Annotated in this window: 51 protein-coding genes and 3 tRNA genes (2 of these 54 running past the window's edge); 33 read left to right on the forward strand and 21 right to left on the reverse strand. The window is 70.5% G+C overall.

The window, feature by feature from the left end; all coding sequences use genetic code 11:
- Positions 1 to 115, reverse strand: the start of a protein-coding gene (locus ABTY40_RS03045; protein WP_352057896.1) for a transglycosylase domain-containing protein. The gene continues 2,672 nt to the left of window position 1, outside the view; 115 of the gene's 2,787 nt are visible here — the first part of the coding sequence; the start codon lies at positions 113 to 115; its stop codon lies beyond the left edge, outside the window.
- Between the two features lie 371 nt (positions 116 to 486).
- On the opposite strand from ABTY40_RS03045, the gene ABTY40_RS03050 reads away from it, so the two are divergent.
- From ABTY40_RS03050 to ABTY40_RS03060, 3 genes are all read left to right on the forward strand, one after another.
- Positions 487 to 1,167: a PadR family transcriptional regulator gene (locus ABTY40_RS03050; protein ID WP_352057897.1), complete on the forward strand. Its 681-nt coding sequence runs from the start codon at positions 487 to 489 to the stop codon at positions 1,165 to 1,167.
- A 49-nt stretch (positions 1,168 to 1,216) separates the two neighbouring features.
- A complete protein-coding gene (locus ABTY40_RS03055) occupies positions 1,217 to 2,299 on the forward strand; it encodes an inositol-3-phosphate synthase (protein WP_309049801.1) in 1,083 nt (360 codons plus the stop codon).
- Positions 2,300 to 2,381: 82 nt separating this feature from the next.
- Positions 2,382 to 3,641, forward strand: coding sequence for an MFS transporter (locus tag ABTY40_RS03060; protein ID WP_352057898.1), 1,260 nt, complete (start codon positions 2,382 to 2,384; stop codon positions 3,639 to 3,641).
- A gap of 98 nt (positions 3,642 to 3,739) precedes the next feature.
- On the opposite strand, the gene ABTY40_RS03065 is transcribed toward ABTY40_RS03060, so the two are convergent.
- Positions 3,740 to 5,182, reverse strand: coding sequence for a CCA tRNA nucleotidyltransferase (locus tag ABTY40_RS03065; RefSeq protein ID WP_352057899.1), 1,443 nt, complete (start codon positions 5,180 to 5,182; stop codon positions 3,740 to 3,742).
- Between the two features lie 193 nt (positions 5,183 to 5,375).
- Here ABTY40_RS03065 and ABTY40_RS03070 point away from each other — a divergent pair, with 193 nt between their 5' ends.
- From ABTY40_RS03070 to trxA, 7 genes are all read left to right on the forward strand, one after another.
- On the forward strand, positions 5,376 to 7,703 hold the full coding sequence (locus tag ABTY40_RS03070) for a DUF6049 family protein (RefSeq protein ID WP_352057900.1): 2,328 nt from the start codon (positions 5,376 to 5,378) through the stop codon (positions 7,701 to 7,703).
- Positions 7,704 to 7,748: 45 nt separating this feature from the next.
- On the forward strand, positions 7,749 to 9,989 hold the full coding sequence (gene murJ / locus ABTY40_RS03075; protein WP_352057901.1) for a murein biosynthesis integral membrane protein MurJ: 2,241 nt from the start codon (positions 7,749 to 7,751) through the stop codon (positions 9,987 to 9,989).
- Positions 9,990 to 10,107: 118 nt separating this feature from the next.
- Positions 10,108 to 11,793 carry a protein kinase family protein gene (locus ABTY40_RS03080; RefSeq protein ID WP_352057902.1) on the forward strand — a complete coding sequence of 562 codons (1,686 nt, stop codon included), beginning with the start codon at positions 10,108 to 10,110 and terminating at the stop codon, positions 11,791 to 11,793.
- Positions 11,794 to 11,818: 25 nt separating this feature from the next.
- Positions 11,819 to 12,523, forward strand: a complete 705-nt coding sequence (gene sigM / locus ABTY40_RS03085; RefSeq protein ID WP_352057903.1) for an RNA polymerase sigma factor SigM — start codon at positions 11,819 to 11,821, stop codon at positions 12,521 to 12,523.
- Entirely contained in the window at positions 12,520 to 13,440 is a 921-nt protein-coding gene (locus tag ABTY40_RS03090; protein WP_352057904.1) for an RsmA family anti-sigma factor, read from the forward strand. The genes sigM and ABTY40_RS03090 overlap by 4 nt, the downstream gene beginning before the upstream one ends.
- A gap of 127 nt (positions 13,441 to 13,567) precedes the next feature.
- Positions 13,568 to 14,533: a thioredoxin-disulfide reductase gene (trxB, locus tag ABTY40_RS03095; protein ID WP_345280386.1), complete on the forward strand. Its 966-nt coding sequence runs from the start codon at positions 13,568 to 13,570 to the stop codon at positions 14,531 to 14,533.
- Between the two features lie 50 nt (positions 14,534 to 14,583).
- Positions 14,584 to 14,922 (forward strand): thioredoxin, encoded by a 339-nt coding sequence (gene trxA, locus ABTY40_RS03100; RefSeq protein ID WP_352057905.1) that lies wholly within the window; start codon positions 14,584 to 14,586, stop codon positions 14,920 to 14,922.
- Positions 14,923 to 15,014: 92 nt separating this feature from the next.
- Here trxA and ABTY40_RS03105 read toward each other — a convergent pair whose 3' ends face one another.
- The 9 genes from ABTY40_RS03105 to rpmH form a co-directional block, all read right to left on the reverse strand.
- Positions 15,015 to 15,632 carry a GNAT family N-acetyltransferase gene (locus tag ABTY40_RS03105; RefSeq protein WP_345280382.1) on the reverse strand — a complete coding sequence of 206 codons (618 nt, stop codon included), beginning with the start codon at positions 15,630 to 15,632 and terminating at the stop codon, positions 15,015 to 15,017.
- A 171-nt stretch (positions 15,633 to 15,803) separates the two neighbouring features.
- Positions 15,804 to 16,877 carry a ParB/RepB/Spo0J family partition protein gene (locus ABTY40_RS03110; RefSeq protein ID WP_352057906.1) on the reverse strand — a complete coding sequence of 358 codons (1,074 nt, stop codon included), beginning with the start codon at positions 16,875 to 16,877 and terminating at the stop codon, positions 15,804 to 15,806.
- Positions 16,874 to 17,950: an AAA family ATPase gene (locus tag ABTY40_RS03115; protein ID WP_352057907.1), complete on the reverse strand. Its 1,077-nt coding sequence runs from the start codon at positions 17,948 to 17,950 to the stop codon at positions 16,874 to 16,876. The genes ABTY40_RS03110 and ABTY40_RS03115 overlap by 4 nt, the downstream gene beginning before the upstream one ends.
- A 237-nt stretch (positions 17,951 to 18,187) precedes the next feature.
- A complete protein-coding gene (rsmG, locus tag ABTY40_RS03120) occupies positions 18,188 to 18,904 on the reverse strand; it encodes a 16S rRNA (guanine(527)-N(7))-methyltransferase RsmG (protein WP_345280376.1) in 717 nt (238 codons plus the stop codon).
- Positions 18,905 to 19,020: 116 nt separating this feature from the next.
- Positions 19,021 to 19,530: a Jag family protein gene (locus ABTY40_RS03125; RefSeq protein ID WP_352057908.1), complete on the reverse strand. Its 510-nt coding sequence runs from the start codon at positions 19,528 to 19,530 to the stop codon at positions 19,021 to 19,023.
- A gap of 26 nt (positions 19,531 to 19,556) precedes the next feature.
- Positions 19,557 to 20,867: a membrane protein insertase YidC gene (gene yidC / locus ABTY40_RS03130; protein WP_352057909.1), complete on the reverse strand. Its 1,311-nt coding sequence runs from the start codon at positions 20,865 to 20,867 to the stop codon at positions 19,557 to 19,559.
- 3 nt (positions 20,868 to 20,870) lie between these two features.
- Positions 20,871 to 21,197 (reverse strand): membrane protein insertion efficiency factor YidD, encoded by a 327-nt coding sequence (gene yidD / locus ABTY40_RS03135; RefSeq protein WP_309050556.1) that lies wholly within the window; start codon positions 21,195 to 21,197, stop codon positions 20,871 to 20,873.
- Entirely contained in the window at positions 21,194 to 21,565 is a 372-nt protein-coding gene (gene rnpA / locus ABTY40_RS03140) for a ribonuclease P protein component (protein ID WP_345280368.1), read from the reverse strand. The genes yidD and rnpA overlap by 4 nt, the downstream gene beginning before the upstream one ends.
- A gap of 19 nt (positions 21,566 to 21,584) precedes the next feature.
- Positions 21,585 to 21,722: a 50S ribosomal protein L34 gene (gene rpmH, locus ABTY40_RS03145; RefSeq protein WP_125638610.1), complete on the reverse strand. Its 138-nt coding sequence runs from the start codon at positions 21,720 to 21,722 to the stop codon at positions 21,585 to 21,587.
- Between the two features lie 400 nt (positions 21,723 to 22,122).
- Between rpmH and dnaA the strand changes: the two genes are divergently transcribed.
- The 11 genes from dnaA to ABTY40_RS03200 all read left to right on the forward strand — a co-directional run bounded on the left by dnaA (position 22,123) and on the right by ABTY40_RS03200 (position 36,571).
- Positions 22,123 to 23,910 (forward strand): chromosomal replication initiator protein DnaA, encoded by a 1,788-nt coding sequence (dnaA, locus tag ABTY40_RS03150; protein ID WP_352057910.1) that lies wholly within the window; start codon positions 22,123 to 22,125, stop codon positions 23,908 to 23,910.
- Positions 23,911 to 24,852: 942 nt separating this feature from the next.
- Entirely contained in the window at positions 24,853 to 25,983 is a 1,131-nt protein-coding gene (dnaN, locus tag ABTY40_RS03155) for a DNA polymerase III subunit beta (RefSeq protein WP_309050553.1), read from the forward strand.
- A gap of 109 nt (positions 25,984 to 26,092) precedes the next feature.
- Complete coding sequence (gnd, locus tag ABTY40_RS03160) at positions 26,093 to 26,971, forward strand: phosphogluconate dehydrogenase (NAD(+)-dependent, decarboxylating) (RefSeq protein ID WP_352057911.1); 879 nt, start codon at positions 26,093 to 26,095, stop codon at positions 26,969 to 26,971.
- A 57-nt stretch (positions 26,972 to 27,028) separates the two neighbouring features.
- Positions 27,029 to 28,150 (forward strand): DNA replication/repair protein RecF, encoded by a 1,122-nt coding sequence (recF, locus tag ABTY40_RS03165; protein ID WP_352057912.1) that lies wholly within the window; start codon positions 27,029 to 27,031, stop codon positions 28,148 to 28,150.
- Positions 28,147 to 28,701, forward strand: a complete 555-nt coding sequence (locus ABTY40_RS03170) for a DciA family protein (protein WP_345280356.1) — start codon at positions 28,147 to 28,149, stop codon at positions 28,699 to 28,701. Before recF ends, ABTY40_RS03170 begins: the two co-directional genes overlap by 4 nt.
- A 540-nt stretch (positions 28,702 to 29,241) precedes the next feature.
- Positions 29,242 to 31,272 carry a DNA topoisomerase (ATP-hydrolyzing) subunit B gene (gene gyrB, locus ABTY40_RS03175; RefSeq protein ID WP_352057913.1) on the forward strand — a complete coding sequence of 677 codons (2,031 nt, stop codon included), beginning with the start codon at positions 29,242 to 29,244 and terminating at the stop codon, positions 31,270 to 31,272.
- A gap of 41 nt (positions 31,273 to 31,313) precedes the next feature.
- Entirely contained in the window at positions 31,314 to 33,926 is a 2,613-nt protein-coding gene (gene gyrA / locus ABTY40_RS03180; protein ID WP_345280352.1) for a DNA gyrase subunit A, read from the forward strand.
- Positions 33,927 to 33,929: 3 nt separating this feature from the next.
- Positions 33,930 to 34,580: a DUF3566 domain-containing protein gene (locus tag ABTY40_RS03185; RefSeq protein WP_386333475.1), complete on the forward strand. Its 651-nt coding sequence runs from the start codon at positions 33,930 to 33,932 to the stop codon at positions 34,578 to 34,580.
- Positions 34,581 to 34,678: 98 nt separating this feature from the next.
- A tRNA-Ile gene (locus tag ABTY40_RS03190) sits at positions 34,679 to 34,752 on the forward strand.
- A 160-nt stretch (positions 34,753 to 34,912) separates the two neighbouring features.
- A complete protein-coding gene (locus tag ABTY40_RS03195) occupies positions 34,913 to 35,047 on the forward strand; it encodes a DLW-39 family protein (RefSeq protein WP_003958712.1) in 135 nt (44 codons plus the stop codon).
- Positions 35,048 to 35,260: 213 nt separating this feature from the next.
- On the forward strand, positions 35,261 to 36,571 hold the full coding sequence (locus ABTY40_RS03200; RefSeq protein ID WP_352057914.1) for a hypothetical protein: 1,311 nt from the start codon (positions 35,261 to 35,263) through the stop codon (positions 36,569 to 36,571).
- Positions 36,572 to 36,672: 101 nt separating this feature from the next.
- On the opposite strand, the gene ABTY40_RS03205 is transcribed toward ABTY40_RS03200, so the two are convergent.
- Complete coding sequence (locus ABTY40_RS03205; protein WP_352057915.1) at positions 36,673 to 38,007, reverse strand: serine/threonine-protein kinase; 1,335 nt, start codon at positions 38,005 to 38,007, stop codon at positions 36,673 to 36,675.
- 60 nt (positions 38,008 to 38,067) lie between these two features.
- Positions 38,068 to 38,616, reverse strand: a complete 549-nt coding sequence (locus tag ABTY40_RS03210; protein ID WP_345280345.1) for a helix-turn-helix domain-containing protein — start codon at positions 38,614 to 38,616, stop codon at positions 38,068 to 38,070.
- A 129-nt stretch (positions 38,617 to 38,745) separates the two neighbouring features.
- On the opposite strand from ABTY40_RS03210, the gene ABTY40_RS03215 reads away from it, so the two are divergent.
- The 3 genes from ABTY40_RS03215 (at position 38,746) to ABTY40_RS03225 (ending at position 41,118) form a co-directional block, all read left to right on the forward strand.
- A tRNA-Ala gene (locus tag ABTY40_RS03215) sits at positions 38,746 to 38,818 on the forward strand.
- 535 nt (positions 38,819 to 39,353) lie between these two features.
- Positions 39,354 to 40,604, forward strand: a complete 1,251-nt coding sequence (locus ABTY40_RS03220) for an MFS transporter (RefSeq protein ID WP_352057916.1) — start codon at positions 39,354 to 39,356, stop codon at positions 40,602 to 40,604.
- A 145-nt stretch (positions 40,605 to 40,749) separates the two neighbouring features.
- Positions 40,750 to 41,118, forward strand: a complete 369-nt coding sequence (locus ABTY40_RS03225; RefSeq protein WP_352057917.1) for a DUF6344 domain-containing protein — start codon at positions 40,750 to 40,752, stop codon at positions 41,116 to 41,118.
- Positions 41,119 to 41,493: 375 nt separating this feature from the next.
- On the opposite strand, the gene ABTY40_RS03230 is transcribed toward ABTY40_RS03225, so the two are convergent.
- On the reverse strand, positions 41,494 to 42,213 hold the full coding sequence (locus ABTY40_RS03230) for a DUF5324 family protein (protein ID WP_352057918.1): 720 nt from the start codon (positions 42,211 to 42,213) through the stop codon (positions 41,494 to 41,496).
- 215 nt (positions 42,214 to 42,428) lie between these two features.
- Between ABTY40_RS03230 and ABTY40_RS03235 the strand changes: the two genes are divergently transcribed.
- Positions 42,429 to 42,956 (forward strand): peptidylprolyl isomerase, encoded by a 528-nt coding sequence (locus tag ABTY40_RS03235; protein ID WP_345280337.1) that lies wholly within the window; start codon positions 42,429 to 42,431, stop codon positions 42,954 to 42,956.
- A 23-nt stretch (positions 42,957 to 42,979) separates the two neighbouring features.
- Positions 42,980 to 43,846 carry a rhomboid family intramembrane serine protease gene (locus ABTY40_RS03240; protein ID WP_352057919.1) on the forward strand — a complete coding sequence of 289 codons (867 nt, stop codon included), beginning with the start codon at positions 42,980 to 42,982 and terminating at the stop codon, positions 43,844 to 43,846.
- Between the two features lie 283 nt (positions 43,847 to 44,129).
- Here ABTY40_RS03240 and crgA read toward each other — a convergent pair whose 3' ends face one another.
- On the reverse strand, positions 44,130 to 44,384 hold the full coding sequence (crgA, locus tag ABTY40_RS03245; protein ID WP_309053598.1) for a cell division protein CrgA: 255 nt from the start codon (positions 44,382 to 44,384) through the stop codon (positions 44,130 to 44,132).
- 141 nt (positions 44,385 to 44,525) lie between these two features.
- On the opposite strand from crgA, the gene ABTY40_RS03250 reads away from it, so the two are divergent.
- From ABTY40_RS03250 to ABTY40_RS03270, 5 genes are all read left to right on the forward strand, one after another.
- Positions 44,526 to 45,293 (forward strand): DUF881 domain-containing protein, encoded by a 768-nt coding sequence (locus ABTY40_RS03250; RefSeq protein WP_345280333.1) that lies wholly within the window; start codon positions 44,526 to 44,528, stop codon positions 45,291 to 45,293.
- A 102-nt stretch (positions 45,294 to 45,395) separates the two neighbouring features.
- Positions 45,396 to 45,557 (forward strand): hypothetical protein, encoded by a 162-nt coding sequence (locus ABTY40_RS03255; RefSeq protein WP_309053596.1) that lies wholly within the window; start codon positions 45,396 to 45,398, stop codon positions 45,555 to 45,557.
- The gene (locus ABTY40_RS03260) at positions 45,554 to 46,192 is read left to right on the forward strand and encodes an aminodeoxychorismate/anthranilate synthase component II (RefSeq protein WP_352057920.1); all 639 of its coding nucleotides are present in this window, start codon (positions 45,554 to 45,556) and stop codon (positions 46,190 to 46,192) included. Before ABTY40_RS03255 ends, ABTY40_RS03260 begins: the two co-directional genes overlap by 4 nt.
- On the forward strand, positions 46,189 to 47,484 hold the full coding sequence (locus tag ABTY40_RS03265) for a class E sortase (protein WP_352057921.1): 1,296 nt from the start codon (positions 46,189 to 46,191) through the stop codon (positions 47,482 to 47,484). Before ABTY40_RS03260 ends, ABTY40_RS03265 begins: the two co-directional genes overlap by 4 nt.
- A 37-nt stretch (positions 47,485 to 47,521) precedes the next feature.
- Entirely contained in the window at positions 47,522 to 48,196 is a 675-nt protein-coding gene (locus ABTY40_RS03270) for a class E sortase (protein WP_352057922.1), read from the forward strand.
- 91 nt (positions 48,197 to 48,287) lie between these two features.
- Here the strand turns inward: ABTY40_RS03270 and pknB are convergent, their stop codons facing one another.
- From pknB to ABTY40_RS03300, 6 genes are all read right to left on the reverse strand, one after another.
- Positions 48,288 to 50,372: a Stk1 family PASTA domain-containing Ser/Thr kinase gene (gene pknB / locus ABTY40_RS03275; protein ID WP_352057923.1), complete on the reverse strand. Its 2,085-nt coding sequence runs from the start codon at positions 50,370 to 50,372 to the stop codon at positions 48,288 to 48,290.
- A 192-nt stretch (positions 50,373 to 50,564) separates the two neighbouring features.
- Complete coding sequence (locus ABTY40_RS03280) at positions 50,565 to 52,031, reverse strand: peptidoglycan D,D-transpeptidase FtsI family protein (RefSeq protein WP_352057924.1); 1,467 nt, start codon at positions 52,029 to 52,031, stop codon at positions 50,565 to 50,567.
- Entirely contained in the window at positions 52,028 to 53,449 is a 1,422-nt protein-coding gene (locus tag ABTY40_RS03285; protein WP_352057925.1) for an FtsW/RodA/SpoVE family cell cycle protein, read from the reverse strand. Before ABTY40_RS03285 ends, ABTY40_RS03280 begins: the two co-directional genes overlap by 4 nt.
- Before the next feature lie 26 nt (positions 53,450 to 53,475).
- Positions 53,476 to 54,975 carry a Stp1/IreP family PP2C-type Ser/Thr phosphatase gene (locus ABTY40_RS03290; protein WP_352057926.1) on the reverse strand — a complete coding sequence of 500 codons (1,500 nt, stop codon included), beginning with the start codon at positions 54,973 to 54,975 and terminating at the stop codon, positions 53,476 to 53,478.
- A 96-nt stretch (positions 54,976 to 55,071) separates the two neighbouring features.
- Positions 55,072 to 55,593, reverse strand: coding sequence for an FHA domain-containing protein FhaB/FipA (locus tag ABTY40_RS03295; protein WP_352057927.1), 522 nt, complete (start codon positions 55,591 to 55,593; stop codon positions 55,072 to 55,074).
- A gap of 10 nt (positions 55,594 to 55,603) precedes the next feature.
- Positions 55,604 to 56,425 carry an FHA domain-containing protein gene (locus ABTY40_RS03300; RefSeq protein ID WP_345280315.1) on the reverse strand — a complete coding sequence of 274 codons (822 nt, stop codon included), beginning with the start codon at positions 56,423 to 56,425 and terminating at the stop codon, positions 55,604 to 55,606.
- Positions 56,426 to 57,122: 697 nt separating this feature from the next.
- On the opposite strand from ABTY40_RS03300, the gene ABTY40_RS03305 reads away from it, so the two are divergent.
- A tRNA-Leu gene (locus ABTY40_RS03305) sits at positions 57,123 to 57,209 on the forward strand.
- 224 nt (positions 57,210 to 57,433) lie between these two features.
- On the forward strand, positions 57,434 to 57,671 hold the beginning of the coding sequence (locus ABTY40_RS03310) for a sensor histidine kinase (RefSeq protein ID WP_352057928.1). 1,541 nt of this gene lie beyond the right edge of the window; only the first 238 of its 1,779 coding nucleotides appear in the window; it begins with the start codon at positions 57,434 to 57,436; its stop codon lies off the right edge, out of view.

The following is a 57,671-nucleotide window of genomic DNA, read 5'->3' on the forward strand; positions in this document are numbered from 1 at the left end:
TGTCATGGGCCGGGGCCGGCCGGCGGCCCATCGGCTGCTGTGCGGCGCGCCGTGCCGCCGCGCGACCGCCCGTCGGCGGCTGCTGCGGCGGCATTTTGCGACGATGCTCGCTCATCGAACGACTACTCCTCGGGCAGGCGCGTAGGCCTGGAAGCGGCAGTTGAGTTCCGGTCCCCCCGAAATGCGTACGGCCTGGAACCCATCGGAGGCCCCTCCGTACCGCAGCCGGTCACCCGCTGCACTGACGCCCCAGCGCGTCGCTTGGTTCCCGGTGGTCTGCATGCGGGACAGACTACGCACGGCCAAAAACCCCCTATGGCCGGAGTTCACCCCAAATCAGGCAAGTCGCCTGCTGTGAATTGATGATGTGACGCCGGTCACGGGACCCCCACTTGTCGCCGGTCAGCGGCCGTTCTATCGTCGGGATGTATCGATCCGATACATCAGTACGGCATAAGCGTCCCGGGTGGCGGAGGAGGCGAGCGGATGAGCAGGCGATCGGGCATCCTCGAGTTCGCCGTTCTCGGCCTTCTGCGCGAGGCCCCGATGCACGGGTACGAGCTGCGCAAGCGGCTCAACACGTCGCTCGGCATCTTCCGCGCCTTCAGCTACGGGACGCTGTACCCCTGCCTCAAGACGCTGGTCTCAAACGGCTGGTTGATCGAGGAGCCGGGCAGCGCCCCCGAGGACGCGCTCGCCGCCTCGCTGGCAGGCCGCCGCGCGAAGATCGTCTACCGGCTGACGCCGGAAGGTAAGGAGCACTTCGAGGAGCTCCTCTCCCACACCGGGCCCGACGCCTGGGAGGACGAGCACTTCGCCGCCCGCTTCGCCTTCTTCGGTCAGACCGAGCGCGAGGTGCGGATGCGGGTACTGGAGGGCCGCCGCAGCCGGCTGGAGGAGCGCCTGGAGAAGATGCGCGCCTCACTGGCCAGGACGCGCGAGCGCCTCGACGACTACACGCTTGAGCTGCAGCGCCACGGCATGGAGTCCGTGGAGCGCGAGGTGCGCTGGCTGAACGAGCTCATCGAGAGCGAGCGGGCAGGGCGGGATCAGCGATCCGGCACCGATGCCCCCGCTCGGCACGACAACGATTCCGAAGAAACGGGCGGCCTGCCCCGGCACGGGGGCAGTACCCGGCCGGATCCGTCCGATGACACCACCAAGTGAACCCCCGCCCTCAGCGGGGATTCCATGAATACACAGGGAGCAACCGGAAATGGGTTCGGTTCGCGTAGCCATCGTCGGCGTGGGCAACTGTGCCGCGTCGCTGGTCCAGGGCGTCGAGTACTACAAGGACGCCGACCCGGCGGCCAAGGTCCCCGGCCTGATGCACGTGCAGTTCGGCGACTACCACGTGCGTGACGTCGAGTTCGTCGCCGCGTTCGACGTGGACGCGAAGAAGGTGGGCCTGGACCTGGCCGACGCCATCGGCGCCAGCGAGAACAACACCATCAAGATCTGCGACGTGCCCGCCACCGGCGTCACCGTCCAGCGCGGCCACACCCTCGACGGTCTGGGCAAGTACTACCGCGAGACCATCGAGGAGTCCGCCGAGGCCCCGGTCGACATCGTCCAGGTCCTCAAGGACAAGCAGGTCGACGTTCTCGTCTGCTACCTGCCGGTCGGCTCCGAGGACGCGGCGAAGTTCTACGCCCAGTGCGCCATCGACGCCAAGGTCGCCTTCGTCAACGCCCTCCCGGTCTTCATCGCCGGCACCAAGGAGTGGGCGGACAAGTTCACCGAGGCCGGTGTCCCGATCGTCGGTGACGACATCAAGTCCCAGGTCGGCGCCACCATCACGCACCGCGTCATGGCGAAGCTGTTCGAGGACCGCGGTGTCATCCTCGACCGCACGATGCAGCTGAACGTCGGCGGCAACATGGACTTCAAGAACATGCTCGAGCGCGAGCGCCTGGAGTCCAAGAAGATCTCCAAGACGCAGGCCGTCACCTCGCAGATCCCCGACCGGGAGCTCGGCGAGAAGAACGTCCACATCGGCCCCTCCGACTACGTGGCCTGGCTGGACGACCGCAAGTGGGCGTACGTCCGTCTCGAGGGCCGCGCCTTCGGTGACGTTCCGCTGAACCTGGAGTACAAGCTCGAGGTGTGGGACTCGCCGAACTCGGCGGGTGTCATCATCGACGCCGTGCGTGCCGCGAAGATCGCCAAGGACCGCGGCATCGGCGGCCCGATCCTCTCCGCGTCGAGCTACTTCATGAAGTCCCCGCCGGTCCAGTACTTCGACGACGAGGCCCGCGAGAACGTCGAGAAGTTCATCAAGGGCGAGGTCGAGCGCTAAGAACCAGCCGGTTCCGCCGACTCCGCACGAGGGTCCCCGAGGCACTGCCCCGGGGCCCTCGTCGTATGTGAGTCTTGCTGCCATGTCCGTCGTACGTGATCTGCGCGTACTGCTGCGCCTGCGCGACTTCCGCCGCCTGCTGACCGTCCGGCTCCTCTCCCAGTCCGCCGACGGCGTCTACCAGGTGGCTCTGGCCGCGTACGTCGTGTTCTCCCCCGAGAAGCAGACCTCGCCGGGCGCCATCGCCTCGGCCATGGCGGTCCTGCTGCTGCCGTACTCCGTCATCGGCCCCTTCGCCGGGGTCCTTCTCGACCGCTGGCAGAGACGCCAGGTCTTCCTGTACGGGAACCTGCTGCGCGCCCTCCTCGCCTGCGGGACCGCGCTCCTGATCCTCGCCTCCGTCCCCGACTGGCTGTTCTACGTCTCGGCTCTCTCGGTCACGGCCGTCAACCGGTTCGTGCTCGCCGGCCTCTCCGCCGCCCTCCCACGGGTGGTCGACGAGGAGCGGCTGGTCGTGGCCAACGCGCTCTCCCCCACCGCCGGCACCCTGGCCGCCACCCTCGGCGGTGGCCTGGCCTTCGGCGTCCGGCTGCTCGCCGACGGGTCCGACGCGGCGGTGGTGGCCTTCGGCGCTTTCCTCTACCTCTGCTCCGCTCTCGCGTCCCTGCGCATGCCCCGCGAACTCCTCGGTCCGGATCCGGGTACCGCGTCATACCGGCTCTCCGCGGCCCTCGCCTCCACCGCGCGCGGCCTCGCCGCCGGGCTGCGTCATCTCGCCGAGCGTCGGTCCGCCGCACGAGCGCTGATCACCATCGGGTTGATGCGCTTCTGCTACGGCGCCCTCCTCGTGACCGTCCTCATGCTCTGCCGGTACGCGTGGAGCTCGACGGAGGAGGAAGGGCTGGGGCTCCTCGGGCTCGCGGTCGCCCTCTCCGGAGCCGGCTTCTTCGCTGCCGCCGTTCTGTCCCCGGGGGCGGTGGGCCGGCTCGGCCCCTTCGGCTGGATGACCGTGTGCGCGGGAACGGCCGCAGTTCTGGTTCCGGTCCTCGGCCTGACCTTCGCCCCCGCTCCCTTCCTCGTCGCGGCCTTCGCTCTCGGCCTCGTCTCCCAGGGCGCGAAGATCGCGACGGACACGGTGGTGCAGACGGCCGTGGACGACTCCTACCGGGGGCGGGTCTTCTCCCTCTACGACGTGCTGTTCAACGTGGCCTTCGTCGGCGCGGCGGCAGTCTCGGCGCTGATGCTGCCGACTGATGGACGGTCCGCCCTGCTGGTGGGTCTGGTGGCCGTGCTCTACGCGGTGATCGCTCTCGCTCTGCTCCGGAAACGCGCGAAGGGGTGATGTTTCACGTGAAACATCACCCCTCCCGGCCGACCACGCGGTTCGCGACGGGCAGGCGGCGTGTTTCACGTGAAACGGCGACCTTCCCGAATCCCGACTCAATCGCGGGCGGCCCACCACTCCCTGAGCGCGGTCACGGCCGCGTCGTGGTCCATCGGCCCGTTCTCCAGCCGCAGCTCCAGCAGGAACTTGTAGGCCTGTCCCACGGCAGGACCCGGCCGGATGCCGAGGATCTCCTGAATCTGGTTGCCGTCGAGGTCGGGCCGGATCGCGTCCAGCTCCTCCTGCTCCTGGAGCTGCGCGATGCGCTCCTCCAAGCCGTCGTAGGCGCGGGAGAGGGCGCTCGCCTTGCGCTTGTTGCGCGTGGTGCAGTCCGAGCGGGTGAGCTTGTGGAGCCGGGAGAGCAGGGGGCCCGCGTCCCGCACGTACCGGCGCACGGCCGAGTCGGTCCACTCCCCGGTCCCGTACCCGTGGAAGCGCAGGTGCAGCTCCACGAGGCGCGAGACGTCCTTGACCATCTCGTTGGAGTACTTCAGCGCGGTCATGCGCTTCTTGGTCATCTTGGCGCCGACCACCTCGTGGTGGTGGAAGGAGACCCGGCCGTCCTTCTCGAAGCGGCGGGTGCGCGGCTTGCCGATGTCGTGGAGCAGGGCGGCGAGGCGCAGCACCAGGTCCGGGCCGTCCTCCTCCAGGTCGATCGCCTGGTCGAGCACCGTCAGGGAGTGCTCGTAGACGTCCTTGTGCCGGTGGTGCTCGTCGCTCTCCAGGCGCAGCGCCGGCAGCTCGGGCAGCACGTGGTCGGCGAGGCCGGTGTCCACGAGGAGCCCGAGGCCCTTGCGGGGGTGGGCGGAGAGCAGCAGCTTGTTGAGCTCGTCGCGGACCCGCTCGGCGGAGACGATCTCGATCCGGCCGGACATCTCCTTCATCGCCGTGACGACCTCGGGGGCGACCTCGAAGTCCAGCTGAGCGGCGAAGCGCGCGGCCCGCATCATGCGCAGCGGGTCGTCGGAGAAGGACTCCTCGGGGGTGCCGGGGGTGCGAAGCACCCGGGCCGCGAGATCCTCGAGACCGCCGTACGGGTCGATGAACTCCTTCTCGGGGAGGGCCACCGCCATGGCGTTGACGGTGAAGTCACGACGGACCAGGTCCTCGTCGATGGAGTCGCCGTACGAGACCTCCGGCTTGCGCGAGGTCCGGTCGTAGGCCTCGGAGCGGTAGGTGGTGACCTCCACCTGGTAGCCCGCCTTCTGACAGCCGACCGTCCCGAAGGCGATGCCGACCTCCCACACGGCGTCGGCCCACGGACGGACGATCTTCAGTACGTCCTCGGGGCGGGCGTCGGTGGTGAAGTCCAGGTCGTTGCCGAGCCGGCCGAGCAGTGCGTCCCGCACCGAACCACCGACCAGCGCGAGGCTGAACCCGGCTTCCTGGAAGCGGCGGGCGAGATCGTCGGCGACAGGGGACACGCGCAGCAGTTCACTGACCGCGCGGCGTTGCACCTGGCTCAGTGCAGTCGGGGTGTCTTCATTGGCGTTCGGCACAACAGAAAAGGGTACGTGCCCCGGGTCCGGGCGACGTCCCGGTTTTCCCCCGCCGGCCCGCGCGCTCCCGCCCATCGGCTGGAGCAGTCCCCGGCACCTGCCCCCGACGTGCCTCGTTACCATGCCTGGACACAGCAACCGGGAACCATCGACACCACTGGCACCAGAGACAACGACGAGGACGGGCGAACGCGTGGCCGAGGCGGCAGACATCCAGGGAACCGGTCCCTCACCTGCCCGTCGATGGCTGCGGCGCATCCTCGTGGTGGCCGTCGGGGCTCCGCTCCTCGCCGGGCTGCTCCAGTCCCCGGCCGCCCCTCCCGCGGCGGCGGCCGAGGGGGCCGGCGGTTCCCGGACGGTCGATGTGTCGCTCGACACGCTCTCTCCCAGTGCCCCTGTCGAAGGGGACACCGTCACGGTCTCCGGGACGGTGACCAACCTGGGGAAGAAGACGATCACCGGCGCGAGCGTGGATCTGCGGGTCGGCCCCCGGATGACCAGCCGGAGCCAGATCGAGCAGATCTCCGGCCGGACCGGCTTCCGGGCCGGCAGCGACCCGGACGCCCTGGGTGCCCCCAAGCTCGAGATCCCGGAACTCAAGGCCGGACTCAGCGCCGAGTTCACTCTCTCGGTACCGGTCACCAAGCTCGGCCTCGACGCGGCCGGCGTGTACCAGCTGGGGGTCTCCCTCACGGGCCGGCTCGCCGGGCAGGGCTACAACCGGGTGCTCGGCATCGAGCGGACCTTCCTGCCGTACCAGCCGGAGGCGACGGAGAAGAAGACCCAGGTCACCTATCTCTGGCCGCTGATCTCCTCCTCGCACGTGTCGGCCGAGACCGGCACCGACGCGCAGCAGACCCCGATCTTCGAGGACGACGACCTGGCCGCGGAGCTGAGGCCAGGGGGCCGCCTCGACGAGATGGTCTCGCTGGGCAGGGACCTCCCCGTCACCTGGGTGATCGACCCCGACCTGCTGGCCTCCGTCGACGCCATGGCGAACGGCTACCGGGTCAAGGAGGGCACCACCCACGTGCCCGGCGGCCACCAGGCCCTCGCCGAACGGTGGCTGAACGAGCTGGAGAAGGCCGTTCCGGGCGACAAGGTCGTCGCGCTGCCGTTCGCCGATCCGGATCTCGCCTCCCTCGCTCACCGCGGCAAGGACGTCCCCGGATCGCTCCAACACCTCCAGTCGGCGACCTCCCTCGCGGGCACGACGGTGGAGACGATCCTCCACGTCCAGCCGTCCACCGACTTCTCCTGGCCCGCCGACGGCGCCGTCGACCCCTCGATCGTGGCCGTGGCGACCTCCGCGGGCGCCGACAAGGTGATCGCCCGCAGCGACAGCGTCCGCGACGACCTCTCCTACACCCCCACCGCGGCGCGTCCGCTCGGCGGCGGCACCACCGCCGTCGTGAGCGACGCGCTCCTGTCGACCGCCTTCGAGGGCGACCTGGTCCGGGCGGAGAGGTCCACGCTCGCGGTGCAGGAGTTCCTCGCCCAGTCGCTCGCGATCACCCTGGAGCAGCCCGAGCAGCAGCGCAGCGTCGTGGTCGCCCCGCAGCGGACGCCGACCGTCTCGCAGGCCCAGGCCATGGCCGCGGCCCTGCGCGGCCTCTCCGCGAAGCGGTGGACCCAGCCTCTGGACCTGATCACCGCCGCCGCGGTCAAGCCGGACCCGGAGGCCTCCACGACGGTGCCGGCCGCCTCCCGCTACCCGAAACGGCTGCGGGACCAGGAACTGCCCGTGCAGGCGTTCCGGGACATGAAGACCACCCGGGACGAGCTGGACGACTTCAAGGTGATCCTGACCGCCCCGGAGCGGGTCGTCACTCCCTTCGGCAACGCGATCAACCGCGAGATGTCCATGTCCTGGCGGGGTCGTGCGAGTACGGCCGCCCTCTACCGGGACACCGTCCTGGACCATCTCCAGGACCTCACCGAAGGTGTCCAGCTCGTCGACAAGTCGGACCTCACCCTGTCCGGGCGCAGCGCCACGATCCCCGTGACGGTCCAGAACCAGCTGCTGCAGGGCGTGGACCACCTGGTCCTGCGTCTCACCCCGGGCAACAAGAACCGTCTCAAGCTGAACGGCGGCGACGGCGGCGCCGAGCTACCGATCCGGATCAACGCCGGGCACAGCCAGTCGGTCAAGTTCACGGCGGCGGCCAACGCCAACGGCCAGGTGCCGATGACCGCCCAGCTGTACACCGAGGACGGCACGCCGTACGGCCGGCCGATGACCTTCATGGTGAAGGTCTCCGAGATCACTCCCACGGTGATGCTCGTCCTCGCCGGTGGCGTCCTGCTCCTCGTGCTCGCCGGAGTGCGCATGTACTCCCAGCGCAAGCGGATGGCCGCCCTGAACGCCGAGGCCGGGAACGAGTCCCCGGACGGCACCGCCCAGGACCCCGCCGACGGGCCCGGCGAGACCGCCGCCGAGGCGCAGCCGAGTGACCCGACAGCGGACACCGGGTCCGAAAGCGGCGACCCCGCGGGCCCGGGTGAGAAAGTGGACCGTTGAGCGATGTCGTGGCCGGTCGGCCGGGGACGATGAGGTGGGGTAACCATGAACGCGCCGTACGACGGTGACCGCGGCCAGGGTGCGGGCGGCACCACGCCGTCCGGTGGGAGGCCCATGACACCCCCCGGTTCCGGCCCCGCCCCGGTGCCGCCGCACCAGGGCCCCCCGCCCGGGCAGCCGTACGGGGAGAACCCGTACGGCGAGCAGCCGTACGGCGGCACGCCCTACGCCCAGGACCCGTACGTCCAGGACGCCTACACCCACGACCCGTACCGGGCCCAGGACCTCTCGGCGCAGGACCCGGTCGGTGAGGCGCTGTACGACCGCGCGGCGCACCCCCCGCCACCGCCCGGCACCTACGAGGAGCCGCAGCCGCTGTACCAGCAGCCGGCCGCTCCGCAGCACGCCCCCGACCCCCGCGTGTGGGCGCAGACCCCGGCCCCCGAGCCCGACGGCCCCTCCCGCCACCTTCCGTACGGCGACGACGCGCGGACCGTGCAGTTCACCGGCGTCGACGACCTGGTGACCCGGGCCGGCGAGGAACAGCCGGAACCGGACGCCTTTGCACACCTCTACCGCGACCAGCAGACGCCGGGACAGGTGCCGCCGCCCGCACCGGAGCCGGAGCCCCTGCCCGCGCCCGCCCCGAAGAAGGCCGGCCGCGCCTCGGGCCTGCTGAAGTCGAGCGCCGTGATGGCGGCCGGCACCCTCGTCTCCCGGCTCACCGGCTTCGTCCGCAGCCTGGTCATCACGGGCGCGCTCGGCGCCGCCCTCCTCGGTGACACCTTCACCGTGGCCTACACGCTTCCGACGATGATCTACATCCTCACCGTCGGCGGCGGACTCAACTCGGTCTTCGTGCCGCAGCTGGTCCGTTCCATGAAGAACGACGAGGACGGCGGCGAGGCCTACGCCAACCGTCTCCTCACCCTGGTGATGGTGGCCCTCGGCCTGATCGTGGCCGCCGCGGTCTTCGCCGCCCCCCTGCTGATCCGGCTGATGTCGAACACCATCGCCGACGACGCCGCCGCCAACAGCGTCGCCGTCACCTTCGCCCGCTACTGCCTGCCCACCATCTTCTTCATGGGTGTGCACGTGGTGATGGGTCAGATCCTCAACGCCCGGGGCAAGTTCGGCGCGATGATGTGGACCCCGGTCCTCAACAACATCGTCATGACCGTCACCTTCGGCCTGTTCATCTGGGTCTACGGCACCTCCGCCGAGTCCCACATGGGCGTGCAGACGATCCCGGACGAGGGCATCCGCCTCCTCGGCATCGGCACCCTGCTCGGACTCGTCGTGCAGGCCCTGGCGATGATCCCGTACCTGCGTGAGGCCGGCTTCCGCTTCCGTCCCCGTTTCGACTGGAAGGGCCACGGTCTCGGCAAGACGGTCAAGCTGGCCAAGTGGACCGTTCTGTTCGTCCTCGCCAACCAGGCGGGCGTCCTGGTCGTCACCCAGCTCGCCACCGCGGCCGGTGAGGAGTCCGGGAAGAACGGCGCCGGCTTCCTCGCGTACTCCAACGCCCAGCTGATCTGGGGCATGCCGCAGGCCATCATCACGGTCTCCGTCATGGCCGCGCTGCTCCCGCGCATCTCCCGCGCCGCCCACGACGACGACCCGGGCGCCGTCCGCGACGACATCTCCCAGGGCCTGCGCAACTCGGCCGTCGCCATCGTCCCGGTCGCCTTCGCCTTCCTCGCGCTCGGCGTCCCCATGTGCACACTGCTGTACGCCTCCAGCGGCGTCGAGGCGGCCCGGGGCATGGGCTTCATCCTGATGGCCTTCGGTCTCGGCCTGATCCCGTACTCCGTGCAGTACGTCGTCCTCCGCGGCTTCTACGCCTACGAGGACACGCGGACGCCCTTCTACAACACCGTCATCGTGGCCGCCGTCAACGCGGCGGTCTCCGCGCTCTGCTACGTGCTCCTCCCGGCGCAGTGGGCGGTGGTCGGCATGGCGGGCGCCTACGGCCTCGCCTACGCCGTGGGTGTCGGCATCGCCTGGCGCCGCCTGCGCAACCGGCTGGGCGGCGATCTGGACGGCGCCCATGTCCTGCGGACCTACGCACGGCTCTGCATGGCCTCCCTTCCGGCCGCGGTCGTCGGCGGTGCCGTCGGCTTCGGTCTTCTGAAGCTCCTCGGCGACGGGGCCCTGGGCTCCCTCGCCGCCCTGCTGGCCGGTGGCGCGGTACTCCTCGGCGTCTTCTTCGTCGCGGCGAAGCGCATGCGCATCGCCGAGCTGAACACCCTGGTGGGCATGGTGCGCGGGCGTCTGGGACGCTGAGGTCGCGCCTGCCGCACCACCATCGGCGGGGGCCGCGTGTCGTGCGCAGCGTCCAACTGTGGGCACAATTGGCTTGGCTGGTGGATGTGGCGCAACGGATGGGGAGGCAGGAACGACGGTGGCGGAACGTAGCACGGCTGCCGTCGACGTGGCCGACAACAGCGGTGACGATCCGCTGACCGCCAAGGCGGACTCGGCCGCGACCGACGGGGTGGCGGAAGCGCAGCAGACGGCGGACAGGAAAGCCGGAATCACGGAGAAGAAGAAGGCCGAACGACAGAGCGGCGAACAGCCCTCGCTCACCACTCCCGAGCTCCACAGCGGCCACAAGCTGGCCAGACGCTACCGCCTCGAGGAGTGCGTCACCCGTCTGGACGGCTTCAGCAGCTGGCGTGCCGTCGACGAGAAGCTCCGGCGTGCCGTCGGAGTGCACCTCCTGCCCGCCGACCACCCCCGCGCCCGTTCCGTCCTGGCCGCCGCCCGTTCCTCCGCGCTCCTCGGTGACCCCCGGTTCGTCCAAGTCCTCGACGCCGTCGAGGAGAACGACCTCGTGTACGTGGTGCACGAGTGGCTGCCCGACGCGACGGAGCTGACCGCGCTCCTCGCGGCCGGACCGCTGGAGCCCCACGAGGCCTACCAGCTCGTCAGCCAGGTCTCCCAGGCCATGGCCGCCGCCCACCGCGAAGGCCTCGCCCACCTCCGCCTCACCCCCGGTGCCGTCCTGCGCAGCTCCACCGGCCAGTACCGCATCCGCGGCCTCGCCGTGAACGCCGCCCTGCGCGGCATCACCGCCGAACGCCCCCAGCGCACCGACACCGAGGCCATCGGCGCCCTGCTCTACGCGGCGCTCACCCAGCGCTGGCCGTACGACAACGACGCCCACGGCCTCTCCGGCCTCCCCAAGGGCGTCGGTCTGCTCCCGCCCGACCAGGTCCGGGCCGGCGTGCACCGCGGACTCTCCGAGATCGCCATGCGCGCCCTCGCCAACGACGGTGCCACCGCCTCCCGTCAGGAACCTCCCTGCACCACTCCGGACGAGCTCGCCAAGGCCGTGGCGGCGATGCCCCGCGTCAAGGCGCCCGAGCCCGAGTTCCCCGCGCCGCCGGAGTACCAGCGGACCACCTACCAGCAGGGCACCTACGGCCGCCCCCAACCGCACCCCGCCACCACTCAGCCGGTCGCGGCCCCGCCGCCCCCGCTGCAGAGCCGTACCGGCACCGCGCTGAAGTGGGCCGTCTCGGCCCTCCTCATCGCCGCCCTCGGTCTCGGCAGCTGGCAGATCGCGGACCGGCTCCTGGAACCGGAGGCCACGACCAAGACGCCCGTGCCGACCTCGACGAGCGACCAGAAGCCGAAGCCGCTCACGCCGCTCACCATCGAATCGGCCCGCGACTTCGACCCCCTGGGCAACGGCGTCGAGAACGGTGGCGTCAAGGCGAACGCCTACGACGGTGACCCCAGCACCTTCTGGAACACCGTGAACTACGCCACCTCCGACTTCGGGAAGCTGAAGAAGGGTGTGGGCCTCGTCCTCGATCTCGGCAAGGAGCGCGAGGTCGGCCAGGTCGAGCTGTCGTTCCGGGGAGACACCTCGGTGGAACTGCGCACCGCCCCCGCCGGCAGCGCGACCGAGCCGTCCATGCCGGGCGAGTACACCACCCAGGCGTCCGGGTCCGGCAGCGACGTGACGCTGAAACCCGCCAAGCCCGTCATGACCCGCTACGTTCTCGTCTGGCTCACCGAACTGCCCGCCGGCCCCAGCGGGTACCGAGGCAAGCTGAGCGAGATCAAGGTCCTGGGCTGACCACCGCTGAGGGAGGGGCTCACCGTTGGACGATCCGAGGGACGACACCACGGGTGACCGGGAGCTCCTGGCGCGCCATGTCGCCGGAGACGCCGACGCCTTCGGTGAGCTCGTCCGGCGCCACAGGGACCGGCTCTGGGCGGTCGCCCTGCGGACCCTCGGCGACCGCGAGGAGGCCGCGGACGCCGTTCAGGACGCCCTGATCTCCGCCTTCCGCGCCGCCCATACCTTCCGTGGCCAGTCGGCCGTCACCACCTGGCTGCACCGCATCACGGTCAACGCCTGCCTGGACCGCCTCCGCAAGAGCGCCTCCCGCAGGACCGCCTCCGTCGACGACACCGCCCGGTTCGAGCAGCTCCTCGAACCGCACGAGTCCGCCGAGGCCCCGGCCGAGCGCCAGGACCTCCACCGGGAGCTCCTGGCCGCGCTGGCCACCCTCCCCGCGGAGCAGCGCGCCGCCCTGGTCCTCGTCGACATGCAGGGATACCCGGTCGCGGAAGCGGCACGTATCCTCGGCGTCCCCACCGGAACCGTGAAGAGCCGCTGCGCACGCGGCCGGGCGCGGCTGCTGCCGATGCTCACGCATCTCCGCACCGGGACGGTGGGTAGCGACGCTCCCGAGGGGGGAAGGAACCGGACGCCGGGGACATCCGTCCCACCGGTGCCGGGGCCGAAGGACAACGGACCGACTGATCCAGCTGCTGTGAAGGGCGGAGGTGGGCGCGCGTGACTTCCACGACCGACGCGGCACAGCATCCGGACGTCTCGGAGATCTCCGACCTGGCCGAGGGTCTCCTCTCACCGACCCGCTCCGCGGCCGTCCGCCGACACCTGGACGCCTGTCCTCTCTGCGCCGACGTACGCACCTCCCTGGAGGAGATCAGGGGAGTCCTGGGCACCCTGCCCGGCCCGCCCCGCATGCCCGCCGAGATCGCCGGCCGGATCGATGCGGCTCTTGCCGCCGAAGCCCTGCTGCACGCCACCTCTCCTGAGGGCGAGCCCGCTGTTTCACGTGAAACGGCGCGCCCCACGGAGGCGCCGCGACGGACGTCCGTACCCTCCACCGCTCCGGAGCGTCCCTCCGGGCGACCCCGCGGTGCCACGGGCCCCGGCCGCCCGGCGCCCGCCCGGCGCCGCAGGATCGGACTGCTCTCCACCCTCGGTGCCGCCTTCGGCGCCGTGATCCTCGGCACGGGCATCTTCCTGGCCCAAGGCGGAGGCGTGCCGACCGCCGGGCAGGCCGAGGAGAGCAGGAGGGCCGACGCAGCGGCCAGCGCCGGCCTCACCCCCTTCTCCGGGACACCCGTCGAGGAGCGCGTCCGGTCCCTGCTGAGCGAGGGCGGGGCCGCCCGCTCCCCCCAGGGCATCGGCCCGGAGTCCCTCTCCGACGAGACCACCCCCGCACCCCGGCGCGCCCTCCCCGTCCCTGCCTGCGTCCTCGCGGGAACGGGACGTACGGACGGCGTCCTCGCGCAGGAGAAGGGCGAGTACGCCGGGTCCTCCGCCTACCTGCTCGTGCTCACGGACCCCGCCGACAGCACACGGGTCCGGGCCTACGTGCTCGACGCCTCCTGCGCGGACCGCTCCCCGGAAGCGGCGGGCGACCCGGCCAGGGTGCTGTTCACCCGGTCCCTGCCGCGCTCCTGACAGCCGCCGCGGTGCCGTGCGGCCCGCTCGGGAATGCGCGCCCCGTAGGATCCGTTGGGTGGGGTGAGAGTGACCGAGACACCGCCCCGTAGGCAGTAGGCAGTCTGCAGAGACGAGGAAGACACCCGTGAGCGACGTCCGTAACGTGATCATCATCGGCTCGGGGCCCGCGGGATACACCGCTGCCCTCTACACCGCCCGAGCGTCGCTGAACCCGCTGGTCTTCGAAGGTGCCGTCACCGCCGGTGGTGCGCTGATGAACACCACCGAGGTCGAGAACTTCCCCGGCTTCCGTGACGGCATCATGGGCCCGGACCTCATGGACAACATGCGGGCTCAGGCGGAGCGCTTCGGCGCCGAGCTGGTGCCCGACGACGTCGTGGCCGTGGACCTGACCGGCGAGATCAAGACCGTCACCGACACCGCCGGCACCGTGCACCGGGCCAAGGCCGTCATCGTGACGACCGGCTCGCAGCACCGCAAGCTCGGACTGCCCAACGAGGACACTCTCTCCGGCCGCGGTGTCTCCTGGTGCGCCACCTGCGACGGCTTCTTCTTCAAGGACCAGGACATCGCCGTCGTCGGCGGCGGCGACACCGCGATGGAGGAGGCCACCTTCCTCTCGCGCTTCGCCAAGTCCGTGACGATCGTCCACCGCCGCGACAGCCTGCGTGCCTCCAAGGCGATGCAGGAGCGTGCCTTCGCCGACCCGAAGATCTCGTTCGCCTGGGACAGCGAGGTCGCCGAGATCCACGGCGACCAGAAGCTCACCGGCCTGACCCTGCGCGACACGAAGACGGGCGAGACCCGCGAGCTGGCCGTCACCGGTCTCTTCATCGCCGTGGGCCACGACCCGCGCACCGAGCTCTTCAAGGGCCAGCTGGACCTCGACGACGAGGGCTACCTCAAGGTGGCCGCTCCGTCGACCCGCACCAACCTGACGGGAGTCTTCGGCGCCGGCGATGTCGTCGACCACACCTACCGTCAGGCGATCACCGCCGCCGGCACCGGCTGCTCGGCCGCTCTCGACGCCGAGCGCTACCTCGCCGCCCTCGCCGACAGCGAGAAGCTGGCCGAGACGCCCGCGGTCTGATCTCCCCGCTCCTTCCCCACCCCACACCCCGCGAAGTTAAGGAGGCCGCCGTGGCCGGCGAGCTGAAGAACGTGACCGACGCTTCCTTCGAGGAGGACGTCCTCAAGAGCGACAAGCCCGTCCTGGTGGACTTCTGGGCCGAGTGGTGCGGCCCGTGCCGCCAGATCGCTCCCTCGCTCGAGGCCATCGCCAAGGAGCACGACGAGATCGAGATCGTGAAGCTCAACATCGACCAGAACCCGGCCACGGCCGCCAAGTACGGCGTCATGTCCATCCCGACGCTGAACGTCTACCAGAACGGCGAGGTCGTGAAGACCATCGTCGGCGCCAAGCCGAAGGCCGCGATCCTGCGCGACCTGGCGGACTTCGTCGAGCCGGCCAAGGGCTGACCCACGCGGCGGTGTTTCACGTGAAACACCCACCAGGCGAATGAGAGCGGCCCGCCCCCTTGAAGGGGGCGGGCCGCTCTCGTGTTCCGCCGCTAGAGGGGACGCAGCGCGGGTTCCTTCTGCACCGCGCCGAGCAGGCGGTCCAGTGCCATCTCGACGTCCTCCTTCCAGGAGAGCGTCGTGCGGAGCTCCAGCCTCAGCCGGGGAAAGGCGTGGTGCGGCCGGACCGTTTTGAAGCCGACCGCGAGAAGGTGCTCGGCGGGCAGGACACAGGCCGGTTCCTTCCAGCGGGCGTCCCCGAAGGCCTCGATCGCCTTGAAGCCCCGCCGCATCACATCCTTGGCGACGGTCTGCACCATCACACGGCCCAGTCCCTGCCCCTGGTACTCCGGCATGATCCACGCCGTCATCAGCTGGACGGCGTCGGCCGCCACCGGGCTCGTCGGAAAGGCCATGGAGCGCGGCACATAGGCCGGAGGCGCATAGAGCACGTACCCGACCGGTACGTCGTCCACGTAGACCACGCGTCCGCACGATCCCCATTCGAGGAGCACGGCGGAGATCCACGCTTCCTTCTCCACGTCGGGGCGGCCGGTCTTCACCGCCGCCTCCCCGCTGACGGGGTCCAGCTCCCAGAAGACACAGGAACGACACCGCTTCGGGAGTTCCGGAAGATTGTCCAGCGTGAGCGGTACGAGCCGACGCCCCACGGCTGCCCCTCGCTTCCCTGGCCATCGAGCACGATGCGGCTCCACGGATACGTCCTCACAGAATCGTATCGATCGGGCGATCAGGGCGATACCGCGCACAGGCAAAGGGCGGGCCGCGATCCGGTGACCACCGGATCGCGGCCCGCCCAGGACGGCCGTCGGGCGACGGGGTCAGCCCCTGTCGTCCTCAGCGGTGCTCTTCGCGTCCATGACGCGCCCCTCGCCGGGCGCCAGGGTGGTGAGGATCCGCTCCAGGTCCTCCATCGAGGCGAACTCGACGACGATCTTGCCCTTCTTCTGCCCCAGATCCACCTTGACCCGGGTCTCGAAGCGGTCCGAGAGACGCGTCGCCAGCTCCGAGAGCGCGGGCGAGACGCGGGCCCCGGCCCGGGGCTTGGGCTTGGTCACCGCGGGCTCCGCGGCCATCGTCCGGACGATCTCCTCGACCGTCCGCACCGACAGGCCCTCCGCGACGATCCGGTAGGCCAGCTTGTCCTGGGCCTCGGCATCCTCCAGGGCCAGCAGCGCGCGGGCGTGACCGGCGGAGATGGTGCCGGCGGCGACCCGCGTCTGCACCGCGGTGGGCAGCCGCAGCAGACGCAGCGTGTTGGAGACCTGCGAGCGGGACCGCCCGATCCGGTCGGCCAGCTGGTCGTGGGTGCAGTCGAAGTCCTTGAGCAGCTGGTCGTAGGCCGCGGCCTCCTCCAGCGGGTTCAACTGCGCCCGGTGCAGGTTCTCCAGGAGCGCGTCCAGGAGCAGCTTCTCGTCCTCGGTGGCCCGGACGATCGCGGGGATCCGCTCCAGGCCCGCCTCGGTGCAGGCACGCCAGCGCCGCTCACCCATGATGAGTTCGTAGCGGTCGGCGCCGACCTGGCGTACGACCACGGGCTGGAGCAGACCGACCTCCTTGATGGAGGTGACCAGCTCGGCCAGCGCGTCCTCGTCGAAGACCTCACGCGGCTGTCGCGGGTTCGGGCTGATCGCGCCGAGCGGCAGCTCCGCGAAGTACGCTCCCGCCGGGGGCTGGGCCTGGTCCGCCGGTTCGGGGGTGCCGGCGGCGGCGACACCCGGAGGGAGCGTCGCGGTCCTCCCGGCGGCAAGCCCACGCTCGCCAGGCAGCACCGGAACCGCGCCGGGAGACGTCGTACCGGCCCCGACACCGACCAGCGGCGCCTGCCGCTCCTGTGGAGCCGAGGGGATCAGGGAACCGAGCCCTCGTCCCAGACCCCTGCGTCGCTCACTCACTGAAGACCCTCCGCCATGCTGCGCTGGTTGTTCTGGTGCCCGAGATGGGCGCTCTGGGCGTCGTAGTGCACGGAAACCCCCCGCAGGGCAATCTCCCGGGCCGCCTCGAGATACGACAGGGCGCCACTGGAGCCCGGGTCGTAGGTGAGCACGGTCTGTCCGTAGCTCGGTGCCTCGGAGATACGTACGGACCGCGGAATGCTGGTCCGCAGCACCTCGTCCCCGAAGTGGGTGCGCACCTCTTCGGCGACCTGCGAGGCGAGCCTCGTCCGGCCGTCGTACATGGTGAGCAGGATCGTGGAGACGTGCAGCCCCGGGTTGAGATGGCCTCGGACCAGTTCCACGTTCCGCAGGAGCTGCCCGAGCCCTTCCAGGGCGTAGTACTCGCACTGGATCGGGATCAGCACCTCGGCCCCCGCCACCATGGCGTTGACCGTGAGCAGTCCGAGCGAGGGCGGGCAGTCGATGAGGATGTAGTCCAGCGGCTGCTCGTAGGCCTGGATCGCCCGCTGGAGCCGGCTCTCCCGTGCCACCAGTGAGACCAGTTCGATCTCCGCGCCCGCGAGGTCGATCGTCGCCGGGGCGCAGAACAGTCCCTCCACGTCGCGCACGGGCTGCACCACGTCGGAGAGCGGCTTGCTGTCCACCAGCACGTCGTAGATCGAGGGGACCTCGGCGTGATGGTCGATACCCAGGGCCGTGGAGGCGTTCCCCTGCGGGTCCAGGTCGATGACCAGCACCCGGGCTCCGTGCAGTGCCAGGGAGGCGGCGATGTTGACCGTCGTGGTGGTCTTCCCGACGCCGCCCTTCTGGTTGGCGACGACCATGATCCGGGTCCGGTCCGGTCGGGGGAGCCCCTCACCGGCACGGCCCAGCGCCGCTACTGCCAGCTGGGCAGCGCGGCCGATGGGTGTGTCGTCCAGTGGGGGCGGTGTTTCACGTGAAACATCCTCCCCGACCGATTCGGTGCGGGGACCGGGGACCGGTTCGGTCATCGGCCCCGCGATATTGGCGTCGGACCGCAAGGATTCACTCTCCTCGGCATCAAGCTCGCGATGAGGAGAGCCTGCCATGCTTTCCGGGTCGTGAACCAGCGAGGTCGGTGGTTCTGTGGAGGAATCCACCTCTGTGGACAACTCGGTAACCCTCACGGGTGGCTTCACTCGGGGTCGGCGGTCCCGGGGTTCGGCAGCCGCGCGGCCACGGCTGATGATCCCCCGAAGCAGTGAGCGACGTTTCACGTGAAACACGATGCCCCCGCACCCCGGCCGGGACCGCTCGACACTCCGAAACGGTACGTATGGGACGCCTCAGCGGCGCCGGCGGGTCTTGCTCGTCCGCGCGGCCTTGGCCCGCTTGGCCGCGAACCGCACACCACCCGGGCTCTCCCCGACCTCGACCCGTACGACGGTCGACATCGGATCGACGATCCCCTCACCGACCTGCAGTACGGAGGTCTCCACCACACCGAGCTTCGAGAGCGCGGAACGCGCCGCGTTCAGCTCCTCCTCGGCGGTGTCGCCCTTGAGCAGCAGCATCTCGCCGTAGGGGCGGAGCAGGGGGACACCCCAGCCCGCGAGCCGGTCCAGGGGAGCCACCGCGCGGGCGGTCACCACGTGCACGGGCGGGACCTTGCCGAGCATCTCCTCCGCGCGGCCCCGGACGACGGTCACGTGATCCAGGCCCAGCAGCTCCACGACCTCCTGGAGGAAGTTGATCCGCCGCAACAGCGGCTCCAGAAGCGTGATCTTCAGGTCCGGGCGGACGAGGGCCAGCGGGATGCCGGGCAGTCCGGCGCCCGAGCCGACGTCGCAGACCGTGACGCCTTCCGGGACGACCTCGGAGAGGACCGCACAGTTCAGCAGATGCCGCTCCCAGAGCCGTGGCACCTCACGGGGCCCGATGAGACCCCGCTTCACGCCGGCGTCCGCGAGCAGCTCCGCGTACCGCACGGCCTCCGGGAAGTACTCACCGAAGACTGTCCGCGCCTGCTCCGGAGCCTCGGGGAGCTCCGCTGCCTCCGTCACGGGAACCGTCCTTCCGTACCGCACGCGTACGTGCGAGCGCACTGTGGTGGCTGAACTATCAGGCTGACAAAGATCGGCCCCGTCTGCGCACAGACGGGGCCGACAGACGAGAAGGGTCAGGCAGGGAGCACGATGACGAAGCGCTGCGGCTCCTCGCCCTCGGACTCGCTGCGCAGGCCGGCGGCGGCGACCGCGTCGTGCACGACCTTGCGCTCGAAGGGGGTCATCGGGTCGAGCTTGACCGGCTCGCCGGTGGCCTTGACCTCGGCCGCGGCCTGGGCGCCCAGGGTCGCCAGCTCGGACCGCTTCTTCGCCCGGAAGCCGGCGATGTCGAGCATCAGACGGCTGCGGTCACCGGTTTCGCGGTGCACGGCCAGCCGGGTCAGCTCCTGCAGCGCCTCCAGGACCTCGCCGTCGCGGCCCACGAGCTTCTGCAGGTCCTGACCGCCGGAGTCGCTGATGATCGAGACCGCGGCCCGGTCCGCCTCGACGTCCATGTCGATGTCGCCGTCGAGATCGGCGATGTCGAGCAGGCCCTCAAGGTAGTCGGCCGCGATCTCGCCCTCCTGCTCGAGGCGGGTCAGGGTGTCGCCACCCTCGGCGGCGGCGGTGGTGCCTTCCGTCACGGACGGACTCCTTCTTGCTTCGGGGCTTACTTCTTGGAGGACGGGTGCTTGGGCCGCTGCTGGCCCTTGCGCTGACCGGACTTGGCCTGGCGGGCTCCGCCGGAGTTGGCACGGCTCGGGCGGGCGGGCTTGTCGCCCTGGGCCGGGCCCTTGTCCTGGGTGCCGGCCGCCGTGGATCCCTCGGCCGGGGCCGCGGGCTTCTTCTCCAGGGAGGTGGTCGCCTCGGTCTCCTCGGCGCCCTTCACCGGCTGGCCGCCGGCCGCGGCCTGACGCTTGGCCTTCGTCTGGCGCTTCGGCTGCTGCCGCCTCGCGGCGGCGCCGCTCTCGGCCTCGGCCGTGAGGGTGTCGCTCTTGATGACGGTGCCGTCGGCCTGAGCGGCGAAGCCGGCCTTGGCGAGACCGCTGAAGAAGCGGCGCTCGTTCTCGTTGCGGTCGGTGCCCTTGGCGACGATCGCCTTGACCACGTTCTTGCGGCGCCGGCCGCGCACCTCGCCGTGGTGCGTGACGCTCTTGAGCAGACGCTGCAGGTAGGCGTCCTGCGCCTTGCTGCCCGGGGTCGGGTTCTGGTTGATCACGTACATCTGCTGGCCCATGGTCCACACGTTGGTGGTCAGCCAGTAGACGAGGACACCGACGGGGAAGTTGATGCCCATGACGGCGAAGATCACCGGGAAGATGTACATGAGCATCTTCTGCTGCTGCATGTACGGCGTCTTCACGGAGAGGTCGACGTTCTTCATCATCAGCTGGCGCTGGGTGAAGAACTGCGAGGCCGACATCAGGATGATCATGACCGCGGTGACGATGCGGACCGAGGTCAGCGAGGCGTCGAGCGCGGCGACGTCGGCGGCGCTGTCGGTGAAGGTGGCGGCCAGCGGGGCACCGAAGATGTGGGCCTGGCGGGCGCTCTCCAGCAGCGGCTGGTCGATGACGTCGCCGACGGTGTCACCGTTGGCGATGCTCGCGAGCACGTGGTACAGCGCGAAGAAGAACGGCGACTGGGCCAGGATGGGAAGGCACGAGGAGAGCGGGTTGGTGCCCGTCTCCTTGTAGAGCTTCATCATCTCTTCGGACTGACGCTGCTTGTCGCTCTTGTAGCGCTCCTGGATCGCCTTCATCTTCGGCTGGAGCGCCTGCATGTTCCGCGTCGACTTGATCTGCTTGACGAACAGCGGGATCAGGCAGATACGGATCAGCACCACCAGGGACACGATCGACAGGCCCCAGGCCCAGCCCGTGTCAGGGCCGAAGATCGCCCCGTAGACCTTGTGGAACTGGACGATCACCCATGCGACGGGGGTGGTGATGAAGCTGAAAAAACCGGCAATCGTGTCCACTAATCAGGCTCCTTGAGCATTGGGCGAGGTCTCTGCGGCCGGGCTCGTCTCGGCGGAGCTCCCGCCCGTGTCGCCGCGCAGCGCGTTCCTGAGGATTTCGTGCCAGCGGGGACGCTTACGCGGGGGAACGTGGTCCACGCCGCCGGGCGACCACGGGTTGCACCGCAGGATGCGCCAGGCGGTCAGGGCAGTGCCCTTGATCGCGCCATGCCGGTCGATGGCCGTGAATCCGTAGTGGGAACACGACGGGTAGTACCGGCAGACGGGGCCCAGGAGGGGGCTGATCGTCCACTGGTACAGCTTGATGAGAGCCAGCAGCGGGTACTTCATCGCGTGCCCCCTCCCAGCAGCCGCTGCAAGGCGGCGTCCAGGTCTCGGGCCAGCTGTGCGTGGTCGGCGTCACCGGCTCCGGGCAACGCCCGTACGACCACCAGGCTACCGGGCGGCAGCGTGGAGAGCCGATCGCGGAGGAGATGGCGCAGGCGTCGCTTGACCTGGTTGCGGGTGACGGCCCCGCCCACGGCCTTGCTCACGACGAAACCCGCACGCGTCGGGGGAGCGCTCTCCCCAGGCGCGTGCGGGTCCGTTGCACCGCTGCGTAGGTGCACGACGAGGAGCGGGCGTCCGGCCCGGCGTCCTCGGCGTACCGCGGTCGCGAAGTCCTCGCGCCGCCTCAGCCGATTCTCGGTAGGCAGCACGTCATGACCTGTGCGCGGATCAGGCGGACAGGCGGGCGCGACCCTTGCCACGACGGGCGGCCAGGATGGCACGACCGGCACGGGTACGCATGCGCAGGCGGAAGCCGTGGGTCTTCGCGCGACGACGGTTGTTCGGCTGGAAGGTGCGCTTGCTCACTCGGGGGCTCCAGAAATGATTCGGGTGGTGGCGGGACATCGCCTGGCTGTCACCGTGCGCCCACGAGTAGCTCGCAATACGCCCGAGTGCACCGCTTCGTGATCACGGATCGTGACCTTTGCCCATCGGAGGCAGGCGGCAGCAGCCATCGACAACTCGACCTGGTTACGGTACGCGCGGCTACGCCATCCGGTCAAACCGACCTGTTGCCGGGGTCCATTGTGCACAGGCTGTGGACAACAACTTGAACCACGTCAGCCGCCCCGACTACCGTGGCTGGACTCCACAATCTTTTCCGTTCTGTCCTTTCCTGTCCCCGCGGACCCCCGCCGTCCTTCCAGACCTCGATCCACCGTCCCGAGAAGCACACCTGCGTGGGACCTGCGAGAAAGCGTGCCCTGTGGCTGACGTTCCTGCTGATCTTGCCGCAGTCTGGCCACGCGTTCTCGAGCAGCTCCTCGGCGAAGGCCAGCAGGGGATCGAGCCCAAGGACAAGCAGTGGATCGAGCGGTGCCAGCCGCTCGCCCTGGTCGCGGACACCGCTCTCCTCGCCGTCCCCAACGAGTGGGGCAAGCGCGTCCTGGAGGGCCGGCTCGCCCCGCTGATCAGCGAGACCCTGAGCCGTGAGTGCGGACGCCCGATCCGGATCGCGATCACCGTCGACGACTCGGCCGGCGAGCCGGCCCCGCCCGCGCCTCCGGCCCAGCAGCCGCGCTACGACGAGCGCCCGCAGCCCGAGCCGTACGAGAAGTACGAGGGGTACGGCCACCGCTCCCAGCCCGACGACGGGCTGCCCACCGCGCGCCCGGCCTACCCGGACTACCAGCAGCCGCAGCGGCCCGATCCCGGGGCCTGGCCGCGCAGCCAGGACGACCTGTCCTGGCAGCAGCCGCGCCTCGGCGGCTACCAGGAGCGCCCCCCGTACACCGGCCCCGGCAACGCCGGCGGCCAGGAACAGTCCCCGCCGTCCCGCTACGACGAGCGGGGCCGGGGCTACGACCAGCGGCACGACCGCGGCGAGCTGTCCGAGCCGCAGGGCCACGGCGCCCGTCCGGGTCCCCGGCCTGGCGGTCCCGTCCCGGGTCACGGCGGGCACGGCGGCCCGGGCTCCTCGGGCGGTGCGCCGGGTTCCGGCTCGGGCGCGCCCAACGAGCAGCACGCGCGTCTGAACCCCAAGTACCTCTTCGACACCTTCGTCATCGGTTCCTCGAACCGCTTCGCGCACGCCGCCGCGGTCGCGGTGGCCGAGGCGCCGGCGAAGGCGTACAACCCCCTCTTCATCTACGGGGAGTCGGGGCTCGGCAAGACCCACCTGCTGCACGCCATCGGCCATTACGCGCGCAGCCTGTACCCCGGCACGCGCGTGCGGTACGTGAGCTCGGAGGAGTTCACGAACGAGTTCATCAACTCCATCCGCGACGGCAAGGGCGACGCCTTCCGCAAGCGGTACCGCGACGTGGACATCCTGCTCGTCGACGACATCCAGTTCCTCGCGAGCAAGGAGTCGACGCAGGAGGAGTTCTTCCACACCTTCAACACGCTCCACAACGCGAACAAGCAGATCGTGCTCTCCTCGGACCGGCCGCCGAAGCAGCTGGTGACGCTGGAGGACCGGCTCCGCAACCGCTTCGAGTGGGGCCTCACCACCGATGTGCAGCCGCCGGAGCTGGAGACGCGCATCGCGATCCTGCGGAAGAAGGCGGTGCAGGAGCAGCTCAACGCCCCGCCGGAGGTCCTGGAGTTCATCGCCTCCCGCATCTCCCGCAACATCCGGGAGCTGGAGGGCGCGCTGATCCGGGTGACGGCCTTCGCGAGCCTGAACCGGCAGCCGGTGGACCTCGGGCTCACCGAGATCGTCCTGAAGGACCTGATCCCCGGCGGCGAGGACACGGCCCCGGAGATCACCGCCCCCGCGATCATGGCGGCGACCGCCGACTACTTCGGACTCACGGTGGAGGACCTCTGCGGTTCCTCGCGCAGCCGCGTCCTGGTGACGGCCCGCCAGATCGCCATGTACCTGTGCAGGGAGCTGACGGACCTGTCGCTGCCGAAGATCGGCGCGCAGTTCGGCGGCCGGGACCATACGACGGTGATGCACGCGGACCGGAAGATCCGGGCCCTCATGGCCGAGCGGCGCTCCATCTACAACCAGGTCACCGAACTCACCAACCGCATCAAGAACGGCTGACGCCGGCACTCGGCGCTCGGTGCGCGGGGTGCACGGAGGGCGCTCCGGGACTGCTCCCGGGGCGCCCTTCGTCGTGTCCTCCCCACGCCGGGTCCCCGCCCCGCCGGCCCCGCGTACGGGTTCTCCGCCCCGCGTCCTTCCCGTGCCGCACGAGGCCTTCTCACGCCCTCGCCGCGCCCCCGGTCCCTCTCCGGCACGCCCTCGCGCTGCCCACCGTGGTTCCCCGCTGTTCGATTACTCCGTTCCGGTGGCAGGTTCTCCACAGATTGGGGGATGATCTCCCGTCCACAGGGTGGGGACTGTCGAGTTATCCGGATGGTGTCCACAGGCTGGCCTACTGACAGGTCATCACTCCAGGTCAGCGGGCTGTGTAATTGTGCGCAACCACTCTCCACAGCCTGTGGATGAATTTTTCGTCCACAGCGGTCCCGAAGACTTGTCCACCGGCCACCCACAGGGGGCCGGTGGTTGCCCACAGCTTCTCCACACCCCTGTCCACTGTTCGGCAACAAAAGTGCCCTCCTCACCGCGTCGAGTGAAAGGCGTCACACCGAAGGAGACGTTTGGGCTGTGGGGAACCGGGGGAAAGCTGGGGACAGCATTGGGGAGAACTCCCCGTGGCCTGTGTATCGGGTGTGCAGAACTTTCGGGTGTCCACAGAGACCCCAGGTTGTCCACCGGCTCCACCCACAGGCACGGTGGACAAAAAACGGGCTCTGACCTGCGCGGACGACGTTATCCACGGTTTCCACAGGCCCTACTACTACTCCCACTTAGAGTTAGCCCGGAATCCGCTTCGAAGTGGGACCTGTGCACAACTCGACGCCGGAGCCCCGACCGCCCCTCGACGCGACTTGACCCCGAGCCGCACCGAGTGTCCGTGGCGTACGTCAGACTGGATCCCGCAGTCGACGAGCCAGCAACAAGCAGGAGGCGGTTCCGGTGAAGATCCGGGTGGAGCGCGATGTACTCGCGGAGGCGGTGGCCTGGGTGGCCCGCAGCCTCCCGGCCCGTCCGCCGGCGCCCGTCCTCGCGGGCCTTCTCCTGAAGGCCGAGGACGGCGCCCTGAGCTTCTCCAGCTTCGACTACGAGGTCTCCGCCCGGGTCTCGGTCGAGGCCGAGGTCGAGGAGGACGGCACCGTCCTCGTCTCCGGCCGCCTGCTCGCCGACATCTGCCGCGCCCTCCCCAACCGCCCGGTGGAGATCTCCACCGACGGCGTGCGGGCCACCGTGGTCTGCGGCTCCTCCCGCTTCACCCTCCACACCCTGCCCGTGGAGGAGTACCCGGCGCTGCCGGAGATGCCCACCGCGACCGGCACGGTCCCCGGCGAGGTCTTCGCCTCCGCCGCCGCGCAGGTGGCCATCGCCGCCGGCCGCGACGACACGCTGCCCGTCCTCACCGGTGTCCGCATCGAGATCGAGGGCGACACGGTCACCCTGGCCTCCACCGACCGCTACCGCTTCGCGGTCCGCGAGTTCCTGTGGAAGCCGGAGTCCCCCGACGCCTCCGCCGTCGCCCTGGTGCCCGCGAAGACGCTCCTGGACACCGCCAAGGCGCTCACCAGCGGCGACACGGTCACCCTGGCGCTCTCCGGCTCCGGCAAGGGCGAGGGCCTCATCGGCTTCGAGGGCGCCGGCCGCCGCACCACCACCCGCCTGCTCGAAGGCGACCTGCCGAAGTACCGGACGCTGTTCCCGACCGAGTTCAACTCGGTCGCCGTGATCGAGACCGCCCCGTTCGTCGAGGCCGTCAAGCGCGTGGCCCTGGTCGCCGAGCGCAACACCCCGGTCCGGCTCACCTTCGAGCAGGGCGTGCTCATCCTGGAGGCCGGCTCCAGCGACGACGCACAGGCTGTGGAAAGGGTCGACGCCCAGCTGGAGGGCGACGACATCTCGATCGCCTTCAACCCGACCTTCCTCCTGGACGGCCTCAGCGCGATCGACTCCCCGGTCGCCCAGCTCTCCTTCACGACCTCCACCAAGCCCGCGCTGCTGAGCGGCAAGCCGGCCGTGGACGCCGAGGCGGACGAGGCCTACAAGTACCTGATCATGCCGGTGCGGCTGTCCGGCTGAGGGCCCCGGCCCGGTGGTCGACTGAGCGGCTGACCCCACAGGTGTGCACCCGGGTCCGGGCGTAGGCTCGGACCCGGGAAAACCGCACACGACGCTTAAGGAATCTCTGATGGAGCTCGGTCTCGTCGGTCTCGGCAAGATGGGCGGCAACATGCGCGAGCGCATCCGCCGCGCAGGCCACACCGTCATCGGATACGACCGCAACCAGGACCTCGCCGACGTCCCCAGCCTGGAAGCGCTGGTGGGCAAGCTCAAGGGCCCGCGTGTCGTGTGGGTCATGGTCCCCGCCGGCCAGGCGACCCAGTCCACGATCGACGAGCTGGCGGAGCTGCTCTCCCCCGGCGACATCGTCGTGGACGGCGGCAACTCGCGCTGGACGGATGACGAGAAGCACGCGGGGGAGCTCGCCGCCAAGGGCATCGGCTTCGTCGACTGCGGCGTGTCCGGTGGCGTCTGGGGCCTGGAGAACGGCTACGCGCTGATGTACGGCGGCGACGCCGAGCACGTGGCGAAGGTCCAGCCCATCTTCGACGCCCTCAAGCCCGAAGGCGAGTTCGGCTCGGTCCACGCGGGCAAGGTGGGTGCCGGGCACTTCGCGAAGATGGTCCACAACGGCATCGAGTACGCGATGATGCAGGCCTACGCCGAGGGCTGGGAGCTCCTGGAGAAGGTCGACTCGGTCACCGACGTCCGCGAGGTCTTCCGCTCCTGGCAGGAGGGCACGGTCATCCGTTCCTGGCTGCTCGACCTGGCCGTGAACGCGCTGGACGAGGACGAGCACCTGGAGAAGCTCCGCGGCTACGCGTCGGACTCCGGCGAGGGCCGGTGGACGGTCGAGGCCGCCATCGACAACGCGGTCCCGCTGCCGGCGATCACCGCGTCCCTGTTCGCGCGGTTCGCCTCCCGCCAGGACGACTCGCCGCAGATGAAGATGATCGCCGCGCTGCGCAACCAGTTCGGCGGTCACGCGGTCGAGACGAAGAAGTAATCCACAGGTTGTGCACCCCGCGGTGCACAGCCCGCCGGGGGAAGGTCGGCGCCCACCATGCACGTCACGCATCTCTCGCTGGCCGACTTCCGCTCGTACGCCCGGGTCGAGGTCCCGCTCGACCCGGGCGTCACCGCGTTCGTGGGTGCCAACGGTCAGGGCAAGACCAACCTGGTCGAGGCCGTCGGCTACCTCGCCACCCTCGGCAGTCACCGGGTCGCCTCCGACGCGCCGCTCGTCCGCATGGGCGCCGAGCGGGCGGTCATCCGCGCCGCCGTCACCCAGGGCGAGCGCTCCCAGCTGATCGAGCTGGAACTCAACCCGGGCCGTGCCAACCGTGCCCGCATCAACAGGTCCTCGCAGGTCAAACCGCGGGACGTGGTCGGGATCGTGCGGACCGTGCTCTTCGCGCCGGAGGACCTCGCCCTGGTGAAGGGCGACCCCGGCGAGCGCCGGCGCTTCCTCGACGAGCTGATCACGGCGCGCGCGCCGCGCATGGCGGGCGTGCGCTCCGACTACGAGCGGGTGCTCAAGCAGCGCAACACCCTGCTGAAGTCGGCGGCGATGGCCCGGCGCCACGGCGGCCGGGGCATGGACCTGTCCACCCTCGACGTCTGGGACCAGCACCTGGCGCGGGCCGGGGCCGAGCTGCTCGCCCAGCGCCTGGACCTCGTCCACACCCTGCAGCCGCTCGCGGACAAGGCGTACGAGCAGCTCGCGCCCGGGGGCGGGCCGGTCCTGCTGGAGTACCGTTCCTCCGCGCCGGGCCCCGGACAGAGCCGGGAGGAGCTGTACACCCAGCTGCTCGCCGTCCTCGCCGACGTCCGCAAGCAGGAGATCGAGCGGGGCGTCACCCTCGTCGGACCGCACCGGGACGAGCTGCTGCTCAAGCTCGGCGACCTGCCCGCGAAGGGGTACGCCAGTCACGGCGAGTCCTGGTCGTACGCGCTGGCGCTCCGCCTCGCCTCGTACGACCTGCTGCGCGCGGAGGGCAACGAGCCGGTCCTCGTCCTCGACGACGTCTTCGCCGAGCTGGACGCCCGCCGGCGCGAGCGCCTGGCGGAGCTGGTGGCCCACGGCGAGCAGGTCCTGGTGACCGCCGCGGTGGACGACGACGTACCGGAGGTCCTCGCCGGGGCCCGGTACGCGGTGACCGGAGGAACAGTGGAGCGGGTATGAGCGACGAAACTCTCCCACAGGCTGTGGACAAGTCGGCGGCGCCGGAGCCCTCGGGTGTGGATCTCGCCCGGGTCGCGCTGCGCGCCGCGAAGGAGCAGGCGCGCGCTCGGGGCGCGGCGGCGCAGCAGAAGAAGCAGGCGCGGCGCGGAGGCGGCCTGCGCTCCGGCGCGCGCGCCGACGGACGCGACCCCCTGGCGCTCGGCGCCGCGATCAACCGGCTGATCACCGAGCGCGGCTGGGAGACCCCGGCGGCGGTCGGCGGGGTCATGGGCCGCTGGCCCCAGATCGTCGGCGAGGACCTGGCCAAGCACTGCGTACCCCTGCGGTACGAGGAGGAGCCGGACGCGCGCGTGCTGACCGTGCAGTGCGACTCGACGGCCTGGGCGACGCAGCTGCGGCTGCTCGCGCCGACGCTGGTCGCCCGGCTGAACGAGGACCTGGGGCACGGGACGGTCCGGATGATCAAGGTGCTGGGGCCGGGCGGGCCGCGCCGGGGGTACGGGCCGCTGCGGGCGCCGGGGTCGGTGGGTCCGGGGGACACGTACGGGTAGGGAGCCGGAGTCTTCCCGTACGGCGCCCCCGCTCGTACATCGCCTTCCCGTACGGGGGGGCTCCCACGGCCCTGCTTGTACGGGGCTTCCACCGGCCGCCTGTGTGTGCGGGCCCCGTGACGCGGGCCGGTCCCGGGAAGCAGGACCCGGTCCCGTCCGGGCGCCGTCGCGCGGAACCGGGACCCCGTGCCACGGGTCCTACAGAGGGGCGCCGTCGCCCGGGATGCCGTGCCCACCCGTTCCGCTCCGGCGCCACGTACGCCCACGACGCCGGACCGCGATCGGCACCCTCTCGCACCCCCGGCGAACGGTTGCCCACAACCGGTCACGGCTCGAAGCGCTAGGTGGCCGTCAGGGGGCCCTGGAGCCCCTATCCGGATATGGGGAGTCGTCTCGGGTCCGCGCAGGGCGGCACATGAGCATTCAGGTACCGGCAAACCCCCATGACTGTCGGCGCTACCGGTAGACTGGGAGACAATCCCGCCACCCCGCGGAACATGTCGAACGACGCAGCCGCTCCCGTATGCCCGGAGACGGCCTGTGCTGTGCCAGAAAGGGCGCTTCGTGGCCGATTCCGGCAACCCCAACGAGAACAACCAGTACACCGCCAGCAACATCCAGGTACTCGAGGGTCTGGATGCGGTGCGCAAGCGCCCTGGCATGTACATCGGCTCGACCGGTGAGCGCGGTCTGCACCACATGGTGCAGGAGGTCGTCGACAACTCGGTCGACGAAGCCCTGGCCGGGCACGCGGACACCATCGACGTCACGATCCTCGCCGACGGCGGCGTCCGCGTCGTCGACAACGGCCGCGGCATCCCCGTCGGCATCGTCGAGTCCGAGGGCAAGCCGGCCCTCGAGGTCGTGCTGACCGTGCTGCACGCGGGCGGCAAGTTCGGGGGCGGCGGCTACGCGGTCTCCGGCGGTCTGCACGGCGTGGGCGTCTCCGTCGTGAACGCCCTGTCCACCAAGGTCGCCGTCGAGGTGAGGACCGACGGCCACCGCTGGACGCAGGACTACAAGATGGGCGCCCCGACCGCGCCCCTCGCCCAGCACGAGGCGACCGAGGAGACCGGCACGTCGGTCACCTTCTGGGCCGACCCGGACATCTTCGAGACGACCGAGTACTCCTTCGAGACGCTCTCGCGCCGTTTCCAGGAGATGGCCTTCCTCAACAAGGGCCTGACGATCACGCTCACCGACGAGCGGGAGTCCGCGAAGGCCACCGTCGGCGCCGACGACCCGGACTCCGAGGCCGCCGCCGAGCCCGCCGCCCGCACCGTGAAGTACCACTACGAGGGCGGCATCGTCGACTTCGTGAAGTACCTCAATTCGCGCAAGGGCGACCTGATCCACCCGACCGTCATCGACATCGAGGCCGAGGACAAGGAGCGTCTGCTCTCGGTCGAGATCGCGATGCAGTGGAACTCGTCGTACAGCGAGGGTGTGTACTCGTTCGCGAACACGATCCACACCCATGAGGGCGGTACGCACGAGGAGGGCTTCCGCGCCGCGCTGACGACCCTCGTCAACAAGTACGCGCGCGAGAAGAAGCTGCTCCGCGAGAAGGACGACAACCTCACGGGTGACGACATCCGCGAGGGTCTGACCGCGATCATCTCGGTCAAGATCGGCGAGCCGCAGTTCGAGGGCCAGACGAAGACCAAGCTCGGCAACACGGAGGCGAAGACCTTCGTGCAGAAGGTCGTCTTCGAGCACCTCACCGACTGGTTCGACCGGAACCCGAACGAGGCCGCGGACATCATCCGCAAGGGCATCCAGGCCGCCACCGCGCGCGTGGCCGCGCGCAAGGCCCGCGACCTGACCCGACGCAAGGGTCTCCTGGAGTCGGCGTCGCTGCCGGGCAAGCTGTCCGACTGCCAGTCGAACGACCCCACCAAGTGCGAGATCTTCATCGTCGAGGGTGACTCCGCCGGCGGCTCCGCGAAGTCCGGCCGTAACCCGATGTACCAGGCCATCCTGCCGATCCGCGGCAAGATCCTGAACGTCGAGAAGGCCCGGATCGACAAGATCCTGCAGAACACCGAGGTCCAGGCGCTGATCTCGGCCTTCGGCACCGGAGTCCACGAGGACTTCGACATCGAGAAGCTCCGCTATCACAAGATCATCCTGATGGCGGACGCCGACGTCGACGGCCAGCACATCAACACCCTCCTGCTGACCTTCCTCTTCCGCTTCATGCGCCCCCTGGTCGAGGCCGGCCACGTCTACCTCTCCCGCCCGCCGCTCTACAAGATCAAGTGGGGCCGCGACGACTTCGAGTACGCCTACTCGGACCGGGAGCGGGACGCGCTCGTCGAGCTCGGCAAGCAGAACGGCAAGCGGATCCGCGAGGACTCGATCCAGCGCTTCAAGGGTCTCGGCGAGATGAACGCCGAGGAGCTGCGGATCACCACCATGGACCAGGACCACCGCGTGCTCGGCCAGGTCACCCTCGACGACGCCGCCCAGGCCGACGACCTGTTTTCGGTGCTGATGGGCGAGGACGTGGAGGCCCGGCGCTCGTTCATCCAGCGCAACGCCAAGGACGTTCGCTTCCTCGACATCTGAGTCGGTCTCAGCTGACCGTACGAAAGGACTGAAGACCAGCAATGGCCGACGAGAACACCCCTGTGATGCCTGAAGAGGAACCGACGGTTCCGGGCGTGGGCATGCGCGTGGAGCCCGTGGGGCTCGAGACCGAGATGCAGCGCTCGTACCTCGACTACGCGATGTCCGTCATCGTGTCCCGCGCGCTGCCCGACGTACGGGACGGCCTCAAGCCCGTCCACCGGCGCGTGCTCTACGCGATGTACGACGGCGGCTACCGGCCCGAGAAGGGCTTCTACAAGTGCGCCCGCGTCGTCGGTGACGTCATGGGTACGTACCACCCGCACGGCGACACCTCGATCTACGACGCGCTCGTCCGCCTCGCCCAGCACTGGTCGATGCGGATGCCGCTCGTCGACTCCAACGGCAACTTCGGTTCGCCGGGCAACGACCCGGCCGCGGCCATGCGCTACACCGAGTGCAAGATGGCGCCGCTGTCGATGGAGATGGTCCGGGACATCGACGAGGAGACCGTCGACTTCCAGGACAACTACGACGGCCGCAACCAGGAGCCGACCGTCCTGCCGGCCAGGTTCCCGAACCTGCTGGTCAACGGCTCCGCCGGTATCGCCGTCGGCATGGCCACCAACATCCCGCCGCACAACCTGCGCGAGGTCGCGGACGGCGCCCAGTGGTACCTGGCCCACCCCGAGGCCTCCCACGAGGAGCTCCTCGACGCGCTCATCGAGCGGATCAAGGGCCCCGACTTCCCCACCGGCGCGCTCGTCGTCGGCCGCAAGGGCATCGAAGAGGCGTACCGGACCGGCCGCGGCTCCATCACCATGCGCGCCGTGGTCGAGGTCGAGGAGATCCAGAACCGCCAGTGCCTGGTGGTCACGGAGCTGCCCTACCAGGTCAACCCGGACAACCTCGCGCAGAAGATCGCCGACCTGGTGAAGGACGGCAAGATCGGCGGCATCGCCGACGTCCGCGACGAGACCTCGTCCCGGACCGGCCAGCGCCTGGTCATCGTGCTCAAGCGCGACGCCGTGGCCAAGGTCGTCCTCAACAACCTGTACAAGCACACCGACCTCCAGACCAACTTCGGCGCCAACATGCTGGCGCTGGTCGACGGCGTGCCGCGCACCCTCTCCCTCGACGCGTTCATCCGCCACTGGGTGACGCACCAGATCGAGGTCATCGTGCGCCGGACCCGCTTCCGGCTGCGCAAGGCCGAGGAGCGCGCCCACATCCTGCGCGGCCTGCTGAAGGCCCTGGACGCCATCGACGAGGTCATCGCCCTCATCCGGCGCAGCGACACGGTCGACGTGGCCCGTGAGGGCCTCATGGGCCTGCTGCAGATCGACGAGATCCAGGCCAACGCCATCCTGGAGATGCAGCTCCGCCGGCTCGCCGCCCTGGAGCGCCAGAAGATCGTCGCCGAGCACGACGAGCTCCAGGCGAAGATCGACGAGTACAACGCGATCCTGGCCTCGCCGGAGAAGCAGCGCGGCATCGTCAGCGAGGAGCTGGCGGCGCTGGTCGACAAGTTCGGTGACGACCGCCGCTCCAAGCTGGTGCCGTTCGACGGTGACATGTCCATCGAGGACCTGATCGCCGAGGAGGACATCGTCGTCACGATCACGCGTGGCGGCTACGTCAAGCGGACGAAGACCGAGGACTACCGCTCGCAGAAGCGCGGCGGCAAGGGCGTGCGCGGCACGAAGCTGAAGCAGGACGACATCGTCGACCACTTCTTCGTCACCACGACCCACAACTGGCTGCTGTTCTTCACCAACAAGGGCCGGGTCTACCGGGCCAAGGCGTACGAGCTGCCGGACGCCGGCCGCGACGCGCGCGGCCAGCACGTCGCGAACCTGCTGGCCTTCCAGCCGGACGAGCAGATCGCCCAGATCCTGGCGATCCGCGACTACGAGGCCGCGCCGTACCTGGTGCTCGCGACCAAGGCCGGCCTGGTGAAGAAGAGCGCGCTGAAGGACTACGACTCGCCGCGTTCCGGCGGTGTCATCGCGATCAACCTGCGCGAGCGCGAGGACGGCAGCGACGACGAGCTGATCGGCGCCGAACTGGTGTCGGCCGAGGACGATCTGCTGCTGATCTCGAAGAAGGCGCAGTCGATCCGGTTCACCGCGACGGACGACGCCCTGCGTCCGATGGGACGAGCCACGTCCGGCGTCAAGGGGATGAGTTTCCGCGAGGACGACGAGCTGCTCTCGATGAATGTCGTCCGGCCCGGTACGTTCGTCTTCACCGCGACCGACGGCGGCTACGCCAAGCGCACCGCCGTCGACGAGTACCGCGTCCAGGGACGTGGCGGTCTCGGCATCAAGGCTGCCAAGATCGTCGAGGACCGCGGCTCGCTCGTGGGCGCGCTGGTGGTGGAGGAGACGGACGAGATCCTCGCCATCACGCTGTCCGGCGGTGTGATTCGTACGCGAGTCAACGAAGTCAGGGAGACCGGCCGTGACACCATGGGCGTCCAGCTGATCAACCTGGGCAAGCGCGATGCCGTCGTCGGCATCGCACGGAACGCCGAGGCCGGCAGCGAGGACGAGTACGTCGAGAACACTGTCGACGCCGAGACCGCCGCTGAGGTGGCCGAGGCCGGGTCGGGCGAGGGCGCGGAGCCCTCGGCCGGGGAGCACGAGGAGTAGAGCGTGAGTGGAGCCACGGGCGCCGGATCGGCGGCCGCCGGAGCTTCTGCTGGTGCCGGAGCGAACGGTGCCCGTGGCTCCGCCACGGACTCCCAGGGGGTTGCGGTGACGGACACCCGGGGGCAGCAGCCCCCGTACGAGACCTACAGCGGGCCGCTGCCCGGCGAGCGCCCGCAGTCGGGCCAGTCGGGCGGGCCCTACCACCCGCCGCAGGCGTACGGCGCCCCGGCGTCGGGTACGGCGGCGGTCCGGGTGCCGCGCACGGGCGCGCGCACCACGCCGCGGACGCGCAAGGCGCGGCTGCGGGTGGCCAAGGCCGACCCGTGGTCGGTGATGAAGGTGAGCTTCCTGCTCTCCATCGCGCTCGGCATCTGCACGGTCGTGGCCGCGGCGGTGCTGTGGATGGTCATGGACGCCATGGGCGTCTTCTCGACCGTCGGCGGGACGATCAGCGAGGCCACGGGCTCCAACGAGTCCAACGGCTTCGACCTGCAGTCCTTCCTGTCGCTGCCGAGGGTGCTGATGTTCACCTCGGTGATCGCGGTGATCGACGTGGTCCTGATGACCGCCCTGGCGACGCTGGGAGCGTTCATCTACAACCTGTCCGCCGGATTCGTCGGCGGTGTGGAACTGACGCTGGCCGAGGACGAGTGACGCCCGCGGGGGCCGTCCGGGAACGGATTTTGGGACTGGCCCCCACGTGCGCTAATCTTCAGGAGTCAGCGCGCGGGACATACACCGCAGAGCGCGGCGGGGCTATAGCTCAGTTGGTTAGAGCGCATCCCTGATAAGGATGAGGCCACAGGTTCAAATCCTGTTAGCCCCACAGTTCAGATCGACCCGGACGGTTCCTCCGTCCGGGTCGATCTGTTTGAGCGGGGTTTGAAGCGCGGGCGCGAAGGCCCCGCAGGTCACCGATCGGTATCGGTCGATGTGTAGAGTGGGCGTCAGAAGTCTCCTACGTCAACGAAAGACGAGGTCGCGCGGTGAAGAAGCTTCTCCTGGTCGCACTGGCCGCCATCGGCGGGCTCCTCGTGTACCGCCAGATCCAGGCGGATCGCGCCGAGCAGGATCTGTGGACGGAGGCGACCGACTCCGTGCCCGCAGGTTCCGGTGTCTGAGGGACACAGACGCACACACTCTGTGGGTGAGGCCCCGGCCGCGCGTGAGCGCCGCCGGGGTTTCGCTGTTCCCGGACCGTGACGGGACGCGGGCGGACAGCCCCGCCACGGCCGGGGCAGGATGGACCGGCGCCACGGCCGCCCCTGGTCTCCGCCTTCCGGGCGGGGCGCCGCGGGCGGTGAGACATGACGGAGACGGACGAGGAGAAGCGCGTGAGGACGCAGACGGGGGCGCGGGCCGGGGCCCGGAGCAGGACCGGTGGTCTGGCCGCGGCGCTCGCGGCGACGGCCCTGGTGACGTGCCTGCCCGCCGCGGCGACGGCCGCCGAGGGGAACGGCGCGGCCGCCGTCCCGCCGTACGCCTTCGACGGCACGGCCGAGCGGATCCAGGGCGCGGCCTCCAGCCTGGACGCGAAGGTCCTGCAGCCGGGGCGGACGTACCGCGACACCCTCCGGAAGGACGGCAAGGTCTACTACCGTCTCGACCTCGGCACCGAGCGGAACTCGTACGTCTCGGTGGTCGCCGTGCCGAAGCCCGGCGGCACGGTGGAGTACGGCGACGGGGTCAAGATCACCATCCAGGACGGCTCCGGCAGCGAATGCGGCTACCAGGAGGCGGACTTCGGGTCCGGTGAGTACGCCCGGCCGCTCGCCGCGTACGCCCGGCGCGTGCTGGGGAAGGACGTCACCAGCTGCCAGTCCGCAGGCGCCCACTACGTGCTCGTCGAGCGCGAGTCGGCCGCGGGCTCCGCGCAGGACGACTGGGAGCTGGAGCTGCGGCACGTGACGGAGCCGCTCCTGAAGAAGACCGGGCCGACCGCGCTGCCGGAGGTCTGGCCCTCGGCGACGCCCGCGCCGCCGGGCGGCGGCCAGCAGAGGCGGCAGGGCGGCGCAGGCTTCCACGAGGCCGTCTCGCTGCGCGAGGGCGAGTGGCGGGCCGACATCAGGCCCGGTCAGACGCTGTTCTACCGGGTGCCCGTCGACTGGGGGCAGCAGCTGTTCGCCACCGCCGAGCTGGGCAGCAGCACCAAGGCCGACGACTCGGTGAGCAACGCGCTGACGCTCGCGCTGGACAACCCGGCCCTCGGGTTCGTCCAGATGGAGACGATCAGCTACGACGGCGAGCCGAGCACGCTGGAGCTCGACCCGTTGCGGCCGGTGGCCCACGAGAACCGCGGTTCGTACGAGAACGCCACCAGCGGCATGCGGTTCGCCGGCTGGTACTACCTGACGGCCACCCTCAGCCCCGAGGTGGCCGCCGCTTATGGCGACGGGCCGGTTCCGCTCACCCTGCGCGTCAACGTGACCGGAAACGCCCGCCCCGCGCCCGCCTACGACGCCGATCCGGGGATCTTCGCGGTGACCGCCGACGACCGCGAGGCGGCGGCCAGCGGCGCGAGCGGGGCGACGGCGGCGTCGAACGGCACCATGAAGGCCGTCGCCGCGGCCGGCCTCGGCACCGGGACGGTGCTGCTGCTCGGGCTCGGGGCGTGGACCCTCGTGGCCCGCCGCAGGGCGGCCTAGGCTCCGGGAGCCGGAGCCCGCGCGGACGGCCGGGGGCGCCCGGCAGCGGCCGGTGGGGAGCCAGGGGCTTCCCGGTCACCGGAGGCGCCCGGGCTTCACCCTCAGACCTGGGTCAGGGCCCAGAATCCGACCGCGAGCGACACCAGCGCGAGCAGGAGCACCGGGACGGCCACCTTCGGGGGCGGTCCCGGTCGCCGTACGGGGCCGGCGGGCGCGGTCGGCGCGGTGGGCGGGCCCTGGAGTACGGCGGCCGTGGGGGCCCGGTCGAAGGAGGGCGCCGGGTGGGGGACCGGCGGAGGCAGATGGAAGCTGCCCGTCTCGGACGGCCCCGACAGCTGTGCGGGGGCCGGTGCCGGAGCCGACGGGTACGGATACGGCCGGTACGGCGGCTGAGGGGCGGGCGCCGGTCCCACCGAGGGGGCGGCGGCAGCCGGAGGGGGAGTGGGAGGCGGGGGCGGTACGGCTCCGGCGGCGGACGGCGCGGCCGTGGGGGCGCCGGTGGCGGCGGGGGCCGGGGCACCGGCCGGGTTGGCGCGCGGGTCACCGGACGGGCCCCTGGTGGGACCTCCGGGACCGAAGCCGGCCGGCAGCGGGCCGAGCTGGTCGAAGATCTCGACCGGCTCCTCGCCGGGGCTCGGCGCGGGCAGCAGCTCGACGGCGGCGCTCAGGGCCTTCCGCGCACCCGTGGCCGTCCGGAAGCGGGCCTGGGGATCCGGCTGGAGCAGCCCGGCGAGCACCTGCCAGAGCGGCTCGGGGACGCCCTCGGGGGCGCTCGGGGTGCCGTGGGCGAGATAGTGCTCGACGAGCGCCTGGGAGTCCGGTCTGCGGCCCTGCAGCAGATAGAGCGCGACCAGGCCGACGGCGAAGAGGTCGGCGGGGAAGTCGGGTTCGGCGCCGAGGAGTTGTTCGGGCGCGAAGTAACCGGGGGTGCCCACCACGTAGTTGGTCTCGGTGAGCCGCGGTTCGCCCTTGCGCATGGAGATGCCGAAGTCGGACAGCCGCAGGTGCGGGCGCCCGGTGCCGGTCGCCTCCATGAGGATGTTGGCCGGTTTGATGTCCCGGTGGACGACGCCCTCCGCGTGGACCGCGGCCAGGCCGGACAGCAGCTGGTCGAGCAGGGCGCAGACGAACCGGGGCGGCAGCGGGCCGTAGTCCCCGATGACGTGGGCGAGCGAGCCGCCGGCGACCAGGTCCATGGTGAACAGGACCTTGTCGTCGTCGGCGGCCCAGCTGGCGGGGGCGAGCACGTGCGGATGGTCGATCCGCAGCGCCTGCTCCCGGACGAAGCGGAGCAGCGTGTGCGCGTCGCTCTGCAGGAGCACCTTGGCCGCCACGTAGCGCCGCCGCCGGTGGTCCCAGGCGCGCCACACCGCACCGGCCCCGCCCCGGCCGATCGGATCGATCAGCTCGTACCGACCAGCGAAGACCTCACCCATCGTGCTGCGCCCGCTCCCCGTTCCGTCTTCCCGTCGGGCCGGCGGACCGCCGGCCCCGCGTCAGTTCTGGTGCGACTCGTAGTGGGCGACCGCGTCGGCGGTGCGCCCGGCTCCGTAGACCCGGAGGAACTCTGCCAGTTCCGGGTGGGCCGGGGCGAGGGAGTCGGCGGCGTCCAGGATGTCGCCCGCGGCGGCGACCGACCGCAGCAGCGACTGGATCTCGCGGACCACCCGGCGCACGGTGGGGGCGCCGGAGGCGGTGGTGGTCTGCCCGGTGCCGGTGAGGACGGAGCCGCCCTGCGACTTCTTGATCTCCTCCATGCGGTCGGTGGCCTCGGCGGCGCTGACACTGCCGTCGGCGACCTGGACCGCGAGCTCCTGGAGGGCCTGGACGCGCTGGACCACGGCCGGGTTCCCGATCTTCGCGCGCTGGCCGCTCATCAGCTGGGAGAGCATGGGCGCGGAGAGCCCGAGCACGGCCGCGAGCCGGGCCTGATTGAGCCCGAGGTCGTCGATCAGGCGGCGGAAGAGCGCCCCCAGCGGCTCTCCGTACCAACTGCGCTGAAGCTCCCTGGCTCTGGCCGTGGCTTCCTGCTGCGCTGCGTCCATTCCTTCTCCCCATCCCTGCGGTTCGCCACTGCGAACCTTGAACAGCATCTTACGGAGCGTGGTCGTCCACCGGGAGTCCCAATCCTTTTGCCGGGCATGGGGGGTGACCCGGTACGCTGTTCTCGTTCCGGGGCCTTAGCTCAGTTGGTAGAGCGCTGTCTTTGCATGGCAGATGTCAGGGGTTCGACTCCCCTAGGCTCCACCCCGTACACCCCTTCTTACCTGCGGAAACGCGCGGTACGAGGGGGTGTTCTGCATGTGGGGCGGGTCCGTCCGGGAGGGTTGTGGCCCCGGTGGGCGAGTGGCCCGGGACCCGGTCGCCGGGGCAGCTCGCCGGCGAGCGTCCGCCTCGCGTTCGTGCGCTCACGGATTCCGGGAGAACGTGTTCCCCGCCGTGCAGGCGTCCTCCGTCCGGCTCCGGGCCGCCCGCGGGACCCGACCCCTCCCGTCCGCCCCGGCCTTCGCGACGGCCGGTATCGCCGGGTGAAGTGTTTGCATCCGCACTGAAAGCGTGAGAGGTCCAGATCGTCACGTTATGGGGACGAGCTGTGGAGATCCTGTGGTCGTGTTCATGATCGCAACGATTCCCCCGGGGCGGTAAGGCGGTTCTCCGCCATCTCCCGGCCGGACCGAGGGGGCGAGGGTGCGGGAACCTTCCATGACCTCTGGATTGGCCCAGAGCAGTGAGGGATCAATGGACCAGGAACGGTGGGCCAACCGGTCCTAGCGTCGTGTCCATGACGCACCCCTTCACGCGGACCGCGCGGGCACCCCGCGCCCTGCTCACGGCCCAGCTCGCCAACTCCGTCGGGGACGGCGCCTTCTACGTCTCCTCGGCGCTCTACTTCACCCGGGTCGTCGGCCTCTCCGCGCCCCAGATCGGCGCCGGTCTCGCCGTCGCCTGGGCGGTCGGCTCGGTCGCCGGAGTGCCGCTCGGGCACCTCGCCGACCGGCGCGGCCCGCGCGGCACCGCCGTCCTGCTCGCCCTGACCACCGCGGCGGCCGTCGCCGCCTTCCTCCTTCTCGGCTCCTTCGTCCCCTTCCTCCTGGCGGCCACCCTCTACGCCACCGCGCAGAGCGGCCTCGCCGCCGCCCGCCAGGCCCTCCTCGCCGGCCTCGTGGAGCCGGCCGCCCGGACGGCCGTCCTGGCCCGGCTCCAGGCCGCGCTGAACGCGGGTCTCGCCGTCGGCGCCGCGCTCGGCGGACTCGCCCTGCACGCCGGGACGGCCACCGCCTACCGCGCTGTGTTCGCGCTCGACGCCGCCGGGTTCCTGCTCTGCGCCCTCGTCCTGAGCCGGCTCCCCGAGGTGCCGCCGGCGCCGGTTCCGGCCGACGGAGCGCCCCGGCTCGCGGTCCTCCGAGACCGGCCGTACGCCCTGCTCACCCTGCTCAACGCCCTGATGCTGCTGCGGCTGCCGCTGCTCAGCCTCGCCCTCCCGCTGTGGATCACCGAACGGACCGCGGCCCCGGGCTGGACGGTCTCGGCCCTGTTCGTGCTCAACACCGGCGCCGTGACGTTCCTCCAGGTCCGGGCCGCCCGCTCGGTCACCGGCCTGGCCACCGCCACGCGCGCGGTGCGCGGCGCGGGAGCCGTGATGCTCGCCTCCTGCGCGGTCTTCGCCCTGTCGGCCCTTCCGGGACTCGGCGCGGGCACGGCCCTCGCCGTCCTCGTCCTGGGCGCGCTCCTGCAGGTCCTCGCCGAGATGCGGCACTCGGCGGGTTCCTGGCAGCTCGGCTTCTCCCTCGCGCCCGCCGCGCGCATCGGCCAGTACCAGGGCTTCTACGGCACCGGTGTCCCCGTCGCCCGCACCCTCGGGCCACTCCTCGTCACCACCCTGCTCATCGGGTGGGGCACGCCCGGCTGGCTGCTCCTGGGCGCGGTCTTCCTGGTCGCGGGGGTGGCGACCGGGCCCGCCGCGCGCTGGGCGGAGCGCACCCGCGTGGAGGAGGGGACGCGCGCACACGCGAGGCTGTCCGGCGCGCACTGAGCCGGACGGGTGGTGTTCATCGGAAGAACTGCGCGGGCACGGCGTCGCTCCCCGGAATCCCGGAGTGCGTACACATCATGAGAAAGGTATGTAAAGCGCGCAACTCGTACTGCACCATCCGGGAACGTCACGAAAGTGAGGGGTCATGGCCACCGCCAAGGTCAAGCAGTTCTGGACCGCCTTCATCTCCGTCCTCTTCGCCCTGCTCGCGTCCGTCGGCCTGGCGAACACCGCCACCGCCGCGCGGCAGCCCGCCGTCCGGCAGCCCGAGGAGCCGGCCGGCGCCGCCGCGGCCGTCGAGCCGACGCGTGAGCAGGCCCGGGCCTCCGTACCGGCACAGCGGACACACCGGTGGGCGCCGGTCGCCGTGCGGTCCCTGCCGCCCACGATCAAGCAGCGCATCCGGGCCGAGGCCCACGGCGCCTCGCCCTCCGTCCGCCGCGTGCCGAAGGCCGGTCCCGTCGCGAACGACCCCGCCGCGTTGACGCGGTCGGCGCTCGCCACCGCGGCGTAAGGCGCGGGCAGACGGCTCACCCGTCCCCGCCCGCACCACCGGCGCGGCGTCCGGCCCGGCCTCGCTCGGCGCGGCACGGCCCACGGACCCGCCGGACCCCGCAGGCGCAGGACGACCGGCGGAACCGACACGATCCGCAGGACCCACAGAGCCCCGCGGAACCCGCAGAACCCCACAGGACCCGCAAGGCCGGCAGCCCCCGAAGAGGCGCCAGGACCCGCGGGACCGAGGACCCGCACGACTCGCACGACCCGCAGGACCTGGACGACCGAACCCGTCAGCACCCCGTACGGATCCCGTACGACCGCACCCGTACGGCCCCACGCGTACGACAGACACGGAACTCGATGTACCCGGCAGGACCCCGTCCCGCGGTCAGCGGCGCTCGTCGCCCTCCGTGGTCTCGGACCCGGCCTCGGACTCCACCTCCGCCTCGGCTTCGGCCTCCTTGGCCGCCACCTCGGGCGAGAGGGTAGGGCCGCTGCCGTCGACCGACGCCAGGACGGAGCCCTCGTCCACCTCGGTGGGAGCGGGCGGCTCGACCAGCCAGTCGGGATTGGCCTGCTTGTCCCACCACTGCCAGGCGGCGTACGCGCCACCGGCCAGCACACCGAAGACCGCGAGGCCCTTGGCGAACCGTCCGGCCCTCGCGCGACGACGGTGCTTCTTCACGAGCTTCTGGATGTCCTTCGGCGTCACCTGACCGCGCAGCGCGGCCCAGGCGGCCGTCGAACGCGACCCGGCCTCCTCGAGGACGGGACCGGTCGCGGCGACCGCTTGCTCGACGCGCGGAACGGTGTAGTCGGCCGCCTGACGGGCGGCTTCACGGGTCCGGGCCGCAGCGCGATGCGCGGCCGCGTCGACCCGCGGCGGCACGTGCGGTGCGACACGCGCGACGTACTGCGCTCGTGCCTGAACCCGTGCCTGCCGAGCGGCCGTCGACACCTTCGGCGCCAGCCGCGTCCGCGCCTCCTGCGCGTACTGTGCGGCCTGCTCCTTGGCCGTGCCTGCGTACGGCGCCACCACTTCCGCGGCGTGCAGAACGCTCTCCTTCGCCGAATCTGTCGCGGCGCGCACGCTGTCCATGCGGGTCACAGGACTCCTCCTCCTCGGTGGCGACCATGTCGGGTTTTCGCCTTTCCATCCTTTTCGGAATCATGCCCCCCTGAGTCAGGTCCGGCATGTGGGGCGGGCATCCGGGGCATGCGAGGATCGGACACGCCAGAGACGGATGTGAGTGACCCGACGTGACGCCGGCTGCCTGACCCCAGCCGCTGTGACGCGGCGTGAACAGGGACGGAAGGCGGACCGTGGCCGAGCAGCTCTACGCGATCCTGAAGACCAGCGCGGGCGACATCGAGATGCGGCTCCTGCCGTTCCACGCACCCAAGACGGTCAGGAACTTCGTCGAACTCGCCTCGGGCGAGCGGGAGTGGACCCACCCGGTCACCGGCGAGGTCTCCACCGATCCGCTGTACGACGGCACGGTCTTCCACCGCGTGATCAAGGGCTTCATGATCCAGGGCGGCGACCCGCTCGGGAACGGCACGGGCGGTCCCGGCTACGAGTTCGGCGACGAGTTCCACCCCGAGCTCTTCTTCGACCGGCCCTACCTGCTGGCCATGGCGAACGCCGGCCCGGGGACCAACGGCTCGCAGTTCTTCATCACGGTCGGCCCCGCCACCTGGCTCAACCGCAAGCACACCATCTTCGGCGAGGTCGTCGGCCAGGAGAGCCGCGCCGTCGTGGACGCGATCGCCGCCGTGGAGACCGACCCGCGCACCGAGCGTCCGCTGGAGGACGTCGTCATCCGTTCCGTGGTGATCGAGAAGCGCTGACGCGGAAGGGACGGACCCCGCCCATGGACCCGCAGTCCGGCCTTCCGCACTGCTACCGCCACCCCGGCGCCGAGACCGGCATCCGCTGTGCCCGCTGCGAGAAGCCGATCTGCCCGGAGTGCATGATCTCCGCCTCCGTCGGATTCCAGTGCCCCGACTGCGTGCGCAACGGTTCGGGGACCGGGCACGCGGCGGACGCCAACCAGCCCCGGACCCTCGCGGGCGGGCGGGTGGCCGCCGACGACCGGTTCGTCACCAAGATCCTCGTGGGGATCAACCTGGTGGTCTACCTCGCCGTCCTGGTGGCCGGCGAGCGGCTCGTCGACCAGCTCGTGCTCATCGGATACGCCTTCAATCCCTTCCTCGGGGAGGTCGTGGGGGTCGCGGACGGCGAGTGGTACCGGCTCCTGACCGCGACCGTCCTGCACGAGGAGGTCTGGCACATCCTCTTCAACGTGCTCGGCCTGTGGGTGATCGGCGGGATCGTGGAACCGGAGCTCGGCCGGGCCCGGTACGCGGCCCTGTGCCTGCTCGCGGGACTGTCGGGCTCCACGCTCGCGTACCTGGTCGCCGCGCCGAACCAGCCGTCCCTCGGCGCCTCCGGTGTCGTCTACGGACTGATCGGCGCCTGGGTGGTGCTGGCCCGTCGGCGTCGCCACGACATGCGGCCGGTGATCCTCTTCGTGGCCCTGTCGCTGCTCATGACGTTCACCCGTCCGGGGATCTCCTGGGAGGCGCACGTCGGCGGACTGGTGGCGGGAGCCGTGGTCACGTACGCGCTGGTGCACGCCCCCCGGGCCCGGCGGCAGCTGGTGCAGTACGGCGCCTGCGGGCTGCTGCTGGCGGTCGACGTGGTCGCCGTCCTCACCCGTTCGGCCCTGCTCACCTGAGCGCGGAGACCTGGGGACGAGCTGCTGAAGCGAGCTTTCCCCAGAGTTATCCACAGTGTGGGGCCGGTCTTCCCCACCGCAGCGGAAACTGCGACACCCCCGCCTCTGACCTGGTCTTTTGCCAGGAAGGCGGGGGTGCGCCGCAGTCGCTCCCGATCGGGAGCGATCAGAACGTGGTCATACCGGCGTCAATCTCGTGCAAGTTATCCACAGATCTTCGTAAGTTATCCAGTGCTGTGCACAACGCTGTGGATAAGTTGGGGGGACGGCCGCCCGCCGCGGACTACTTCCACTGGGTGGAGACGCCGAAGCCCGCCGCGATGAAGCCGAAGCCGACCACGATGTTCCAGTTCCGGATCGACTCGACCGGCAGCGAACCGTCGGTGACGTAGAAGACGACGATCCACACCAGCCCGATGGCGAACAGCGCCAGCATCACGGGTGCCACCCAGCTGCTGTTCGTCAGCTTGATGTTGGCGGCCTGCTTCGCGGGCGGCGGCGTGAAGTCGGCCTTCTTGCGGATACGTGACTTCGGCACGAGGGACTCTCCTGTCGATGCGCTGCGTGACCGCGCAGGGAACTGTGGCTGGCGCCGGGATCGGGCCGCGGGAGGACCACTGCGTCCCCCGGGCGTCCGTTAGCGTAGTGGTTCCGCGGCACCGAAGGGGATCAGGGTACGTTGAGCAATTCCGCCGGCACTCCCGCAGGGCCGGGCCCCACCGCGCGGTGGCGCCCCGTCCGACTGCTCACCCTTGCCGTCTTCGCCCTCGCCGGACTGATCTTCGTCACCAGCTTCAACACCGCCCGCGGCACCAACCTGCGCACGGACACCTCTCTCCTGCGGCTCTCCGACCTCATCCAGGAGCGCAGCCACAAGAACGCCGGTCTCGACGAGTCCACCGCGGCCCTGCGCTCCCAGGTCGACGCGCTCGCCGCCCGCGACGACGGATCCACCCGTGCGGAGGACGAGCGTCTGCGCGCACTGGAGACGACGGCGGGAACCACGGAGGTCTCGGGCAGCGGTCTGACCGTCACCCTCAACGACGCGCCGCCCGACGCCCAGGCCGCCCCCGGCTACCCGGAACCGCAGGCCAACGACCTGGTGATCCACCAGCAGGACCTCCAGGCCGTCGTCAACGCCCTGTGGCAGGGCGGCGCCGAGGGCATCCGCGTGATGGACCAGCGGCTGATCTCCACCAGCGCCGTGCGCTGCGTCGGCAACACCCTGATCCTCCAGGGCCGCGTCTACTCGCCCCCGTACAAGATCACGGCGGTCGGTGACCGCTCGCGGCTCTCCAGGGCCCTGGCCGACTCCCCGGCCATCCAGAACTACCGGCTGTACGTGAAGGCGTACGGGCTCGGCTGGAAGGTCGACGAGCACCGCAGGATCACCCTTCCCGGTTACTCGGGGACGGTCGAGCTCCACCACGCGAAGCCGGTGAGCTGAGGCGCGGCCCCGGTTGTCCACAGGCTTCGGACAGCTGACCCCCCACGGCCCCGGCGACCCGTACTCTGGTCCCCGTAACGAACGGAAGGGGCGGTCGACGTCATGTACGGCTGGATCTGGCGGCATCTGCCGGGCAACGCGTGGGTGCGCGCGCTGATCTCGATCGTGCTCGTCCTCGGAGTCGTCTACGTCCTCTTCCAGTACGTGTTCCCCTGGGCGGAGCCTCTGCTTCCGTTCAACGATGTGACGGTGGACGGCCAGTGAGCGCGCGAATTCTCGTCGTCGACAACTACGACAGCTTCGTCTTCAACCTCGTTCAGTACCTCTACCAGCTCGGCGCCGAGTGCGAAGTCCTGCGCAACGACGAGGTGGAGCTCTCCCACGCGCAGGACGGCTTCGACGGCGTCCTGCTCTCCCCCGGGCCCGGCGCGCCCGAGCAGGCCGGCGTCTGCATCGACATGGTGCGGCACTGCGCCGCCACCGGCGTGCCCGTCTTCGGCGTCTGCCTGGGCATGCAGTCGATGGCGGTGGCGTACGGCGGTGTCGTGGACCGCGCCCCTGAGCTGCTGCACGGCAAGACCTCCCTCGTCACGCACGAGGGCAGGGGCGTCTTCGCCGGCCTCCCCTCGCCGTTCACCGCGACTCGCTACCACTCGCTCGCCGCGGAGCCGGCCACCCTGCCCGACGAGCTGGAGGTCACCGCGCGGACCGCGGACGGCATCATCATGGGTCTGCGCCACCGCGAACTCCCGGTGGAAGGCGTGCAGTTCCACCCCGAGTCGGTGCTCACCGAGCACGGTCACCTGATGCTCGCCAACTGGCTGGAGCAGTGCGGCGACAAGGGGGCGGTCGGCCGGTCGGCGGGGCTCGCGCCGGTGGTGGGCAAGGCCGTCGCGTGACGTCGGGGTCGCCGTGGTTCCGGGCCGCCGACCTGCCCGAACCGGAGCCCGAGCCGATACCTGAAGACCCGTACGCGTACGGCCCGCAGGGGCAGGGTCAGGGCGCCGTTCCTCCGTCGTACGGCACCGAGGGAGGGCCGGTGTACGGCGGCCCTTCGGGGCCTGCCGGACCCGGGCCCGAGGCGTACGGCTCCGGGGCTGCTTCGCCCGGCACGTACGGCACGCCGCAGGCCCCCGCGCAGGGCCCTTCGTACGGCACACCGGCGTACGACACCCGGTACGAACCGCCCTACCCCCCCGCGTACGAAACGGCCGCCTCCGCCACACCGCCCGCGCCGTCCCCGGCCGCCCCGCCCCAGGAAGGCCCTGGAACGGCCCCGTACGAGCCCGCGCGGCCCCCCCGGCCCCGGCAGGACGAGACGATGCCCATGCCGGTCGTGGAGCCGCTTCCCGGGCCGGGCAGGGCGGAGCGCCGCCGTGCCGCCGCCAAGGGCGGCAGGGGCGCGCGCGGCAAGGGCCGCGGCGGTGCTCCGGCAGCCCCGGCCGCCGCGTCGCCGGGACCGGGTGACGGCCGCCCGCTCTCCCGGGTCGAAGCCCGCCGTGCCGCCCGCGCGGCCAAGGAGAGCGTCGGTGTCATCGCCAGCCGGGTCGTCGGCGAACTCTTCATCACCCTCGGCGTGGTCATGCTGCTGTTCGTCACCTACCAGCTGTGGTGGACGAACGTCCTCGCCGGCCAGGAGACGAACCAGGCCAAGGAGCGGATCGAGGACACCTGGGCGAAGGGCGAGCGCACTCCCGGCGCCTTCGAGCCCGGTGAGGGCTTCGCCATCATGTACATCCCCAAGCTGGACGTCGTCGTCCCCGTCGCCGAGGGCATCAGCAAGCCCAAGGTGCTCGACAAGGGCATGGTCGGCCACTACGCGGAGGGCAGCCTCAAGACCGCCATGCCCTCCGACAAGCAGGGCAACTTCGCGGTCGCCGGACACCGCAACACCCACGGCGAGCCGTTCCGGTACATCAACCAGCTGAAGCCGGGCGACCCGATCGTCGTCGAGACCCAGGACGCGTACTACACGTACGAGATGGCGAGCATCCTGCCGCAGACCGCGCCCTCCAACGTCGCGGTGATCGACCCGATCCCCAAGGGCTCGGGGTTCACGAAGCCCGGCCGCTACATCACCCTGACGACGTGCACCCCGGAGTTCACCAGCACCTACCGCATGATCGTGTGGGGCAAGATGGTCGAGGAACGCCCGCGCAGCAAGGGAAAGCCTGACGCGCTCGTAGGCTGAGACCCCACACCTCCGGACGGGACGACGGGACGACCTAGTGGCACGTGCGCGCAACCGGATCGCCGGCATCATCAGCGTCTTCGGCGAACTCCTCATCACAGCGGGCCTGGTGCTCGGACTCTTCGTCGTCTATTCGCTGTGGTGGACGAACGTCCTCGCCGACCGGGCCGCCGACCAGGACGGCGCGCAGGTCCGCGACCGGTGGGCGGGCGGCCCCGGCGCGCTCGACACCAAGGACGGCATCGGCTTCCTGCACGTACCCGCGATGGGCGGCGACGAGATCCTGGTGAAGCAGGGCACGACCGGCGCCGTCCTCAACAACGGCGTCGCCGGCTACTACACCGAGCCGATCAAGTCCGCCCTCCCGCAGGACAAGAAGGGCAACTTCACCCTGGCCGCGCACCGGGACGGGCACGGGGCGAAATTCCACAACATCCACAAGCTCAAGACCGGGGACGCGATCGTCTTCGAGTCGAAGGACACCTGGTACGTCTACAAGGTCTACAACTCGCTGCCGCAGACCACGAAGTACAACGTGGACGTCCTCCAGCCCGTCCCGAAGGAGTCCGGCAGGACCAAGCCGGGCCGCTACATCACGCTGACGACCTGCACCCCGATGTACACCTCGGACTACCGCTACATCGTGTGGGGTGAGCTGGTCCGTACGGAGAAGGTCGACCGCGACCGCACCCTGCCGGCCGAGCTGCGCTGACCGCACGCGCGGGCGCGAAGGGGAGAGCCCCGGCATCCGTGGTGGATGCCGGGGCTCTCCCCTCGTCACGTCGTCCGGTGCCGTCCGGCGGTCAGTCGAAGAGGCCTCCGCCGAAGCCGCCGCTGTCGTTGCCACCGTTTCCGTTGCCGTTCCCGGGGTCCCCGTTGCCGGGGTCACCGGTGCCCGGGTCGCCGGTGCCGGGGTCGCCGTTGTTGTCACCGCCGCCACCGCCGCCCATCGTGTAGACGACGACCGTCGTGCCGGGGTTGACCATCGAGCCCGCCGGCGGGTTCGAGCCGACGACGATGGCGTCCTCCTTGTCGGAGCCCTGCTGCTGGACGACGAGGCCCATGCCCTGCAGCTGGTCCCGCACGTCCTTGAACTGCTTGGTCGCGATGTCGGCCGGGATCTGGACCTGCGTGATCTGCGGGCCCTTGGAGACGCGCAGCTTGACCTCGGAGCCCTGGGCCGCCGACTCGTTGCCGCCCGGGGTCTGCTCCAGGATCTCGTCCTTGGGCTTGTCGGAGTCCACGTACTCGGTGATGACCACGAAGCCCAGCGTCTTCAGCTGCTGCTCGGACGGCGCGAGCTGGTTGCCGACCACGGAGGGAACGGTCGCCTGCTTCTGCGTGGCGACGGTGATCGTCACCTCGGAGTTCTGCTCGGCCTTGGTGCCGCCGTCAGGGTTCTGGCGCAGGACGGTGCCGGGGTCCTCGTCGGACTCCTCCTCCACGACCTTGACCTTGAAGCCCTTGCTCTTCAGGAGCTCCTCGGCGCTCTCGCGCGACTTCTCCTTGACATCCGGGACCTCGGCCAGCGGCGCGCCCTCGGAGACGTACACCTGGATGGTGCCGTTGGCGTCCATCGTCCGGACGCCGTCGTGAGCCGGGTCCTGTCGGCAGATGGCACCGGTGGGCTGGTCGCAGCGCTCCTTGCCCGCTTCGTGGACCTTGAGCTGGGTGTTGGCGGCGAGCCCCTCGGCCGCCGTGTACTTCTGGCCCACGAGCTGCGGGACGAGGACCTGCTGGGGGCCGTCCTTCTTCTCGAACAGGGAGGCGCCGATGAAGATGGCACCGACCAGCACGAGGATGCCCGCGAGGACCAGAAGGATCGTCGAGGTGTTCGACTTCTTCTGTCCGCCGCGGCGGCGGTCCGGGCGGTCGTCGTAGCCGCCGTAGCCGTCGTCCGCGCCGATCGGCGGCATCATCGACGTCTGCGCGCCCGGATCCGCCTGGCGCAGGGCGGTGGTCGGCTGGTCCTCCGGCGAATAACCGCCGTATCCCCCGCCGTACGCGGGCGCCCCCGACATGCCCATGGCGGCGGCCGCGGCGACCGGCTGGCCGTCGAGGCAGGCCTCGATGTCCGCACGCATCTCGTCGGCGGACTGGTAGCGGTAGTCGGGGTCCTTGACCAGGGCCTTCAGGACGATGGCGTCCATCGAGGGCGTGATCTCGGGGTCGAAGTTGCTCGGCGGCTGCGGCTCCTCGCGCACGTGCTGGTACGCGACGGCGACCGGCGAGTCGCCGATGAACGGCGGCCGGACGGTGAGCAGCTCGTAGAGCAGGCAGCCGGTGGAGTACAGGTCGGAGCGGGCGTCGACCTGCTCGCCCTTGGCCTGCTCGGGGGAGAGGTACTGGGCGGTGCCGATCACCGCGGCGGTCTGCGTCATGGTCATGCCCGCGTCGCCCATGGCGCGCGCGATGCCGAAGTCCATGACCTTGACCTGGCCGGTGCGCGTCAGCATGACGTTCGCCGGCTTGATGTCGCGGTGCACGATGCCGGCGCGGTGCGAGTACTCCAGCGCCTGCAGGATGCCGACCGTCATCTCCAGGGTGCGCTCGGGCAGCAGCTTGCGCCCGGAGTGCAACAGCTCGCGGAGGGTCGACCCGTCGACGTACTCCATGACGATGTACGGGATGGAGACCCCGTCGACGTAGTCCTCGCCGGTGTCGTAGACCGCGACGATCGCCGGATGGTTCAGCGAGGCGGCGGACTGGGCCTCTCGGCGGAACCGGGCCTGGAAGGACGGGTCACGGGCCAGGTCGGCCCGCAGCGTCTTCACGGCGACGGTGCGGCCGAGCCGGGTGTCCTGGCCGAGGTACACCTCGGCCATGCCACCGCGGCCGAGCACCGAGCCCAGCTCGTACCGGCCGCCGAGGCGACGCGGCTCTTCCATAGCTAATCCAGCCCTCTCCGTCTGTCCCGACCGCACCCATGGGTGGTCCGGCGGTGTGTGCTGTTCGCGCATACGCTACCGGCCCCGGAAAGGCGTTCCGTCCGGGACCGGAACCTGATACAGGACCGGTACCTGATCCACACCCCTGTCGAGGCGGTCTCCGTACCGGTCCCGTTCAGGTCCCTACCAGGCTCAGCCCTGGCCCTTCAGGACCGCCTTCATGACGTTCCTGGCGATGGGGGCGGCCAGGCCGCCACCGCTGATGTCCTCGCGGGAGACACCGGCCGCGTCCTCGACGATCACGGCGACCGCGACCGGGGAGCCCTGGTCGGTCTTGGCGTAGGAGATGAACCAGGCGTAGGGGCGCTTGGCGTTGTTCTCGCCGTGCTGGGCCGTACCGGTCTTGCCGCCGACCTTGACGCCGTCCATCTTCACGTCGGCGCGGCCGCCGGTGCCATTGGTGACGACGTTCTCCATCATCTGCTGGAGGAGCTGGGCGTTCTCCGGCGAGACGGGCTGGCTCATCTCCTCCGGTTCGTTCTTCTTGAGGACGTCCAGGTTCGGGGCGCGCAGCTCGTCGATCATGTACGGCTTCATGAGCTTGCCGTCGTTGGCGATCGCGGCCGTGACCATGGCCATCTGGAGGGGGGTGGTCGCGGTGTTGAACTGGCCGATGGCCGCCTGGGCGTTACCGCCTCGCTCCGCCGCCTTGTCGAAAACGGAGGCCGCCGAACGGACCGGGACGAACTGTTCGGCGTTGAAGCCGAACTTCTCCGCCATCTCGTTCATCTTCTTGACGCCGATCTCGTCACCGAGCTTGGCGAAGACGGAGTTGCAGGAGATCTCCAGCGCTCGGTTCAGGCTGGCGTTCGCGCAGCCCTGGGCATGATTCTTCATCGGAATCGTGCTGAGTGGGATCTTCCAGCCCTCGGGGGTGTCCGTCGCCTTGTTGATGTCGGTGATGTTGCCGTTCTCCAGCGCGGCGGCGGCGGTGACGACCTTGAAGACGGAGCCGGGCGGGTAGATCTCGCGCAGTGCGCGGTTCTGCATCGGCTTCCGCTTGTCGTCGCGGAGCGCCACCCACGCCTTCTCGTCCTTGCGGGAGTAACCGGCGAAGGTCGAGGGGTCGTACGACGGGGTGGAAGCCAGGGCCAGGATCTTGCCGGTCTTCGGCTCGATGGCGACGACGGCACCGGTCTTGTCGCCGAGTCCCTCGTAGGCGGCCTTCTGCGCGGCGCCGCTGAGAGTGGTGACGACGTCACCGCCCTTCTTCTGCTCACCGGTGAACATGGCGAGCGTGCGGTCGAAGAACAGCCGGTCGTCGTTGCCGGTGAGGATGCCGTCCTCGATCTTCTCGATCTGGTTGGCGTCGTAGGCCTGCGAGGCGTACCCGGTGACGGGCGCCCACATGGGGCCGTCGACGTAGGTCCGCTTGAACTTGTAGTACTCGTCCTTGGAGTCGACCGAGCCGGTGATCGGCTTGCCGTCCACGATGATGTTGCCGCGCGGGTTCGCGTACCGCTCGATCTGGACGCGCTTGTTCGTGGCGTGGGTGCTCAGCTCGTCGGCGCGGACGTACTGGAGCCAGTTGTCGCGCAGCAGCAGGGCGAGGACGAGCAGGCCGCAGAAGACCGCGACCCGGCGCAGTGGCTTGTTCACGGGCGGACCACCTGGGTCATCTCGGCGTCGGGGTTCGGGGCGGGTGCGGGCGCCGGGCGGCGCGCGGTGTCGCTGATCCGGATGAGGATGCCGATCAGCGCCCAGTTGGCGATCACGGAGGAACCGCCGTACGCGAGGAAGGGCATCGTCATACCGGTGAGCGGGATGAGGCCCATCACACCGCCGGCGACGACGAAGATCTGCAGCGCGAAGGCGCCGGAGAGGCCCATCGCGAGCAGCTTGCCGAAGGGGTCGCGAGCGGCGAGGGCCGTGCGGACGCCCCGCTCGATGATCAGCCCGTAGAAGAGGATGAAGACCATGACACCGGTCAGTCCGAGCTCCTCGCCGACGGTGGCGAAGATGAAGTCGGAGTTGGCGGCGAAGCCGATGAGGTCGGAGTTGCCCTGGCCGAGGCCGGTGCCGAGGATGCCGCCGGAGCCGAAGGACATGAGGACTTCGGTCATCTGGTCACAGGCGGGGACCTTCTCCGCGCAGGAGAAGGGGTCGGCCCAGGCGTCGACACGGTCCTTGACATGACCCGCGAACGAGGCCACACCGACAGCGCCGGCCACCGACATGAGCAGACCCATGACGATCCAGCTGGTCCGCTCCGTCGCCACGTACAGCATGATCACGAACATGCCGAAGAACAGCAGCGAGGTGCCGAGGTCGTTCTCGAAGATCAGGATGAGAAGACTGACCGCCCAGATGGTCAGGATGGGCCCGAGGTCGCGGCCACGGGGCAGGTAGAGCCCCATGAAGCGGCGGCTGGCGAGCGCGAGCGCGTCCCTCTTCACCATCAAATAGCCGGAGAAGAAGATCGCCAGGACAATCTTGGCGAACTCACCCGGCTGGATGGAGAAGCCGCCGACGTTGATCCAGATCTTGGCGCCGTAGACCGCCGAACCGAGGCCCGGGACCAGCGGCAGCAGGAGCAGAACGAGAGCCGCCACCATGGAGATGTACGTGTAGCGCTGGAGGACCCGGTGGTCCTTCAGGAGCAGCAGCATGCCCACGAACATGGCCACGCCGATCGCCGAGTACATCATCTGCTTCGGGGCGTCCGGGCTGAAGCTGTCGTACAGCCGCATCGACGTCGCGATCAACCGCGGCGACTGGTCCAGGCGCCAGATCAGCACCAGACCCATGCCGTTGAGCAGGATCGCCAGCGGCAGCAGCAGCGGGTCGGAGTACGGCGCCCACTTGCGCACCACGAGGTGGGCGACGCCCGCGAGGAGGGTGAGGCCGAGCCCGTACCCGAGCATGCCCGCGGGGACCTTGCCGTCGATGGCGAGGCCCACGTTCAGGTAGGCGAAGACCGGGATGGCGACGGCGAAGCCGAGGAGCGCCAGCTCGGTGTTCCGGCGGCTCGGTGCTTCGATCGCCCCGATGGTGGTCGTGTTGGTGACAACGCTCATGGTGGTGAAAGGCCCCCTACGGGTGCTTACTGCTTGCCGCAGTTCGAGGCCAGCTTCTGCTCCTCGGCGGTGAGGGTGGGACCCGGGGAGGGAGCGGCTGTGGTGGGCTTGGGTTCGGGCGTGGCGGTGCCTTCGGGGGTGGTGCCCTCGGTCGCCGGCGGCTTGCTCGCCCGGTCGGCGGCCTTCTCGGCGGCCTGGCGGCGCTGCTCGGCCTTCTTGCAGGCCGTCGCCTGGAGCGCCAGCTCGGCGATCTTCGTCTCGGCCTTGCCGAGGCTGCCGCCCGCGATCGTGTCCTCGACCTGCTTCCGCTGGTAGGCGGGGAGGTACTTGAGTTCGATCTCGGGGTGGTCCTTCTCCACCTCCGACAGCGAGACCCAGGCCAGATCCTGGCTGATGCCCCGGTACAGCGCGACGTGCTGGTCCTTGGAGCCCACGTAGTACTGGGTCTGCGTCCAGCGCCAGCCGCCGTAGACGCCGCCGCCGAGGACGGCGAGGGCGAGGACGAGGAGGAAGGAGCGCTTCAGCCACTTGCGGCCGGTGCGCGGCTTCACGAAGTCGTCGTCGGTGTACGACTCGAAGGAGCCCCGCGGGGGCATGCCGCCGTAGCCGTGGTCGTCGCCGCTTCCGGGCGGGCCGAAGCCGCCGGCCGGCGGCTGGTGGTGCGGGGCGGGGCGGCCGAGCCCGGAGGCGCGGCCGGCCGGGGTCTGCATGGCGCCGCCGTCGCTCAGCTGCGCCTGGTTCTCGGCGACCGCGCCCACCACGACCGGCGTGTCGCTGAGGTGGCCGGCGAGGGTGTCTCCACCGTCGACGTCGAGGACGTCGGCGACGATCACCGTGATGTTGTCCGGGCCGCCGCCGCGCAGCGCGAGCTGGATCAGCTCCTGCACGGTCTCCTGCGGGCCCTGGTAGCTGGCGAGGGTGTCCTCGAGCGTCTGGTGCGAGACCACGCCGGACAGGCCGTCGGAGCAGATCAGGTAGCGGTCGCCGGCGCGGACCTCGCGGATGGAGAGGTCGGGCTCGACGTGGTCACCGCTGCCCAGGGCGCGCATCAGCAGCGAACGCTGCGGGTGCGTGGTGGCCTCTTCCTCGGTGATGCGGCCCTCGTCGACGAGTCGCTGCACCCACGTGTGGTCCTGCGTGATCTGGGTGAGGATGCCGTCGCGCAGCAGGTAGGCGCGCGAGTCACCGACGTGGACGAGACCGAGGCGCTGGCCCGTCCACAGCAGGGCGGTGAGCGTGGTGCCCATGCCCTCCAGCTGCGGGTCCTCCTCGACCATCATCCGCAGCTGGTCGTTGGCGCGCTGCACCGCCGTACCGAGCGAGGTGAGGATGTCGGAGCCGGGGATGTCGTCGTCGAGGGTGACGAGGGTGGAGATCACCTCGGAGGAGGCGACCTCACCGGCGGCCTGGCCGCCCATGCCGTCGGCGATCGCGAGCAGCCGCGGACCGGCGTAACCGGAGTCCTCGTTGCCCTCGCGGATCATGCCCTTGTGCGAGCCCGCGGCGAAACGCAGGGACAGACTCATGCCCACCTGCCCTGTCGACGCTGCATCGGGGTAAGGCCGGTCTCGACCCACACTGCCCACCCTCCGGTCGCTCCGGTCAGCTCGCTCATTGTCGTACTACTTCCGCAGCTCGATGACGGTCTTGCCGATGCGGATCGGCGCGCCCAGCGGAATCGGTGTGGGAGTGGTGAGGCGGGTCCGGTCGAGGTAGGTGCCGTTCGTGGACCCGAGGTCCTCGACGATCCACTGGCCGTCCCGGTCCGGGTAGATCCTGGCGTGCCGGCTGGACGCGTAGTCGTCGTCCAGCACGATCGTCGAATCGTGGGCCCGGCCCAGGGTGATCGTCTGCCCCTGGAGCGCGACGGTGGTACCGGTGAGGGTGCCCTCGGAGACGACCAGCTTCGTCGGGGCGCCACGGCGCTGCCGGCCGCCCCCGCTCTGCTGGCCGCGCTGCTGCGGCGGCGCGGCGGCCGCCTGGCGCCCGGCCTGCTGCGGCCGGGCCTCCTGGCGGCGCGAACCCCGCTGGGTGACGCGCGTACCGAAGAGGTCGCTACGGATGACCTGGACGGCCACGATGACGAACAGCCACAGAACGGCCAGGAAACCCAACCGCATGACCGTCAGGGTCAGCTCTGACATTGCCCCCGCTTCACCCTTCGGCTTGCCGGTAAACGATGGTGGTGCTGCCCACGACGATCCGCGAGCCGTCGCGGAGCGTAGCGCGGGTGGTGTGCTGCCCGTCCACCACGATGCCGTTGGTGGATCCGAGATCCTGGATCGTCGAGGGCGTTCCGGTCCGGATCTCGCAGTGCCGGCGGGAGACGCCGGGATCGTCGATCCTCACGTCCGCGTCGGTGCTGCGGCCGAGGACCAGGGTCGGGCGGGAAATCTGGTGGCGCGTGCCGTTGATCTCGATCCAGCGGCGCACCTGGCCGCCCGCGCCGGGGCCCGGCCCGGGCGTGCCGGGGCCGCCCGCAGGGCGGGCGGGGGCGCCGGGAGGCGGAGTGGCGGGCATGGGCGGGGCGCCGGCCGGGGGGTACCCGTAGCCGCCGCGGCCCTGCTGGGGGCCGGCGGCGGGCGGCTGCGGCTGTGACGTGCTCGACGCGAGCGTACGGCTGCGCACCCGGTAGAGACCGGTGTCGAGGTCGTCGGCCTTCTCCAGGTGGACCTTGATCGGGCCCATGAAGGTGTACCGCTGCTGCTTGGCGTAGTCCCTGACCAGGCCGGCGAGCTCGTCACCGAGCTGGCCCGAGTACGGGCTGAGGCGCTCGTAGTCCGGCGCGCTCAGCTCCACGATGAAGTCGTTGGGGACGACGGTCCGCTCGCGGTTCCAGATCGTCGCGTTGTTGTCGCACTCGCGCTGGAGCGCGCCGGCGATCTCGACGGGCTGGACCTCGGACTTGAAGACCTTGGCGAAGGTGCCGTTGACCAGACCTTCGAGACGCTGCTCGAAACGCTTCAGGACTCCCATGGGGCACCTCCTCCGTCGTTGTCGTCCTGGTACTGCTTACTGATCGTATCCACGCGTCGGGAAATCGGCTGGTTCCCCTTCTCTGCCCTGTGGACGAGTGTCACCTCTCACAGACCTTTCCCCCGGATCGTAGAGGTGGCCTGTGGACAGTGTCCCGCACCCCGCTGTGGGACAAGAGGGGGCGGAGGGTGCGGACCCTCACAGGTCGCCCCCGTCTTCCTCCCGCTTCCGCGTTGCGCGTGGCCGTTCGCCTCCTCGTGCCGCCTGCGGGCCCGCCTCCCCGGCTGCCCGGCCGTTCGTGATCTTCCCGTTCGTGGCGTCCCGCCGCGGGTTCCTGTCCGTCGCTTCCCGCCGGTGTCCCGGCCCGCCGCGCGTCGCTCCCGCTCGGCGTACCGCGTCCCGGCCGTCTCCCCCTCGTCGTCCGGTCGTCGTCGCCGCGGGCCTTTCCGGCGGGTGCTCCGCGGCGTTCCTGGTGCTCCCTCCCCGGGGCCGGCTCCCCCGCCCCGCGCCTCCCCCCGGTGCCTTCCCCCTTCGCCCTCCTCCACTACCGATCGCTCGGCCGCTCCTCACTCTGTCCTTGTTCTCCCCGAGCGGGAGCGAAACAAGGGATGTGAATCCACGGTCACCGACGTGCTAATCTTCAGATGTCGCCAGGCGCTCCCACCGAAAAGGTGAGAGGGCAGGGAGATCACCCAATGCGCGGGTGGCGGAATAGGCAGACGCGCTGGATTCAGGTTCCAGTGCCCGAAAGGGCGTGGGGGTTCAACTCCCCCCTCGCGCACCAGACGGAAGCCCCGTAGGTCATCGACCTACGGGGCTTCCGCGTTGTCCGGGGCGTGTGACTCTTCCCACTGCGGCCGCCTGTGGTTCTCTCCCGCCGTCTCCCGCGGACTGTTGCGACCTTCGGCGGCCGGTGGATCGGCTGCCCGCCGGATCACGACCTTCGTCGTGGGTGATCGAGACGAAAGTTGGGCGCTCGTGGCCCCGCCCGCTGCCTAGGGTGCGAGCGTGGACGCAAAGGTGAAGTCGGGTACGGGGGGCGCGATCGGAGCCAGGATCGCGGCCTGGTGGAACTGGTTCGCGCTGCCCGGGCAGTGGTCGCGCCGCAGGACCGTCGGCGAGCTGGCGCTCGCCCTCGTCGTGGCGCTGCTCGCCGCCGGCTCCGAGGAGCTGATGGGCGGTGAGGGATGGCGCCTCGTGCTGAACGCGCTGGCCGCCGCCGTGCTCTGTCTGGTGCGGCGGAGAT

It is taken from the genome of Streptomyces sp. NPDC126503, assembly GCF_040302405.1.
Classification (GTDB): Bacteria; Actinomycetota; Actinomycetes; order Streptomycetales; family Streptomycetaceae; genus Streptomyces; species Streptomyces gulbargensis.

Excerpts from the sequence above, each read along its gene's own strand:
- ABTY40_RS03050 (WP_352057897.1), top strand. The coding sequence starts at position 487 with ATGAGCAGGCGATCGGGCATCCTCGAGTTCGCCGTTCTCGGCCTTCTG.
- ABTY40_RS03055 (WP_309049801.1), top strand. The coding sequence starts at position 1,217 with ATGGGTTCGGTTCGCGTAGCCATCGTCGGCGTGGGCAACTGTGCCGCG.
- ABTY40_RS03060 (WP_352057898.1), top strand. The coding sequence starts at position 2,382 with ATGTCCGTCGTACGTGATCTGCGCGTACTGCTGCGCCTGCGCGACTTC.
- murJ (WP_352057901.1), top strand. The coding sequence starts at position 7,749 with ATGAACGCGCCGTACGACGGTGACCGCGGCCAGGGTGCGGGCGGCACC.
- ABTY40_RS03115 (WP_352057907.1), bottom strand. The coding sequence starts at position 17,950 with ATGGCAGGCTCTCCTCATCGCGAGCTTGATGCCGAGGAGAGTGAATCC.
- yidD (WP_309050556.1), bottom strand. The coding sequence starts at position 21,197 with ATGAAGTACCCGCTGCTGGCTCTCATCAAGCTGTACCAGTGGACGATC.
- gnd (WP_352057911.1), top strand. The coding sequence starts at position 26,093 with ATGGAGCTCGGTCTCGTCGGTCTCGGCAAGATGGGCGGCAACATGCGC.
- recF (WP_352057912.1), top strand. The coding sequence starts at position 27,029 with ATGCACGTCACGCATCTCTCGCTGGCCGACTTCCGCTCGTACGCCCGG.
- ABTY40_RS03170 (WP_345280356.1), top strand. The coding sequence starts at position 28,147 with ATGAGCGACGAAACTCTCCCACAGGCTGTGGACAAGTCGGCGGCGCCG.
- gyrA (WP_345280352.1), top strand. The coding sequence starts at position 31,314 with ATGGCCGACGAGAACACCCCTGTGATGCCTGAAGAGGAACCGACGGTT.
- ABTY40_RS03205 (WP_352057915.1), bottom strand. The coding sequence starts at position 38,007 with ATGGGTGAGGTCTTCGCTGGTCGGTACGAGCTGATCGATCCGATCGGC.
- ABTY40_RS03210 (WP_345280345.1), bottom strand. The coding sequence starts at position 38,616 with ATGGACGCAGCGCAGCAGGAAGCCACGGCCAGAGCCAGGGAGCTTCAG.
- ABTY40_RS03220 (WP_352057916.1), top strand. The coding sequence starts at position 39,354 with ATGACGCACCCCTTCACGCGGACCGCGCGGGCACCCCGCGCCCTGCTC.
- ABTY40_RS03225 (WP_352057917.1), top strand. The coding sequence starts at position 40,750 with ATGGCCACCGCCAAGGTCAAGCAGTTCTGGACCGCCTTCATCTCCGTC.
- ABTY40_RS03240 (WP_352057919.1), top strand. The coding sequence starts at position 42,980 with ATGGACCCGCAGTCCGGCCTTCCGCACTGCTACCGCCACCCCGGCGCC.
- ABTY40_RS03255 (WP_309053596.1), top strand. The coding sequence starts at position 45,396 with ATGTACGGCTGGATCTGGCGGCATCTGCCGGGCAACGCGTGGGTGCGC.
- pknB (WP_352057923.1), bottom strand. The coding sequence starts at position 50,372 with ATGGAAGAGCCGCGTCGCCTCGGCGGCCGGTACGAGCTGGGCTCGGTG.
- ABTY40_RS03285 (WP_352057925.1), bottom strand. The coding sequence starts at position 53,449 with ATGAGCGTTGTCACCAACACGACCACCATCGGGGCGATCGAAGCACCG.
- ABTY40_RS03290 (WP_352057926.1), bottom strand. The coding sequence starts at position 54,975 with ATGAGTCTGTCCCTGCGTTTCGCCGCGGGCTCGCACAAGGGCATGATC.
- ABTY40_RS03295 (WP_352057927.1), bottom strand. The coding sequence starts at position 55,593 with ATGTCAGAGCTGACCCTGACGGTCATGCGGTTGGGTTTCCTGGCCGTT.
- ABTY40_RS03300 (WP_345280315.1), bottom strand. The coding sequence starts at position 56,425 with ATGGGAGTCCTGAAGCGTTTCGAGCAGCGTCTCGAAGGTCTGGTCAAC.